At 69.2% G+C, this 56,147-nt stretch carries 56 protein-coding genes and 1 pseudogene; 20 read left to right on the top strand and 37 right to left on the bottom strand.

Features of this window, described 5'->3' with window-relative positions:
* Positions 1-82: 82 nt before the first annotated feature.
* The 4 genes from Q9G87_RS50800 to Q9G87_RS50785 all read left to right on the top strand — a co-directional run bounded on the left by Q9G87_RS50800 (position 83) and on the right by Q9G87_RS50785 (position 2,422).
* A complete protein-coding gene (locus Q9G87_RS50800; RefSeq protein ID WP_305923893.1) occupies positions 83-253 on the top strand; it encodes a hypothetical protein in 171 nt (56 codons plus the stop codon).
* A gap of 89 nt (positions 254-342) precedes the next feature.
* Positions 343-1,245, top strand: coding sequence for an IS630 family transposase (locus Q9G87_RS50795; protein ID WP_305923892.1), 903 nt, complete (start codon positions 343-345; stop codon positions 1,243-1,245).
* Positions 1,242-1,439 carry a hypothetical protein gene (locus Q9G87_RS50790; RefSeq protein WP_305923891.1) on the top strand — a complete coding sequence of 66 codons (198 nt, stop codon included), beginning with the start codon at positions 1,242-1,244 and terminating at the stop codon, positions 1,437-1,439. Before Q9G87_RS50795 ends, Q9G87_RS50790 begins: the two co-directional genes overlap by 4 nt.
* Before the next feature lie 290 nt (positions 1,440-1,729).
* Entirely contained in the window at positions 1,730-2,422 is a 693-nt protein-coding gene (locus Q9G87_RS50785) for a YncE family protein (RefSeq protein WP_305923890.1), read from the top strand.
* Between the two features lie 135 nt (positions 2,423-2,557).
* Here Q9G87_RS50785 and Q9G87_RS50780 read toward each other — a convergent pair whose 3' ends face one another.
* From Q9G87_RS50780 to Q9G87_RS50705, 16 genes are all read right to left on the bottom strand, one after another.
* Positions 2,558-2,932, bottom strand: a complete 375-nt coding sequence (locus tag Q9G87_RS50780; protein ID WP_305923889.1) for a hypothetical protein — start codon at positions 2,930-2,932, stop codon at positions 2,558-2,560.
* 139 nt (positions 2,933-3,071) lie between these two features.
* Positions 3,072-3,755 (bottom strand): hypothetical protein, encoded by a 684-nt coding sequence (locus tag Q9G87_RS50775; protein ID WP_305923888.1) that lies wholly within the window; start codon positions 3,753-3,755, stop codon positions 3,072-3,074.
* Between the two features lie 152 nt (positions 3,756-3,907).
* Entirely contained in the window at positions 3,908-4,258 is a 351-nt protein-coding gene (locus Q9G87_RS50770) for a hypothetical protein (RefSeq protein WP_305923887.1), read from the bottom strand.
* A 22-nt stretch (positions 4,259-4,280) separates the two neighbouring features.
* Positions 4,281-4,913: a hypothetical protein gene (locus Q9G87_RS50765; RefSeq protein WP_305923886.1), complete on the bottom strand. Its 633-nt coding sequence runs from the start codon at positions 4,911-4,913 to the stop codon at positions 4,281-4,283.
* 94 nt (positions 4,914-5,007) lie between these two features.
* Positions 5,008-5,739, bottom strand: a complete 732-nt coding sequence (locus Q9G87_RS50760; protein WP_305923885.1) for a protein phosphatase 2C domain-containing protein — start codon at positions 5,737-5,739, stop codon at positions 5,008-5,010.
* Positions 5,740-5,829: 90 nt separating this feature from the next.
* Entirely contained in the window at positions 5,830-6,009 is a 180-nt protein-coding gene (locus tag Q9G87_RS50755) for a hypothetical protein (RefSeq protein ID WP_305923884.1), read from the bottom strand.
* Positions 6,010-6,069: 60 nt separating this feature from the next.
* Complete coding sequence (locus Q9G87_RS50750; protein WP_305923883.1) at positions 6,070-7,047, bottom strand: recombination directionality factor; 978 nt, start codon at positions 7,045-7,047, stop codon at positions 6,070-6,072.
* On the bottom strand, positions 7,047-7,247 hold the full coding sequence (locus Q9G87_RS50745; protein ID WP_305923882.1) for a hypothetical protein: 201 nt from the start codon (positions 7,245-7,247) through the stop codon (positions 7,047-7,049). The genes Q9G87_RS50750 and Q9G87_RS50745 overlap by 1 nt, the downstream gene beginning before the upstream one ends.
* Positions 7,159-8,010, bottom strand: a complete 852-nt coding sequence (locus tag Q9G87_RS50740) for a hypothetical protein (protein WP_305923881.1) — start codon at positions 8,008-8,010, stop codon at positions 7,159-7,161. The genes Q9G87_RS50745 and Q9G87_RS50740 overlap by 89 nt, the downstream gene beginning before the upstream one ends.
* Positions 8,007-8,363, bottom strand: a complete 357-nt coding sequence (locus tag Q9G87_RS50735) for a hypothetical protein (protein ID WP_305923880.1) — start codon at positions 8,361-8,363, stop codon at positions 8,007-8,009. Before Q9G87_RS50735 ends, Q9G87_RS50740 begins: the two co-directional genes overlap by 4 nt.
* 205 nt (positions 8,364-8,568) lie before the next feature.
* Positions 8,569-9,708: a DUF932 domain-containing protein gene (locus tag Q9G87_RS50730; protein ID WP_305923879.1), complete on the bottom strand. Its 1,140-nt coding sequence runs from the start codon at positions 9,706-9,708 to the stop codon at positions 8,569-8,571.
* A 178-nt stretch (positions 9,709-9,886) separates the two neighbouring features.
* A complete protein-coding gene (locus Q9G87_RS50725) occupies positions 9,887-10,450 on the bottom strand; it encodes a hypothetical protein (protein WP_305923878.1) in 564 nt (187 codons plus the stop codon).
* Complete coding sequence (locus Q9G87_RS50720) at positions 10,447-10,641, bottom strand: BldC family transcriptional regulator (protein WP_305923877.1); 195 nt, start codon at positions 10,639-10,641, stop codon at positions 10,447-10,449. Before Q9G87_RS50720 ends, Q9G87_RS50725 begins: the two co-directional genes overlap by 4 nt.
* Before the next feature lie 90 nt (positions 10,642-10,731).
* Positions 10,732-11,073: a hypothetical protein gene (locus Q9G87_RS50715; RefSeq protein ID WP_305923876.1), complete on the bottom strand. Its 342-nt coding sequence runs from the start codon at positions 11,071-11,073 to the stop codon at positions 10,732-10,734.
* 85 nt (positions 11,074-11,158) lie between these two features.
* On the bottom strand, positions 11,159-12,988 hold the full coding sequence (locus tag Q9G87_RS50710; RefSeq protein WP_305923875.1) for a ParB/RepB/Spo0J family partition protein: 1,830 nt from the start codon (positions 12,986-12,988) through the stop codon (positions 11,159-11,161).
* A gap of 181 nt (positions 12,989-13,169) precedes the next feature.
* The gene (locus tag Q9G87_RS50705; RefSeq protein ID WP_305923874.1) at positions 13,170-13,628 is read right to left on the bottom strand and encodes a single-stranded DNA-binding protein; all 459 of its coding nucleotides are present in this window, start codon (positions 13,626-13,628) and stop codon (positions 13,170-13,172) included.
* 185 nt (positions 13,629-13,813) lie between these two features.
* Here Q9G87_RS50705 and Q9G87_RS61080 point away from each other — a divergent pair.
* Positions 13,814-14,137: pseudogene (locus Q9G87_RS61080) on the top strand (recombinase family protein); the annotation flags it as partial.
* Here Q9G87_RS61080 and Q9G87_RS50700 read toward each other — a convergent pair.
* From Q9G87_RS50700 to Q9G87_RS50670, 7 genes are all read right to left on the bottom strand, one after another.
* On the bottom strand, positions 14,103-16,025 hold the full coding sequence (locus Q9G87_RS50700) for a recombinase family protein (protein ID WP_305923873.1): 1,923 nt from the start codon (positions 16,023-16,025) through the stop codon (positions 14,103-14,105). The pseudogene Q9G87_RS61080 and the gene Q9G87_RS50700 sit on opposite strands and share 35 nt — an antisense overlap.
* 194 nt (positions 16,026-16,219) lie before the next feature.
* Positions 16,220-16,645 (bottom strand): GIY-YIG nuclease family protein, encoded by a 426-nt coding sequence (locus Q9G87_RS50695; protein ID WP_305923872.1) that lies wholly within the window; start codon positions 16,643-16,645, stop codon positions 16,220-16,222.
* Entirely contained in the window at positions 16,642-18,789 is a 2,148-nt protein-coding gene (locus Q9G87_RS50690; RefSeq protein WP_305923871.1) for a hypothetical protein, read from the bottom strand. The genes Q9G87_RS50695 and Q9G87_RS50690 overlap by 4 nt, the downstream gene beginning before the upstream one ends.
* A 403-nt stretch (positions 18,790-19,192) precedes the next feature.
* Positions 19,193-19,936, bottom strand: coding sequence for a Crp/Fnr family transcriptional regulator (locus tag Q9G87_RS50685; protein WP_305923870.1), 744 nt, complete (start codon positions 19,934-19,936; stop codon positions 19,193-19,195).
* A 4-nt stretch (positions 19,937-19,940) separates the two neighbouring features.
* Complete coding sequence (locus tag Q9G87_RS50680) at positions 19,941-20,120, bottom strand: hypothetical protein (RefSeq protein ID WP_305923869.1); 180 nt, start codon at positions 20,118-20,120, stop codon at positions 19,941-19,943.
* A gap of 457 nt (positions 20,121-20,577) precedes the next feature.
* Complete coding sequence (locus tag Q9G87_RS50675) at positions 20,578-24,501, bottom strand: tetratricopeptide repeat protein (protein ID WP_305923868.1); 3,924 nt, start codon at positions 24,499-24,501, stop codon at positions 20,578-20,580.
* Entirely contained in the window at positions 24,498-24,914 is a 417-nt protein-coding gene (locus tag Q9G87_RS50670) for a hypothetical protein (protein ID WP_305923867.1), read from the bottom strand. Before Q9G87_RS50670 ends, Q9G87_RS50675 begins: the two co-directional genes overlap by 4 nt.
* Positions 24,915-25,274: 360 nt before the next feature.
* On the opposite strand from Q9G87_RS50670, the gene Q9G87_RS50665 reads away from it, so the two are divergent.
* Positions 25,275-26,282 carry a tyrosine-type recombinase/integrase gene (locus Q9G87_RS50665; RefSeq protein ID WP_305923866.1) on the top strand — a complete coding sequence of 336 codons (1,008 nt, stop codon included), beginning with the start codon at positions 25,275-25,277 and terminating at the stop codon, positions 26,280-26,282.
* 781 nt (positions 26,283-27,063) lie between these two features.
* On the opposite strand, the gene Q9G87_RS50660 is transcribed toward Q9G87_RS50665, so the two are convergent.
* From Q9G87_RS50660 to Q9G87_RS50640, 5 genes are all read right to left on the bottom strand, one after another.
* Entirely contained in the window at positions 27,064-27,702 is a 639-nt protein-coding gene (locus Q9G87_RS50660) for an isochorismatase family protein (protein ID WP_305923865.1), read from the bottom strand.
* 664 nt (positions 27,703-28,366) lie between these two features.
* The gene (locus tag Q9G87_RS50655) at positions 28,367-28,717 is read right to left on the bottom strand and encodes a WCX domain-containing protein (RefSeq protein ID WP_305923864.1); all 351 of its coding nucleotides are present in this window, start codon (positions 28,715-28,717) and stop codon (positions 28,367-28,369) included.
* The gene (locus Q9G87_RS50650) at positions 28,714-29,076 is read right to left on the bottom strand and encodes an SDR family oxidoreductase (protein WP_305923863.1); all 363 of its coding nucleotides are present in this window, start codon (positions 29,074-29,076) and stop codon (positions 28,714-28,716) included. The genes Q9G87_RS50655 and Q9G87_RS50650 overlap by 4 nt, the downstream gene beginning before the upstream one ends.
* A 13-nt stretch (positions 29,077-29,089) precedes the next feature.
* A complete protein-coding gene (qcrB, locus tag Q9G87_RS50645; protein WP_305923862.1) occupies positions 29,090-30,427 on the bottom strand; it encodes a cytochrome bc1 complex cytochrome b subunit in 1,338 nt (445 codons plus the stop codon).
* Between the two features lie 196 nt (positions 30,428-30,623).
* The gene (locus tag Q9G87_RS50640; RefSeq protein ID WP_305923861.1) at positions 30,624-31,514 is read right to left on the bottom strand and encodes a LysR family transcriptional regulator; all 891 of its coding nucleotides are present in this window, start codon (positions 31,512-31,514) and stop codon (positions 30,624-30,626) included.
* Positions 31,515-31,631: 117 nt separating this feature from the next.
* On the opposite strand from Q9G87_RS50640, the gene Q9G87_RS50635 reads away from it, so the two are divergent.
* The 9 genes from Q9G87_RS50635 (at position 31,632) to Q9G87_RS50595 (ending at position 41,510) form a co-directional block, all read left to right on the top strand.
* A complete protein-coding gene (locus Q9G87_RS50635; RefSeq protein ID WP_305923860.1) occupies positions 31,632-33,008 on the top strand; it encodes an NAD(P)/FAD-dependent oxidoreductase in 1,377 nt (458 codons plus the stop codon).
* Positions 32,992-34,737 carry an FAD-dependent oxidoreductase gene (locus Q9G87_RS50630; RefSeq protein WP_305923859.1) on the top strand — a complete coding sequence of 582 codons (1,746 nt, stop codon included), beginning with the start codon at positions 32,992-32,994 and terminating at the stop codon, positions 34,735-34,737. The genes Q9G87_RS50635 and Q9G87_RS50630 overlap by 17 nt, the downstream gene beginning before the upstream one ends.
* 14 nt (positions 34,738-34,751) lie before the next feature.
* On the top strand, positions 34,752-35,591 hold the full coding sequence (locus tag Q9G87_RS50625; protein WP_305923858.1) for an NAD(P)H-binding protein: 840 nt from the start codon (positions 34,752-34,754) through the stop codon (positions 35,589-35,591).
* A gap of 37 nt (positions 35,592-35,628) precedes the next feature.
* Positions 35,629-36,471, top strand: a complete 843-nt coding sequence (locus Q9G87_RS50620) for an NAD(P)H-binding protein (RefSeq protein ID WP_305923857.1) — start codon at positions 35,629-35,631, stop codon at positions 36,469-36,471.
* A 130-nt stretch (positions 36,472-36,601) separates the two neighbouring features.
* On the top strand, positions 36,602-37,441 hold the full coding sequence (locus tag Q9G87_RS50615; RefSeq protein ID WP_305923856.1) for an SDR family NAD(P)-dependent oxidoreductase: 840 nt from the start codon (positions 36,602-36,604) through the stop codon (positions 37,439-37,441).
* An 88-nt stretch (positions 37,442-37,529) separates the two neighbouring features.
* Positions 37,530-37,712: a hypothetical protein gene (locus Q9G87_RS50610; protein WP_305923855.1), complete on the top strand. Its 183-nt coding sequence runs from the start codon at positions 37,530-37,532 to the stop codon at positions 37,710-37,712.
* A 234-nt stretch (positions 37,713-37,946) separates the two neighbouring features.
* On the top strand, positions 37,947-39,095 hold the full coding sequence (locus Q9G87_RS50605; protein WP_305923854.1) for an NAD(P)/FAD-dependent oxidoreductase: 1,149 nt from the start codon (positions 37,947-37,949) through the stop codon (positions 39,093-39,095).
* A gap of 281 nt (positions 39,096-39,376) precedes the next feature.
* A complete protein-coding gene (locus tag Q9G87_RS50600) occupies positions 39,377-39,829 on the top strand; it encodes a hypothetical protein (protein WP_305923853.1) in 453 nt (150 codons plus the stop codon).
* Between the two features lie 139 nt (positions 39,830-39,968).
* Entirely contained in the window at positions 39,969-41,510 is a 1,542-nt protein-coding gene (locus Q9G87_RS50595; RefSeq protein WP_305923852.1) for an ISKra4 family transposase, read from the top strand.
* A 33-nt stretch (positions 41,511-41,543) separates the two neighbouring features.
* Here the strand turns inward: Q9G87_RS50595 and Q9G87_RS50590 are convergent, their stop codons facing one another.
* Positions 41,544-41,921, bottom strand: coding sequence for a nuclear transport factor 2 family protein (locus tag Q9G87_RS50590; protein WP_305923851.1), 378 nt, complete (start codon positions 41,919-41,921; stop codon positions 41,544-41,546).
* 57 nt (positions 41,922-41,978) lie between these two features.
* Positions 41,979-42,722, bottom strand: a complete 744-nt coding sequence (locus tag Q9G87_RS50585; RefSeq protein ID WP_305923850.1) for an SDR family oxidoreductase — start codon at positions 42,720-42,722, stop codon at positions 41,979-41,981.
* A gap of 212 nt (positions 42,723-42,934) precedes the next feature.
* Between Q9G87_RS50585 and Q9G87_RS50580 the strand changes: the two genes are divergently transcribed.
* Positions 42,935-43,774 (top strand): helix-turn-helix transcriptional regulator, encoded by an 840-nt coding sequence (locus tag Q9G87_RS50580; protein ID WP_305923849.1) that lies wholly within the window; start codon positions 42,935-42,937, stop codon positions 43,772-43,774.
* Here the strand turns inward: Q9G87_RS50580 and Q9G87_RS50575 are convergent.
* From Q9G87_RS50575 to Q9G87_RS50565, 3 genes are all read right to left on the bottom strand, one after another.
* Complete coding sequence (locus Q9G87_RS50575; RefSeq protein WP_305923848.1) at positions 43,764-44,015, bottom strand: hypothetical protein; 252 nt, start codon at positions 44,013-44,015, stop codon at positions 43,764-43,766. The genes Q9G87_RS50580 and Q9G87_RS50575 overlap by 11 nt on opposite strands.
* Positions 44,016-44,980: 965 nt before the next feature.
* Positions 44,981-45,742 carry an alpha/beta fold hydrolase gene (locus tag Q9G87_RS50570; RefSeq protein WP_305923847.1) on the bottom strand — a complete coding sequence of 254 codons (762 nt, stop codon included), beginning with the start codon at positions 45,740-45,742 and terminating at the stop codon, positions 44,981-44,983.
* A complete protein-coding gene (locus Q9G87_RS50565) occupies positions 45,739-46,323 on the bottom strand; it encodes a TetR/AcrR family transcriptional regulator (protein ID WP_305923846.1) in 585 nt (194 codons plus the stop codon). Before Q9G87_RS50565 ends, Q9G87_RS50570 begins: the two co-directional genes overlap by 4 nt.
* A gap of 252 nt (positions 46,324-46,575) precedes the next feature.
* Here Q9G87_RS50565 and Q9G87_RS50560 point away from each other — a divergent pair, with 252 nt between their 5' ends.
* Positions 46,576-47,451, top strand: coding sequence for a recombinase family protein (locus Q9G87_RS50560; protein WP_305923845.1), 876 nt, complete (start codon positions 46,576-46,578; stop codon positions 47,449-47,451).
* Between the two features lie 17 nt (positions 47,452-47,468).
* On the opposite strand, the gene Q9G87_RS50555 is transcribed toward Q9G87_RS50560, so the two are convergent.
* Genes Q9G87_RS50555 through Q9G87_RS50545 form a run of 3 tightly spaced genes read right to left on the bottom strand, consistent with a single transcriptional unit; the run spans position 47,469 to position 51,069 of the window.
* Entirely contained in the window at positions 47,469-48,446 is a 978-nt protein-coding gene (locus tag Q9G87_RS50555) for a TniQ family protein (protein WP_305923844.1), read from the bottom strand.
* Complete coding sequence (locus tag Q9G87_RS50550) at positions 48,443-49,405, bottom strand: TniB family NTP-binding protein (RefSeq protein ID WP_305923843.1); 963 nt, start codon at positions 49,403-49,405, stop codon at positions 48,443-48,445. Before Q9G87_RS50550 ends, Q9G87_RS50555 begins: the two co-directional genes overlap by 4 nt.
* Positions 49,402-51,069, bottom strand: coding sequence for a Mu transposase C-terminal domain-containing protein (locus Q9G87_RS50545; RefSeq protein ID WP_305923842.1), 1,668 nt, complete (start codon positions 51,067-51,069; stop codon positions 49,402-49,404). The genes Q9G87_RS50550 and Q9G87_RS50545 overlap by 4 nt, the downstream gene beginning before the upstream one ends.
* Before the next feature lie 297 nt (positions 51,070-51,366).
* Between Q9G87_RS50545 and Q9G87_RS50540 the strand changes: the two genes are divergently transcribed.
* The 3 genes from Q9G87_RS50540 to Q9G87_RS50530 all read left to right on the top strand — a co-directional run bounded on the left by Q9G87_RS50540 (position 51,367) and on the right by Q9G87_RS50530 (position 55,433).
* Positions 51,367-51,849 (top strand): hypothetical protein, encoded by a 483-nt coding sequence (locus Q9G87_RS50540; protein ID WP_305923841.1) that lies wholly within the window; start codon positions 51,367-51,369, stop codon positions 51,847-51,849.
* Positions 51,846-54,641 carry an FxSxx-COOH system tetratricopeptide repeat protein gene (gene fxsT, locus Q9G87_RS50535; RefSeq protein ID WP_305923840.1) on the top strand — a complete coding sequence of 932 codons (2,796 nt, stop codon included), beginning with the start codon at positions 51,846-51,848 and terminating at the stop codon, positions 54,639-54,641. The genes Q9G87_RS50540 and fxsT overlap by 4 nt, the downstream gene beginning before the upstream one ends.
* Before the next feature lie 135 nt (positions 54,642-54,776).
* Positions 54,777-55,433: a recombinase family protein gene (locus tag Q9G87_RS50530; RefSeq protein ID WP_305923839.1), complete on the top strand. Its 657-nt coding sequence runs from the start codon at positions 54,777-54,779 to the stop codon at positions 55,431-55,433.
* A gap of 51 nt (positions 55,434-55,484) precedes the next feature.
* Here the strand turns inward: Q9G87_RS50530 and Q9G87_RS50525 are convergent.
* On the bottom strand, positions 55,485-56,147 hold a 663-nt coding region (locus Q9G87_RS50525), incomplete at its 5' end, for a tetratricopeptide repeat protein (RefSeq protein WP_305923838.1).

Raw genomic sequence — 56,147 nt, 5'->3', positions numbered from 1 at the left:
TCGGCGAGGCCTTCGGTATCTGTCACTTCCGTAAGAAGGGGCGGGGTCAGCCGGCGTCCGGCGCCGCGGTGCCGACCGGGTCGTGTTCGTTGTCACGCAGCAGCTGCTGCATGCGGGCCAACCGCAGGCGCATCTCGGCCAGGACGGCTTCGTGCTGGGTGATGGCTTCGTGCTGGCGGGCCAGCAAGCGATGACGGTGGATGGCGCGGCAGGCGGCGGCGCGGCGAAGCTGGTCGAGGTCGGAACGCTCTAGTGGCTCGTCTCTGAACGTTGACCCGGTAATTGATCTCGGACAGTGAAACCGTCAGGCTGACTGCCTCTGCAACTCTTGGGGAGGTGGTCGTGGCTCGCCGACCGGATGTGTTCGTCCGGCCCTTGTCGATGGAGGAGGGCCGCAAACTACAGCGCATCACCCGGACCGCCAAGGACCCGGTCAAGCTACGGCGGGCGATCGTGGTGATGATGTCCGGCCAGGGCCAAAGCGTGCCGGACACCACCTCATTGCTGCAGGTCAGCGAGGACTACGTGCGCGATGTCATCCACGCCTTCAACGAGCGGGGGTTCGACGCGCTGGACCCAAAATGGAGCGGGGGCCGTCCACCGGCGATCAATGAGCAGACGCGCGAGCACATCTGCCTCATCGCCCGCACGGTCCCCGCCGAGTGGGGCATCAGCGGCCACTCCACCTGGAGCCTGCGCACCCTAGCCGACCACCTGGCCGACCGTGGAGTCGTCACCTCGATCAGCCGCCAGCACCTGTCGCGCATCCTGCGGGCCGGGAAGGTGACCTGGCAGAGCACCACCACATGGAAGGCCTCCAACGATCCGCAGTTCATCGCGAAGATGCAGCGCGTGCTGGAGTTATACGACCAACCTCCGGCCGATGGGCGGGTGATCTGCGTCGATGAGTTCGGGCCGCTGAATCTGATGCCACGCCCGGGCAAACGCTGGCGGCCTGCCGGAAGCCCGGCCCGGCTGCGGGCTACCTACAACCGCTACTTCGGCGTCATGCACATGATTGCCGCGCTGGATCTGGCCACCGGCAAGCTCTACTACCGCATCCGCCAGCGCAAGCGGTGGCGGGAGTTCTTGTCCTTCCTCAAGACGCTGCGCGCCCGCTGGCCCGGCGAGACGCTCTACGTGATCATGGACAACTACTCGCCGCACAAGCACCCCGAGGTCCGCTCCTGGGCCGCCGACAACGACATCGAGCTGGTGTTCCTGCCCACTACGGCTCGTGGTTGAACTGGATCGAGTCCGAGTTCGCCGCACTGCGCTACTACGCCCTCAACGGCACCGACCACCGCACCCACGACGAGCAGAACGCGGCGATCGGTGCCTACGTCCGCTGGCACAACGCACGCGCGCAACCGAAGACCAGCTTCGCCGCCAGCTCACCCATCCGAAGCTGGACCAGTTACCCGTCCAAGGTTGCGTGACGGGCCACTAGGCACACGTCACCAGCGGTTGGGGTCAACGCCCATCCTTCCCCGATTGACCACTATGCCGTCAATCCGATGAAGGGGCCAATTATCGGTTACGACCACCAACACGGCGCGCCGCTGTGCCGAGCGCTCCGCCCTGCGTGCGTAGAACGGAACCCTGGTCATCGTCGCTGTGGGGGTAACCCGTGTTTACACATTTGATCGCAAACGCCAGGGCGAATCGCCATGCCGGAGTGCAGGACCGGTCTCGTTGGCGCGGGTCGTGGTCTCGTGTTCGGCCGATCGTGGCTGCGGCAGCCATCGCAGTCGGCCTGGCCACGCTGATACCGCTGACGGGGGTACCCGCCCCAGCGGTCGCTCAGGTCCGGCAGTTCGCCTACGTGGCCAACAGCGGCTCGGGTACCGTGTCGGTGATCAACACCGCGACCAACACCGTCATCGACACCATCCCCGTCGGCGCCCAGCCCGCCGCGGTGGCGATCACTCCCAACGGCACCCGCGCCTACGTAGCCAACTTCAACTCGAGTAACGTGTCGATGATCAACACTGCGACCAACACGGTCATCGACACCATCCCCGTCGGCGCGCTGCCCTTCGGGGTGGCGATCACTCCCAACGGCACCCGCGCCTACGTAGCCAACTTCGGCTCGAATAACGTGTCGATGATCGATACCGCGACCAATACCGTCATCGGCGCCCCCATCACCGTCGGCAACCGTCCCGTCGGAGTGGCCATCGCGCGCCTCTTCAACGGCGTCCTACCTGGCCCGCCTGGCCGACGACCTGGCATCAAGGTCAAGCGGCCCGTGGGCTCGCAGAGCCACAGCCACAGCCACAGCCACAGCCACGAAAGCCAGAGTCAGAGCCGGCGTCACAGTGAGCGGGGAACTCAGACTCAATACCAGGACAACAAGGTGCTCGCTGCTGTCGACCAACGTTCGCACCCCCGCTCCAAGGCAGGCAACCCGGGCCGGTGAGCGCCCATGCATGTGCGTCAACATAGGCTCTCCATCCGGTCGGCGGGATGAGCCCCAAGCTAGATGCATTGCCGCAGGCCACAGAGCAGCCAGCTTTACGGGTCCACCGGCTGAGATCAATTACCGGGTCAACGTTCAGAGACGGGCCACTAGCCAGTACAAGGCCAGCGCGGCCACGACGGTGGCCACCTGGTTGGCGATGCGGCGGGGGACCGGTGCGTGGTGGTGGCGGCTGCAGGCATCTCGCCGCCAGACGACGCCAAGCCCAAGTTCGCGCGGAGCGCGGGCGCCTTCGCGGGCCCGGGCCGCGTCGATGACGTTGGAGTCGACCAGGCGGGTGGTGCGGTGGATCACCGGCCGGTCGGGGCGTTGACGGCCAGAGCGGGCCTCGGCAGGCAGCTCGCCGCCATAGTGGATGACCAGGCGGGTGGTGCCGGGGTCGATGTCGTCAAGGTCGAAGGCGGGCTCCAGGGTGAACGTGCCGCCACCTTGGAGCTGCTGACGTGGCACGCCAGCGTGCCGGTGGCCGGGTTGGGACGGGCCCGTACGCGTAGCTTGCCGACGGGGCCGGCGTCCAGCACCACGGCGTCGACCGGGACGTGATTGATGGCGAGGTCCATGGGACGGGACTCCTTGCCAGGGTGGATGGCTAGAACAGCGGGTCCGGGAGCGGCGGCCGCTGCTTGGTCGTGCTCGGCCGCGCGGCGGCTGGTGTGGTGGGGCGAGCGGTCATGGAGCGGCGCCTGCCAGCATCGCCCGGCAGGCCGCTGAGGCCGAGGCCCGCGTATCGGCACTGCACGGGCTCGCCGTGGTGGCGGCCGGAGCATTCGATCGTCCCGAGCTTGCGGTCCTCGATCGTGAGTTTGCGCCGAAGACCTGTCGCGAGATCGTCGATGCTGCGGCCTTCCAGCTCCTCGTGGTGTTTGTGCATGTCAGCGAACATCACCTGGTCGGGGAACGCTTTCGCCCAGGTGCGCAGGTAGAGGCCGGCGGCGTAGGAGGTCAACGGCGCGATGAGGCTGGCGTGACAGCACGCGCAGCATGCTTCGGCTGCGGTGCCGGGCCGGGTGTCCTGGCCGGCGGTGACCCGGTCCAGCAGCTCGCGACAGTGCGCCCGGTAGACGAACTCCGTGCTGATGAGGACGCGGGTGGGCTTGAGCAGCGGCCAGCTGTGAAAGAGCGTGTCCGCCGCAGCGGGGTGCCGCTCTGCTGCGGCTGCTATCTCCTCTTCCGCCCAGCCCATCTGCTGAAGGGCGCTGTCGAGCTCGCTGGTGGTGACCTTGAGGATGTCGGACAAGGTCGCGATCGTGGCCGTGGCGGCCGTCGTCGTCATGCGATTCGCCTGCCTGGGATTCGAGGTCGGTTCGGGGTGGGGGTGGAAAGGACAGAGCCGGTCGCGCGAGGCGCGACCGGCTCTGGGGGACGAGGCAGGGTTGTGGGGGTGGGGTTATGGGATGGGGCCGCTATCTCGACGCCCCAGGGATCTCACTCCTCGGTCTTGCGCAGGCAGACCAGCGGAATGCCGTCTACGGTCAGGGGCTCGTCAGTAGGGTCTTGACGTCTTCTCGCCCGTACCGTGCTGCGGTCGTAGGGGTTGTCGAGAGCGACTCTTGCGCAGCGCGTCTTTCGGATCGTCTCGATGGTGACGATTCGTCCTCGCATGCCCTTCAAGTAGGCGGGCTTGATGCTGTGAATCTCCACGACATCGCCCTCCTTGAGCGCGGCCGCCGCAATGGCCTTGACGACTTCGCGGCGCTGTTGGATGGCGAGGATGAGCTGGTCGAGGGTGCCCTCGTCGGCCTGGCTGACGAAGGTCATGACGTCGGTGACGGTCACGCTCATCGTGAGGGTGCCCCTTTCAGGTCAGCGGAAGGTTCATGAGCAGAGCGCGGGTGAAGTCCAAAACCGACGGGTCACCCTTGGTGACCAGCCGGATCGACAGCGGTTCGATGCCGGACAGGGCGACGCCGAGCAGCACGTCGCGGTGCTCGCGCACATCACCCCAGCGCAGCCGGTAGTCCTCCTGCCGAAACACCGCGGCGTAGACCGGGGACGCGCTCGCGCCTGCCCGCGCCTCGTGGTCGTCGGAGTTGGCCCATAGCCGGCAGTCGCAGTCCGGCTGGCCGCAGCGTTCGGCCTCCAGGTCGCGGCGCGTGCTGCGGTAGCTGGTCATCCGGCCGTTCAACAGCGGGCACGCCTCGATCGCGTACCGGGCGCAATCGGAGGGATGGAGCGCGGGCTCGGCGGAGTAGCCGCGGGTGAAGTCCGCGGGCCGCAGCAGAAGCGTGTACTTGCCGCCGGCTCTTCTCGACAGCGGCTGACCGCAGCCGCCGCAGCCTCTGCCGGCCAGCAGGTTGTTGACGCGCCCGGGGTGGTTGATGCCGAACAGTGGCGGCCGCCGGTCGTTGGTGTGCCGGGCAGCCACCTGCGGAAGGGCTAGGCCGCCGTGGACGGGGCAACCGGCCATGCGCTTGGGAATGCGGGGGCTCATGCGTCGAGCCCGTCGAACATGATCGTCCGGTAGACGGGGCCGGCGTGGCTGCGGTCACCGCCGGTCGTGGCGGGTGTGTTCATGGCGTGCGCCCTCATCGCTGACTGCCCTCCCGGTGGTGGTCAAGCAGGTCGATGACGGCGACGGTGATGTTGTCGCGGCCGCGACAGCTTTCGGCCAGCCAGAGCAGCTGTGCCAGCGCGTATCCGCCTTCCTGGTGGATGCCGGCTAGGTCAGCCAAGCGGTCGGTCATCGCGGCCATGTGGTCGGGCCGATCGCGCGACAGATGCCCGGTCAGGCCGTCGGTGGCCACGATCAGGCGGACGAAATGCCCGATGTCGACGGTGCGGGAGTGCGGCCACAGCCCGCTGTGCCGCTGCGAGACGTTGCACGGGGTCGTCGTGGGGTGGCAGGACGGGACGGTCAGCCCCACCACCTCGCCGGTCGGGGTGATGCCCCAGACGGGCGAGTTCCCGGCCCAGGCCAGGCTGATGCCGCTGAACCGGTTGATGGCCACGACCGTGGCGGTGCTCACGCCCTCCTGGCCGGGAGGGACGGGGTGATTGCGGTCGTCGACGTACTGCTTGGCCGCGCGCAACGCCTCGACCGGGTTGCCGGTCGAGGACGCCACCGCGGCGGCGATCTGGGCGGTGATCTGTGCGCACTCGGCGGCGTCGGGATGGTCGCCTTCGCCGTCCGCAACAGCAAGGGCCATCGAGGGGCCGCCGTCGCAGATGTGGAGGTAGTCGGCGTTGCGGCTGCGGCCGCCGGCGATGCTGTCGTAGTAGAGCACGGCCAGTTCACCGGGAGGACTGTGAGCGATCATCGATTCTCCTCGAGGAACGAAAAGCCCCGGACTCCGCGTTGGCGGTCCGGGGACGGCTGGGATGGGAACGGCCCGTTGACGGGCGGTTGATCACTCTTGTGGAGTGGGGCCGGAGGGGTCCTCGTCGCCGAGGACGGCGTCCATGACGTCGGCGCCCGGGTCGGCGTGGACCTGCTGGCACAGGGCGGCGAAGTCCTTCAGCTGTGCGAGGCTGGCGCGCCGCATCGTGGTCGTGGTCTTGTCGAAGAAGGCTTCGTGCAGGTCGCTCATGCCGCCCTGCCACAGGGTGAGGATGCGCTGCCGCCACCACTCGGCGTCCTGCTCGTCGTCCTATCCCACCTCTTCGGCGTGGCTGATCGGGTCGGTCGGTGTGGAGGAGGGAGCCTTCACCGGCTGGGAGGCGGTCTGCGCGTCGTTCTGGTCGCCGGCGCCGTGCGGGACTTGCTTTTGGTCGGCGCTGAGGGCGGCGCCGAGTGCGTTGAGCACAGTGCGCAGCTGCTGGGTGAGGTGCCCGGCCTGGCTTGCCTGCCGCCAGATCGCGCGCACCTGCTCGGGTGAGGTGGCGGCCACGGCCTGGGCGATGTAGTCGGAGGTGTGGTTGTCGGTGGTGAGCTCGGGCGCGCTGCTGGTGGCCACGGCGGATCGCTCGGGGACGGTGCCGGTCATCACCTGGCGGGGGGAGATGCCCTCCACGCGTAGGCGAGGCACGGGGAAGGTCACCGGCTTGCCGTTCTCGAGGGTGCTGCCTTTGGTGACCATCAGCCAGGCGTCGACGTAGTCGCCGATCTTCTCGATCATGGCGGCCCGGTTGGGGAGGTCCTCGGCGGCGTTCAGCCCTTCGGTGACCAGCAGCCAGGTGCCCAGGCTCGGCACGTCCTGCAGCAGCACCGACAGTCGGGTCTTGACGGTGCAGCGCAGGTGGCCTTCGGCCTTGCACAGGCATGGCCGGCTGGACTTGTGCTCGATCGTGGCGCCGTCGCAGCGGCGCACACAGTACGGGCCGTCCCAGAGCTCCAGCCACTGGGTGAGCGGCGCGCGGGGCAGCAGCACGGGGATCTCTTCGGCGTCGGTGATGACCTGCCACTTGTCCATGCCGCGGGTCATCTCGACGACGGTGCCGCCGTACAGGTCGGCGGCGGCCTCGATCATCGCCTTCGAGGGTGAGCTGAAGCGGAAGGTGAACAGCTTCGTCGGGCGCACTCCGCCGTTCTTGGCCGGCACGCTGTCGCCGAGGCGGATGTGGCCGTCGGGCCAGTAGGCGCGTTGCCGGCGGCGGATGCTCGCGAAGACGGCGGGGTCGACCGGCATCAGGCGGCGTCCTTTCTGGTGGGTGGCTGGATGGGCTTGTAGCCGCGCAGGTCGCGGGTGTGCAGGTAGTGGGTGACCGGCTGCAGCCCGCGGAAGGCGGCGAACGCCTGCTCATCGGCGGGCAGCGGGATGAACCCGTAGCCGGTGGTGCGCAGGTTGAGCACCGCGGCGCCGGCGAAGTCGCGGGGTGGGGACTTCATGGCTGGCGTCGTGGTGCTCGGCTGTGCCGTATCGGCACTCGGGCGGGCAGACCAGCGCGACCGGCGCCCGCCGCAGCGCGGCCAGTTGCAGCGGGTAGTCCTCCCACACCGTGGAGGCCGGGTGTTTGAGGGACGTCTTGATGTCCACCAGCCACAGCCCGGACGGGGTAGGCAGTGGGTCGGCGGGCACCTTGTGCGGCCGGTAGCGGGGCACCAGCGGCGAGGTCGGGGCGTCGAACCGCAACCAGACCCACAGGTCGCTGGTGCCGGCGTAGCCGAACTCGCGGTGCAGCATGGTGCACTCGGCGGCGGCGACGTCGCGGTCGATGTCGATCCCGAAGTCGGCCAGCCACTGGCGGTAGGAGCCGACGAACGGCTCGGCGTCAGGATCGGGGGCGATCGGCGCGCCACCGAGGTTGATGGCGTGGGCTTGGCGGTGGATGCGGCTGCCGAGTTCGCGGCGTTTCTCCCACTCCTGTTTGTAGGTGGCCTTGGCCTGGCGGACGAACTCGGTCAGCTCGTCGGGGTCGGCGGCCGCACGGATCGCTGCTGGCAGGTTTTCGGCGAACCATTCGGCAGTGACTTTGGCGGCTGCCGGCGGGAGTGCGTCGATGGCGAGCTGGTTGAGCACGTTGGTGACCGATACGAGCAGGCGTCCGGGGTGGGCCGGGTCGTCGTAGTAGCGGCCGTGGGAGGTGGCCACGGCGTGCTGCGGCGCGTAGTCCGCCTCGTCCAATTGGGCCGGGCGGCCGTGGGCGCTCATCGCGGCTGGGGCCGGCGCGCGGCAGCCACGGGCTCGGGCAGCGGCGCGCCGTACACCGGCTGTCCGTCGACCAGGACGCGCAGCCGGTCGGCGGCGTCCTGGTCGCGGGTGTAGAGGTCGACGACGATGCCGCCGTCGACCGCCTGGTGGATGTAGCCGGTGACCTGGTCGGCGTGGACGCGGGCGATGGGCCAGCCGATGCTGCTTTCCATCATCTCCGCCTCGATCGCCTCGACATCGACGATGCTGCGGCCGGTCAGGATCATGATGTCGCTGATGGCCTGCAGGGTGTCGCCGCCCCAGTCGCCGTGGTCGCTCAGCAGCCGGTGGTAGATGGCTTCGAGCGCCTGCACGTCAGACAGGGGCCCGCCGGTTGGCGAGGCTGTTGAGGGCTGAGACGTGGTCGAGCTGGGACGTGGGGCCGGGATGGGCAGGTCGGACAGGCACACCACGAGCGCCTCCCTTTCTGGAACGGGGGGACAAGGGGGAATGCGAAAAGAGTGCGGCCTGGCGGGGCGGCCGGGCCGCGCCCCGGTGGCGAGGACGGGCGGGGCGGGGTCAGCGGCCGGTGGCGGCCAGCTGCATCGCGCGCAGCGCCTGGCTCTCCATCTCATACGCCGTGTCGGCGTTGGGCAGCGTCTGGGCGACGCTGGTGATGGCGTGCATGACGCCGCCCGCCGTCAGGTCGGCTCCCTTGATGAAGTGGGCGAGGATCTGCTCCTGGTGCTCTTCGCCGAAGGTCAACTTCTTGGCCACCAGCTCGATGGTCCGGCTGGGGTCGGCGATCTGAGTGCGGGCCAGGCCGGTCAGCTCCTGCAGCTTGGCCCGGACGTAGTCGATGTCCAGGAAGGTGGTCACCGCGTCGCGGGTCTGGGCGGTGATCAGCTCCAGGTTCTTCTTGGCGGTGTCGTCGCTCCAGCGCACGACGCCTTCCTCCATGCGTGCGCCGAGGTGCACATGCCGTGGTGCGTCGGCGGTGATGGTCATGCCGTTGCGGCAGACCTGGACGACCAGGCGGGGGATGAGCGTGAAGGCTCCGCAGCCGGTCTCGCTGTTGGACAGCAGGAACCCGGCGAACACGATCGGGTTGTCGGCACCAGCAGCGCCGGTGACCGGACTGCGGTAGTCGCGCAGCAGGTCGGGGGCCAGGGCGCGGACCTGCTCGCACACCACCCGCACGTACATGCGGCGCTCGGTCAGGTCGCAGCCGTCGATCTGGACCTCGACGCCGGCCTGGTGCACGCCTTTCAGCGCGGCCGTCAGCACATCGAGGTTGTCGATGATGCGGTAGCTGTCACTCAAGAACGCCCGGGCGATGCCTTCGCCGCCGCCGGTGTGCAGGCCACGCAGCAGGAAACGGCGGCCGGCGGTCTCCATCCAGCCGTTGACGTTGGCGTCGTACAGGGCCGGCTTCTCGGCGCGCAGGCGGCGCAGGTACTGCTGCGGGATGCCCAGCTTTCCGGCCAGGCCCTGGTCGCACACCTGCGTCGGCAGGTACAGGCCGGCGGTGCTGGTGACGCCGTTCGGTGACAGCAGCGGCTGGGTGCCGACGAGCTGCAGCCGGGTGCCGACGGCGCGGATCTGGTCGCTGTGGACCACGACGTCGACCTTGTGTGCCTGCTGGTGGCGCAGCAGGTCCACCAGGTCCTCTAGGCGAGCGTTGCGGGTGGTCAGCGCGACCGGGGATGCGGAGGACATGCCAAAGACCCCTTTTCAGGACGGCAGGGATACGACAGGGATGCGGAGGCCCCGGCCGCCTGGCAGGCGGCCGGGGCCGGAAAACAAAGACCGTGGGGCGATGCCCGAGCTCGGAGCAGGGGCTCGCTGCGGCCGGTGGCCGGTGAAACGTCAGCGAAGGGGAGGAGCGTGCTGGCCGTCACGAGGCGGCGGACAGGGCGTCCAGGAACTCCTCCTCGTTCGGCAGCTGGTCCAGCGGCCAGCCGGTGACCAGGGCCGCCGGACAGTGATCGCGCGGGCCGTTTTCCGTCACGAAGCGGCCGCGGTTGTGCGGCTGGGGCTGCTGGCCCCGGTACACCTCGAAGACCATGCTGTCGAGGTCGACCACGTACCCCCACTCGCAGTGCGAGTTGGCGGGCAAGTCGCCGGCATCCACGATGACGCCCGCCTCCAGGATCGCCTCCGGCTCACCCTGGGTCCGCCAGAGCAGCTCCCACCAGTGACGGCCTGGTGCGGTGGAGGACAACGTGTCGGTGTACGTGCCCAGCCGCTCGATGTCGTCCTGCGTGGGCGAGCTGTCCGGGCTGACCACCCGCACGGCGGCGACCCGCTGCCGGAGCACCTGCGGTGCCTGCATGGCGGTGCGCAGCCACGCCAGCACGCCCAGGCCGACACCGGCCGGGTAGGAGTCGTCGTGGGTGTAGGAGATCTTCTCGACCTTGTCGGCGACGAAGCCGACGAATCCGCGCGCCCCCATGGTCACTGGCCCGCCGAGTCGGTGCCGGCCAGCAGCGAGCGCACCTCGGTCTCGCGGTAGCGGCGGTGGCCGCCGAGGGTGCGAATCGAGGTGAGCTTGCCGGCCTGGGCCCAGCGGGTGACGGTCTTGGGGTCGACGCGGAACATCGTCGCCACCTCGGCCGGGGTCAACACCGGCTCGGTTTCTGGAGCGGTCATGTCAGATCCTTCGATGAGGTGATGGGACACAAACGGGGAATTCGAGGGCGGCTCGGCGATTCCGGCGGAATCGCCGTGGGCTGCCGGTCCTCACCCGGCGGCGCGCTGGGCCGGCGGGTACGGCGGCCGCGGATGACCGGCCAGCAAGGCCTCGGCAAAGCGGCGCAGCGCCGGGTCGCCGATCTGGCTGGGGCTGGTGTAGGTGCCCGCCCAGTCGCCGGCGCCGCTGGAGTCGTGGACGGCGCCGATGTGGTCCAGCTGGACGACGCAGCCGCAGCCGCCGGAGCAGCGGGCCAGCCGATGGATCGTCCAGGTCGGCTGGTGGCCGCTGTCGGGGTTGGGCAGGCACTTGCGGCAGTCGGTGTGGCCGTCCTCGGCATGCTGGGTGTCGAGGCGTTCCACGATCTTGAGCAGGTATTCGGACGGTGCCATGCGTGCACCTCGGTGAACGAGTCGCACCCCGGGACGAGGGCGTCCCGGGGTGCGACGGCGGACAGGCAGGACCAGGGGAAGGGCATCAGGCCGCCATCGGGTCGGTAGCCGACTCCTCGGCGGCGCCGAAGTAGGCCGGGACCTCGACGCCCGGCTCGGACGGGTCCCGCCCCAGGAAGGTGTCGTGTGCGGACTCGTCCAGCACGTCGGCGATGCTGCCCGCATCGTCGCCGCCGCCCTCTCCGGCATCCTCGGCCTCGGCGTCTTCGGCCAGAGCTTCGCGCTCGTCAGGCTCGTCGCCGGCCGGGTCAGCCGGAGGCTCCGCCTCTTCCTGCGGGTCGGGGGAGATGCTGTCCTCCTCGGGGGTGTCACCGCGGTAGGCGGTGCCCTCGATCAGCGCCCGCTCGATGGGCGCCGGGTCGTACGCCTTGTCCGCGAGCTCCGGCCCCAGCTCCTGGACCACAAAACGCAGCCACAGCGCGGCATCGCTGGTCGAGCAGGGGCTGTAGCGGCCCTCCCGCCAGGTGTTCTTGCACTCGGCTGAGGCCTCGCTCATCTGGTGCTCGAACGCGGCAGCGATCGGCAGGAGCTGGAGCATCGCCAGCCTGCCGGGTGAGGCGGACGCCAGGGCGGCGTCCAGGTCGGCGGGCCCGCCGAGCTTGGTGTACAGCGTCGTGTGCTTGACGCGGCCGAGCTCGTCGCGCAGCGCCTGCGGCATGGCATTGAGTATCCGGGTGACGAATCGCTGGACCGGCTTCGGTGCGCTCTTGCGGGCCAGAAATCCGGCCAGCCACTCCTGGCGGACCGTGGCGGCCGCCATCCATGCCCGGTTCCCCTGCACGACGATCTTGCGGGAGGGGCCGTCATCCTTCGCCTTGGTGGCGGGCAGCGTGATGGTCGGGGGCGGGGCGTAGCCGTGCCGTTCGGGAGTGCTGCAGTACAGCTCCGCCTGCTCCTGCCGCCAGGAGTAGAAGAACGCCCCGCGTCCGGGGCAGTCGGTGTGCTGCTCGGGGTCGAATCCCTCCACTCTGCTGGCCAGGCGGCTCAGCCGGACGGCGCCGGGCGGCTCATCCTCGGTCACGGGGATGCCGGCCGCCTCAAGGTCGGCCAGGGCCTGAGCGTGCGCGGCCGCCTCCTGCCGATCTCTGCGCACGCGTTCGATGGCGTGCCGGCCGGAGTGCCCCCAACGGGAGATGAGCGAATCGATCTGGGTCAGCGCCTCTGCATCGCCGTCGAACTCCTCCAGCAGAGCCAGTTCGTCGAGCGTCCAGGTGTACTCCATGGCCCGGGCGCTGCGGCGGGTGGGCTCGGAAAGCTTGCCCGCGGTGATGGCCTGGGCGACCTCCTCGCGGGTGCGGCCGGTCTTCTTGCGGATTTCGGTCCGGGTGGCGCCCAGCTGGTGGGCCAGGAACAGGGCACGGGATTGCTCGAAGGGGGTCAGACCGCGGCGGAACTCATCGTCGTTCTCCACGACCTGGTCGACGAGCAGGCTCGCCCGGTCTTCGGCCTTGGTCAGGTCGATCAGGCACAGCAGCGTCGGCAGGTTGATCATGAGGGAGCCGGCCAGCCGCCGGTTGCCCTTGACCACCCACCACAGGTGCTCTTCTTCTCCCTCGCCGCGCTGGTAGTCGGCCGGGATGGGGATCACGGTCACCGGGACCTGCTGCTCGGACTTGAGTGAGGCGCAGAAGCTCTGGGTGAGGTGGTAGTCCTCGCGCACGTTGTCGGGGAAGTGACCGAGGTGACGCACCGGGATGTTCGCCAGGCGAAAGTTCTCGGGCGGCTCGAGACCGACACCGGGTTCACGTTCGACATCAGGTTCGTGTTTGATGCTGGCGGCCGGCGCGGTGCCGACGGCTCCAGGGGCGGGCTCGGGAGTGGTAGCGGGATCGTTGACCGCCGATGTGATGGACATGCGAGTGGTGGCTCCTTCCGAAGCGGGGCGAGGCCAGAAGAGGTCCCGCCGCCCGCGTCGTACGCAGCGCGGAGGCGGTTGCGCGCGTCGGGCGTGCGACGGCGTGTGCGCGGGCGGCGGAAGACGAAGGTGAGGGCCGTCTGCAGCGGCGAGCAGACCGCCCTCAGACCGGAGCAGCGGGTCAGGCGGCCGCGGCGGCGGGCACCTCGGTGGTCGTGGGCGTACCGCCCTGCACCATCCGCGGGGAGGCGGTGCCGGCCGGTGGCCAAGCGGTCTCGGCCTCGGACACCACGTCGTAGCGCGAGCACAGCCCGATCGCGGTGGCGGTGATCTTGATCACGGCGCGCACGATCGGCTTGTTCGCACGGTCCTTGGTGTCGTAGCTACGGGCGATCAGGTCACAGCCCTGGACCACGATCACGTGTCCCTTGCGGTACGACTGGCTCGCGCGGATGGCCGCCACCCCGTAGGTCACCACCTCAACGTGCCGGGTCGGGATGTAGGCGGATCCGCCGCGGCCGGGCGTGGGCGGCCCGTTGACCTCCAGCGTCGCCGCCCACATGGCGGGTGCGTTGTTGGAGACCGGGAAGAAGCGAGGCTCGAAAGCGATCCGGCCGGTGATGCTGATCTGGATGTCCATGTGCGGCCTCCCGTGGCCTGGCGCCCCTTCTCCGGGCGCCAGCGGATGTAGCGGGGTCTGACCGGGGTCGAGAGTCCGCCTGGTGGCGGGCCCGTCCCGGCAAGGCAGAGACCGCACCGCCAGAACCGGGGCCGCAACCCGGGCGGCGCAGTGGCACCCACCCGCAAAGGCAGCAGGCCCGCGATATGAGGGCAGGGCCCGGGTTGCGGACACGGGGCGTCGGCGGTGCAGGATCGGCCTGCCGGGGAGACGGGCGCCGCCCAGGACCCACTCATCGCGGCAGAACCCAGCCGGCCGGGAACCACCCCCAGGGGGCACCGCGAGATGCGCACGGCCTGGATTCAGTCTCGATAGTTACCGGCGCTCAGGCCGCGGCCGCGCACGTACTGACCGTGGTGTCCGAGTTACGCGAGCGCGGCGTCAAGGTCGTGTCCCTGACCGAGAACTTCGACCTGGACACCGAGGAGGGCCGGTTCATGTTCGGGGTCCTCGCCGCGGCTGCAGAGTACGAACTGGGGTTGTCTGCCGAACGGCAGGCCGAGGGCATCGCCGCCGCCCAGCGTCGCCAGGCCGAGGGCCGCATGCTGCCGGGGAAAACCACATCGGCCGGCCCGGGTACCAGATCAGATCGTCCCGGCCGATGTCCGGAAACGAGCGCAGCCGCTCCATCTGATCCTCAGAGAACATCCGGGTCGACCGTACGGTTCGGGGTCTCATAGATCGTGAAGGATCGTGTCGGCGGGGTCGCCGAAGAGCGGGCCGGGGGTGGCGAGCAGCTGGTCGACGGCCTCGGTTCGGGTGTGGGCGCGGTGCACGACGGTGCGCCCGTCGGGGGCGAGGGCCTGCCAGCGGCGGCCGGAGCGGTAGACACGCCCGAGCTCGGTGTCGTCGTCGCCGTCGTGGATGTGCACGCGGTAGGAGCCATCGGGTAGGCGCGGCAGGTTGTCGGCGAGCGCGGCGGCGTCCAGCTGCGCTGGGGGGAAGGGGCTGCCGCTCGCGCGGCGGGCGAGCGCGCGGCCTGCGGGGAGTGCGGGCCTCGGGCCCGAGGTCGGGCAGGGGCGCGGGGGCGACAAGCGCGGCCAGCAGCGCGGTCACGGCCTGCACGCGGTTAGTGCTGGCCGATCCGGGCACTGGGCCGTCTGTCGTGCAGGCGACGTCACGGCCGCGATCGTCTCGCTGGAGCCAGCCGACGCAGCGGCTGCGCACGATGACGTCGGTGCGGCCGGGCACGCGGCCTTTGAGCAGGCTCCAGGACGCCAGGCCCGCCGGCGAGGTGTCGATGGTTCTGCCGCGGTCGTCGTGGAGCGGGCCGACCGTCACCACCGCGTGCTCGGCGCCGGGGATGCCCAGCGCGGCCGCCGCGTGCCGGGTGGCGAGCAGCACGTCGCGCCCGTGCGCGTCGTCGGCGGGCAGGGTGGTGACGAGCCGCCCGTCACGGTCGTGGATCTGCCAGCCGCCGGGGGCGGCGTGCACCCATCCCGCCCGTGCCCCCTCGACCAGGAGGAGAAAGTCCTCGCCGTAAAGCCGCGCCAAGTACAGGTCCGACACTGACGCACCCGCCGCAGCCGTCTGGGGTCGCTCGGAGGCTGCCGGGACGGCTGACGTGCCCTGCTCAGTGAGGACTTCGCCGGGCATCTCGGTGAGGACTTGGCGGTCGGCGGCCGCCGGTTCGCTCGGCTGTTGCCGTACCGAGCTTGGCGCCGCAGTGGTGGTCGACGTGATGGCGGCCGCGCCGGCGGGTTGACGGGCAGGGGTCTCGGCGGGCGGGGGAGCGATGTGTGTCGTGCCCTGTCCTGGTGCAGGGGCGGGTGGTTCGTCGTCTTCGAGGGCGCGATACAGGGTCGAACGGCCGACGCGGAGCTCCCGGGCGATCTGTGTGACCGACTGGCCCCGAGCTCGGCGGGCCCGGGCCATGGCGAGCACGTCCTCGGTCACCTTAACCGGGCGGCCGGCGACGCGGCCGGCGGCGCGAGCAGCGTCCAGGCCTTCCAGGGTTCGCTCCTGGATCAGGTCCCGCTCCATCTCGGCGGCCATGGCAGCGACCATGAACAGCATCTTGTCGGCGATGCTCCGCCCGTTTGGCTTGTGGATGCCGGCGCAGATGCCGGTCAGGATGTGCAGGTTGACGCCGCGCGGGGCCAGCTCGTCCTCGAGGAAGACCAGCAGCTCCTTCACGCTGCGGGCGACCCGGTCGGGCTTGGTGATGACCAGCGTGTCGCCAGGCTTCATGCTGTCCAAGGCCTTGGTGAGCTTGGGCCGGTCGGCGCGGCGGGTGGAGATGGTCTCCTCGACGATCTCGCGGCAGTCAGCCGCGTTCAGCAGCTCCAGCTGCGCCGCATGGTCCTGGGCGCGGGTGGAGATCCGGGCGTAGCCGACGCGGATCGCGTTGGGGCCCATCTGATCAATCCCTTTCGTCGCGGGCAACTTCCCCCACTGTCCCGAAACCCGTCCCGAAACTCAAAGGACTCGCACAAGATCTTTGGGACGGGTGTCAGTTCTCGTAGTCCTCTGCACTGATTGCCGAAGTCGTGTGCACACAGCCTGACGGGCTGGCCTCCCGCCGGCGGCCAGCCCGTCGATCCGGTACGCCGTTAAGCGGCGAGGGCGTGCCAGTTGTGGGCGGACGGCCACCTACGCGGCCGCATGGATTCTCGGATGCCGAGGATGTCGGCGCAGCGTCCCTCGATGACGTTGACGACGTCCTCGGGGGTGTCGTGGATGAGCTGCAGCACACGGATCTTGGTGAAGACCGCACGTCGGTCCAGATCTGCGTGGTGGCGGGCGAGTCGCCCAGTCAGGCCGTCGGCGCGGTTGGCCTGGCCGAGCCACCGCAGCCGGTGATCGGCATCGGTGATCAGGTAGATCGCGGTGACGATGTCCAATTCCTCATACCGCCACCGCTGCGCCCAGGGCACCGGCTGGAACCAGACGTGTTCCAGGTAGCGGCCACCCGCTCGGGGCAGGGCGCCCAGGCGCGGTCTGGTCAGGACCGGTCCGGCTGGCAAGAGCGCGGTCACGCCGCGTCCTCGTCGGCCGCTTCGGTAAGGAACCTCTCAGACTCCGACGCGTCGATGATCGTGGCACCGACCTGCATGTCGGCGACCGCCGACTTGAGCATGCGCAGGTCAGCCTGCGCGGCGTACAGGGCCTTGTGGAGCGCTCTGAGCTCGTCCTCCGAGACCTGGTGCAAAGGGGTGCGGCCAGCGCCGTGCGCGGCGGTGAGCAGCTCACGTGCCTCGGTCAGCACGTGGGCCATGGCCGTGGGCAGAACACTGGTGACAGCCGAGTAGAACGCGTTGCGGCTGGCTTCGTAGATCTCCGCGGCCGATGGTTCCGGCTGGTGGGGCGGCGTCGAATCGGTGTTGCTGGGCTCGCTGGTGGGCTTGGGTGTGCGTTTGGTGGTCTCGCGCGGGAACTGGTTGTCAAACCAATACTTGTCAGCGCGAGTTCCGTCGACCGGGACTCCGTCATCGTTAACCTGTCGGGGCATGTCCCCGTTCAGGGAAGCGCGCGCGAGCTCGTGCATCAGGGCGATGGTGCGGCGGGGCTGGCGCAACAGCGCCCGTCGTGCGTCGACCACGGAGCGCCGGATCCTCTTGTCGGTCAGGGTTTCCCCGTCGGTTTCCTCGGCGCCGCCGTTTTGCGCGCCGATCGACCCGCGATCCGCCTGGAGGATCTGCTGTTCGGCTAGCCAGTGAATTCCTCGGGTGGTCAGGAACTTCTCGAGCACCTGCTCGGTGATTTCGCCACCGGTACCGAGCACTTCGGTCCACGCAGGCTCGTCGGCGAGGTGTTCACCGTTCTTGATAAACGTGCTGCTGATCAGCCCGTCGAGAACGCGCGGATTCCAGCGGAACCGGTATCCCTCCCCTACTGCGGAGGAGACCATCCGCAGCCGGTGCCAGACGTGGTCCTTGGAAGTGCTGGTCCGGGCAGGTTCGCCCAGGACGCGGCGGATCGCCTTGGCCCGCTCAGGGTCGCGGGGGAAGACGACGGCGAACAGGGCGCGGTCGCGGCGGTCTCGAGCGGTGATGGCGTCCTCATCTGGGACCCGGTGAGGGTCGGGGCCCTCACTGGCCAGCCAGGCCCGTTCCTCCTCGGTGATCAGACCCTGCTTGCGAGCGTCGCGCAGCACCGCCCGCAGGTCGGAAGCGGTCTTCTCGACCAGGGTGTAGCCCAGAGGCGGCCGTCGGTGGTCGGCCCGGTTGGGTTCGAAGACGACGTTGTGGAAGTCGTCAGGGGTGCTGCTCCCGACGATGATCTGCATGCGGATGGTCGCGATCCGAGCGGCGGCGTGTGCGCGTTCGTGAAGCCGGTGCCGGGGGTCGCCGTAGGCGGCGCGCAGCGCGTCGGCGAACGCCGGCACCCACACTGCGGGGTCGGCGACCTTCGCTGGTGCCTCCCCCTCGGCCAGGACCAGGTCAAACCGGTCGACGCCGAAGACGATGTCCTTCACCGACAAGCCGTGCAGCTTCAGCCGGGCCCGGGACCGATTGGCGCCCTTGATCGCGGGGAGGTCGAGGACCCTGCGAACTCTGCTCCCGCCGAACCCGTCGGGCTCGGCGATCGTGCGCAGCAGCAGCGCGTGCAGGGTGGTCTCGTTCTGGCCGTAGATCGCCATGTCGTCCTGCAGCCGGTAGTTGCGGAAACCGTCGGCGCTGTCGAGGGCGCTGTTCATCGTGCTGATCAGCTCGCTGAGCCGAGTCCCGGGGACGGGCTGCTCGGTCGTCAGGAACGCCGCGGGCAGGCCGTCCACGCCCTTGCCGGTGACCAGCCGCGGCAGCATCTTGGTCGGGTCGACGGGATGACGAGCGGGCGAGTGGAACGCGCCGCGGATGCGTTCGTTGTGCTCGCCGGGGCTGCCGGCGAAGCCGTGCATCACGACGTCCATGATGTCCAGGCCGGTGCCCGGATCCCGCTTGATGACCTCCGGCTTCAGCCGGTACTCGAGGCCTTCCTGGCCCTTGTGGCGGGTGAGGAGGTCCTTGGGACGAACCACATAGGGCGCCAGCCCATCGGTAATCTCCCTGGGGAGCCCGGTGGCCCGGCTCAAAGCCGCCGAGAAGTTCATCGGCCAAGGGTCCTTGTCTGAACCCGGGAACGGGTTGTCCGGGACGGCCCCATCGGCGGGGTCCTGCTGAATGTCGGCCGTGTGCGTCACGGCTACCTCCGAGAAGAGGTTGAGCGCCCTCACGAGGGCGCGTAGCGGCCGCCTGGGCCTGCTGGTCCGGGCGGTGCATAGGCGCCCGGACACCCCTCGAACTTCTCGGTGTTACAGTCTCATCCGCCGCACGCGTACGCGATATGAGCGGTTGACCCGTCCGTTCATCGTCCCTCTGCCGCGACCGTGCTGGTCATTGCGGGTTCCCCCGACCGTCTAGGCCATCGGAGGTTCAAGAAGACTCCCGGCATGGAGCCGATGCTGCGTCCACGATAGATCCACCCACTGACAGATTCCCGACTCGCCGGAAACGACCCGGTAAGAGACGGCCCGCTCGGCGGTCTCCTCGGTGGTGAGCTTAGGGCGTCGTGGTTGGTCGGGACCCCCAGCGCATAAGCGACGTTTATGGCGGAGTGCCAGTGCCGGCGTCAGCAGCCGCAGCGAATCCGCGGAGCCGAGCCGGATCTGTGATCCTGATATGCCGGGGCAGCCCCGCGTTGCTGGTCAGTTCCATCTTGCGTAGGTCAGCGAGAGCGCGGACTACGGTCTTGCGTGAGTCACCGATCCAGCTTCCCAAGTCCTGCTGGGAGAGAGAAGCGCCGCTTGTCGGGACACTGATGGTGCCGTCGAGGTGGTGGATCGGGTCATTTTCTGGCCGACAGAGCTCCACGAGAAGCCCGGCCAGTCTCTGCGCAGCGGTGGGGTAATCGCGGATCGTGCGCAGCCGATCGGCCTCCTCCAACCGCCACTGCTGCATGCGATGCAGGGCACTGGAGGCGTTGGAGGCCCGACGCAAGAAGTCGACGAAGCTACGGGTGGACAGCGTCATCGCATGCAGCTCGTGGCACGTGACCGTCACCGTCTCGGCCGGCGCCGTGCCAGTCAACGCGGCCGAGAGGCCGATGAGCTCACCGGGCCCGTACAGCCGCAGCAGCACGGGACGGTCAGCCTTGATCGTGGCACCTTTGGCCCACCCGGAGCGGATGACGGTCACCTGGCTGGTGGCGGTCCCCTCCGCGACGATCACCGTGTCCTTGCCATAACGGTTCACCGAGCTACGAGCGCGTAGCGTGCTTTGCTCTTGCGGGGTGAGCATGTCCCAGAAATTCCGGAAGTTCACTGCGTGATCCGCAAGCGGGGTGGCCATCTTCTCACCACCCGTACAAGGCGAGCAGTACGGCAGGCAAGCAAGCCATCAGCGTCGCCGTCGCCGTGAGGACCCGTGCCCGGGTGCTGGCGGGGGTGGTTCGCACGATGTAGATGGCCAGCCCGATGAAGGCGAGGGTGACCAGCGCGCCGACGAGAAGGGACAGTGGACGATCAGGAGGCACGACGCTACTCCAGGGTCGATCTTCGGCTTGGGATATGGACTTTGACCAGCAGCGGCAGAACGCGGGCCCGGATGAAACGTCTGGAAGACCAAGCGCGCAGACGACTGCTAGCGCTGATCTGAACGGTATGCCTGCACCTTGACGTGCGGAAGGGAAAGCCCTGAGGGCGGGCATGCGAGAAGCCCCGGTGCTTCCAGACACCGAGGCTTTCTCACCTGGTCAGCGCCACATCCCAAGCCTTGAAATCAACGCTGTCCTGTCTCTCAGTATCTCAAAGACGGTGCGAACATCAGGGTCAGGTGACCCAATAAGTGCGTGCACTTACCTTTTCTATCCTTCGTTGTTCGGCTTGCCCGTTGGCGCGGCCGCCGCCAACCGTCCCGCACACCGCAGCATCGCCGAGCTGGGCCGCCTGTGACCCGGGCGCCGTAGGTGTGTATGCGGATGCGGGTGCATTTCACCCTGAACTGCCGGGTGTGGTGCCGTCGTCCGTGGACTGGAGATCGTCGGGTTGAGGTGAAAGCGGTGAGGTGATGGGCTCTCCACCTGCGTGATCCCCCGTTGAGGCGGTGTCGGTTGTAGTCGCGATTCGCCGGTGGATGCGGCCGAGAGCGATGAGTCTGGATGCCAGGGTGCGTTCGGCCTCGGGCAGGTGGCGAGTGTACTCGACGGCCTGGGCGTAGTTGGCCTGAGCCTGGTGCAGGCTGCCCTGTGCGGACTGCACATCGGCGATATCGGTGAGGACCGTGGCATAAGAGCGGGGGTCGCTGTCGGGAGACACGAGTCCCAGAGCGGCCTGATAGAGGCCTAGCGCGTCGGGATAAGCATCGCGGACTCCAAGCTTGCCCAGCGATTCATAGGACTGGCCCAGGCTGTGCAGCATGACGGCTTGGCTCGGTCCGGTCAGCGATGCGAGCTCGTCACGCGCCTGGTCCAGGATGGTGCGCGCCTGGGCAAGGTTTCTCCCTGCCATTAGACAGTCCCCGAACGCGATCATGGTGCTGATCAGATCGTCGCGATTGTCGCTGCGACGCTTGTACTCGACGGACTGCTCATAGTGGGTGACGGCCGCCTTGAGATCACCGGCGGCCTCGTGGGTCGAGGCGATATCGTGCAGAATCAGCCCGTAGATGCCCGGAGACTGTTCGGGATCGGTGAGATCAAGTGCCTCCTGAAAGCAAGCCAGAGCTTGCTCTAGCCAGGAAACCTTGCCCTCGTGCTGTTCCGGTTCCGGCATTGCGGCACGCCCTTCTGTCATCGGCAGGCTGGATTTCCGAGCCTGCGCTACCAGGTCTCGACCACGCTTGATGAGCTGACTTGTAAAAGTCCGCTGAGTTGCCAAGGTGTCGGGGTGGTCGGGGCCCAGCACCCGCAATTGATCCGTCAGCAACTCCTCGAACGCGGCCACGGCACCGGCCGCATCACCCATCTCACCCCGCTGGTACGCCAGGTTGCCGCGGGTGCCCAGAGCGTCGGGATGGTCGGCGCCCAGCACCCGCAACCGATCCGTCAGCAACTCCTCGAACGCGGCCACGGCACCGGCCGCATCACCAGTTGCCCCTCGCCAGTACGCCAGGTTGCTGCGGGTGCTCAGAGTGTCGGGGTGGTCGGGGCCCAGCACCCGCAATTGATCCGTCAGCAACTCCTCGTACGCGGCCACGGCACCGGCCGCATCACCGGCTGCCCCTCGCCAGTACGCCAGGTTGCTGCGGGTGCTCAGAGTGTCGGGATGGTCGGCGCCCAGCACCCGCAACCGATCCGTCAGCAACTCCTCGAACGCGGCCACGGCACCGGCCGCATCACCCATCTCACCCCGCTGGTACGCCAGGTGGCCGCGGGTGCCCAGAGCGTCGGGATGGTCGGGGCGCAGCACCCGCAATTGATCCGTCAGCAACTCCTCGTACGCGGCCACGGCACCGGCCGCATCACCGGCTTCCCCTCGCCAGTACGCCAGGTTGCCGCGGGTGCCCAGAGCGTCGGGATGGTCGGCGCCCAGCACCCGCAACCGATCCGTCAGCAACTCCTCGAACGCGGCCGCCGCACCGGCCGCATCACCCATCTCACCCCGCTGGTACGCCAGGTTGTGGCGGGCAATCAGGGTGCGAGGGTGGTCGGGGCCCAGCACCCGCAACCGATCCGTCAGCAACTCCTCGAACGCGGCCACGGCACCGGCCGCATCACCGGCTTCCCCTCGCCACCGCGCCAGGTTGCTGCGGGTGCTCAGAGTGTCGGGGTGGTCGGGGCCCAGCACCCGCAAATGATCCGTCAGCAACTCCTCGAACGCGGCCACGGCACCGGCCGCATCACCAGTTGCCCCTCGCCAGTACGCCAGGTTGCCGCGGGTGCTCAGAGTGTCGGGGTGGTCGGGGCCCAGCACCCGCAATTGATCCGTTAGTAGGTTCTCGAGCGTGGCAGCGGCACCCGCCGAATCGCCCGCGTTGCCCCGTGCGGTGGCTAGATCGCCGCGGGTGCTCAGGGTGTCGGGATGGTCGGCGCCCAGCACCTGCTCCCGATCGGCCAGCGTCGCCTCGTACAGCGGGATGGCCCGGCCCGGATCCCCCGCCTCGTCGTAGGCGAGGGCGAGGTTGTTGCGGGAGGCCAGGGTGTCGGGGTGGTCGGCGCCCAGCACCCGCTCCCGATCGGCCAGCGTGGCCTCATGCAGCGGGATCGCTCGCCTCAGATACCCTGACGCCCGGTAGGCGGCGGCGAGGTTGTTGCGGGAGGCCAGGGTGTCGGGGTGGTCGGCGCCCAGCACCCGCTCCCGATCGGCCAGCGTGGCCTCATGCAGCGGGATCGCTCGCCTCAGATTTCCCGCCAGTTGGTAGGCGTAGGCCAGGCTGGCACGCGTGTTCAGTACGGCGGGGTGGTCGGAGTCGTACACGCGTTGCGCCAAGGTCATACACCGCTTGAGGTAGATCAGCGCGCGGCCTATGGCCCCCTGATTCACCAAGAACAGGCCGGTATTGCGAAGCAGCTCGTGAGCATCGGCGATGTCAGCGTCGGGAGACGTGCAGCTGAACATGGCGTCGATGTGGGGCAGGAGCGCTCGCCACCGCGGCCATGAGGCTGGGTCTTCATACCCGCCGGGGCGAGCCTGCTCCAGCAACTGAGTGGCGCGGCCGCGGGCGGTGGCGATGTCGGCGGGCTTGCGGTGCGGGTCGCCTGGACGATGCTGATCTCCGGGGGTGCGGGCGACGGCTTGGACCAGCCGGTGCACGGTGACGGTGTCACCGTCGAGGGTGATCATGTTGTAGGCGGCCAGCTCGCCCAGGGCGTGCTGCACCTCCGGCGGCTCGTCGTGTAGGCCGTCCAGCAGGGTGCGAGGGATCGGCTCGGCGCCGTACCAGGCCAGGATGCGCAGCAGCTGCCCGGCCAGCGGGGTGTCGGCCAGCTGGTCCAGAGTGAGGCGCCAGAGGGAGGCGATGGTGCGCTCACTGTCCGTGCCGCGGGCGGTCCGGTCGTACATCACCGCCGGCTGCGCCCTCAGCAGCTCCAAGTAGCCGCGCGGGCTCAGCCGGGTCTGGTGCAGGTAGGCGCCCGCCTGCTCGATGGCCAGCGGCAGGCAGCCCAGCTCGCGCACCAGCTCCAGCACCCCGTCCATGCCCTCGGGTAATTCCTCGTTGAGGCCAGCCTGGACAACTTCCGCAGAACGGCCGGCGGCGGCAATCCGGATCAGCAGGTCGACCGCCTCCCGTTCGTCCAGCACGTCCAGGCGTAACACCTGGGCGTCCAGCCGGTGCCAGCCCTCACCCAGCCGGCTGGTCACCAGCACCTGCCCGGTCAGGGTCCGCTCCAGCAACGGCCGCACATCAGCGGGATCGACGACGTTGTCGAGCACCAGCAGCCATCCTTGATGGGCGGCCAACCACGCCGTGGCCCGCTGCGCCAGCGCCTCCAATGGCACCGCCGTGGCCAGCTCCGGCTGCAAGGCGACCGCCAGAGCGGCCAGGCCCGCGTCCACCGCCGCAGCCGAATCGGCGGTGATCCACCACACCGGATTGAGCCCCGCACCATCACCTCCGGCCGTGCGCCCAGCGGCGTGCGCCCGCGCGTAGCGGGCGGCCAGCGTGGACTTGCCGACCCCGCCCAGCCCATGCACCGCAGCCACCACCACGTCCCCGCCACTGCGCAGCGCCGCCTCCAGACCCGCGAGTTCATCATCGCGCCCGACGAACACGCCGGTGTGCCGGGGCAGGTTCACCAGCCGGGGCGGCGCGGCCACCTCGATGACCGGCCGCAGCGCCTCATCCGGCAGCACCACCTCGTTGATGGTCTGGTCACGGCCGGCCTGATACGTCCGGGCGTACCCGACGGCCGTGGCCTGCATCCGTACCTGCGGCTGCTGGTGCTCGGGATCGCTCGACGACGGTGGGACGCTCATTTCTCGTTGATGGTCTGGTCGCGCCCGGCCTGATAGGTCCGGCCGTGCCCGCTGGCTTTCGCCTTCATCACCAGCGAACCGATGCGCGCCTGGTCGGCCGGCTCCAGCGCCGGGGTGAGCACCTCGTCCAGCACCCGCTGGATCTCTGCCGCCAGGGACGGGTCGGCGCGCAGCAGCTGCTGCAGCCGCATCTGCCAGGCCCCGGCCAGGGCCTGCTCGGTGTCGGCGTCACTGTCCCTGCGAGCCTCGAGCACCTGCCCGCGCACCTCGACCAGTTCCGCCTCGACAGCTTCGGCCTGCTCGGGGCGGACCTTACGCCACAACGCGACCACGCCAGTGCGGGCCGACTGCCAGGCATCGGTGGCCATGGCCGTCACCAGCGCTGTGCCCGCAGCCAAAACGATCGGATCCACGTTGATCCCCTCACGCCTGTCAGCCCCCGCCATATTGCGGGTAAGCACTGCTACTCAGCCGCCTTCGACGGTTCGATCGCGACAACTATCGCTCAAGGCTGGGCCAGGGCTCACCGGGGCATCGCGGACGACCATGAACCCGTTACCGCAAGTTCTCAAGGGCACGTGGGGTGGTGCGCTCATGTTGAGTAGGCGTCCGACGGACCAATCCCAAGATCGGGCCTTATCGCGATCTTCTTGGCTCGCCCGCGGCCGCCCGAAGTTCCCCTGCGGAGCGGATGCCCCTAACCGCCTTTCGTGGAACCGCTACAAAACGGACACGCCTAGAGATCAACTTCGCTGGAAGCCAAGATCACTGGTGTGAGGCCTCTCGTACCCCATAATGACTCTTATGGTGTACGAGCTCGACGAGATCGATGTGCCCCGGCCGATGCTGCCGCTGCAGCCCCGGCTGAGCGCCACCCGGCTCGCCGCCGCGCCGGTCGCCGAGCGGCACGCCTCATCACCGCCGCGGTCGTCGCGCTGCCCGGCCTCGGCCCCCTCAACCTGGGCGACCGCTACGGCGTCCGCCGGCTGACCGCCGTCTGGCTGCAGACCCGGCCCTCGCCCGCCACCACCGCCGCCTACCACGGCGACCTGATGGGTTTCCTGCGCTGGTGCGAGCGCCGCGTCGACCCGCTGAGCACCTACCGCAGCGACGTCGAGGAGTACGCCGCCGCGCTCGCCGAGCGGTACACCGCCTCCACCGTGGCGCGGAAGCTGGCTGCGCTGTCCTCCTGGTTCGGCTACCTGATCGACCACGACGCCGCCGCCCGCAACCCCCTCGCCGGACTGAAACGGCCCGCCGTCGACCGCGACCACAGCGCCACCGTCAGCCTGTCCCGCACCGAGGCGGCCGCCTTCCTGGCCGCCGCCGGCGCAGATCCGCGCCCCGTGCGGCTGCGCACCGCCGCGCTGCTCGGGCTGCTGCTCACCGACGGGCTGCGGGTGGCGGAGGTGTGCGCAGCCGACATGGCCGATCTCGGCTACCGGCGCGGCTACCGCACCCTCACCGTCGTCCGCAAGGGCGGCAAGAAGCGCAGCTACCCGCTCGCCCCACCGATCGCCGCCGCCCTCGAGGACTACCTGACCGATCGCGCCGATCGCGCCGGGACCACCCGCGAGCAGCTGGCCGGGCCGTTGTTCGTCACCGAGCCCTCCGGCCCGCACCCCGGCGGCCGCCGGATGGACCGCTGGGCGATCACCAAGCTGATTCGCCGCATAGCCCGCGACGCCCGCATCCCCGCCGCCGCCCGGCTGTCCCCGCACGGCCTGCGGCACACCTTCGCCACCCTCGCCCAGTTTGGACGCCGGCGCCGCGCTGCGTGACGTCCAGGACGCCATGGGCCACGCTGACCCGCGCCTACGACCGTGCCCGGCACAATCTGGACCGCCATCCAGCCCCCCGCGTCCTGGCCTACCTGGACGGGCACTAGCGCCGGCGCCCGGATCAACGACTGGCGACCCGGGGCAGAGCCGATCAGCCGGTGGAAGAACCTGATCCCGGCCGCGAGGCAGGCCGTCCGTATGGACAGCAGTTCTCTCTTGGTAGTGCCGAACGTACGGACCTCTTGAGCGCGGCGCTTGGGGTTCTTGTCGCTGGGCACCCGTATACACGCATCCACCTGGCCCTTGGCGACGTCCAGCCCGCATACCCGGCCCAGGTACAGTGGCTCGTCCTCAACATCCTCCACGTGGCCTCACTCCTGATCGGGGGTACGGAGCACGCCGCCCGGGGTACCGGGGCGAGCGGAAAATCTGGCCCGCGTGCACGTAGCGACAAGGAACAGCCCTAGAAAGATCGGTACCCGGCGTCAGACTCAAGGACGGGCTCTACCGCGCCAAGTTCACTCGACGTCGCAGGCGGCGCGCCCGACCATCGTGACGCAGAAGTCTGGCACCACCACGACGATCGCCGAAACCGATCGAACCTCGCAGCCGGACCCTTCGGGTATGGCGGGTCAGCACCGCATTTTCACGCCGGAACCGGCGTCAGGCAGCGATACAAAGACTCAAGGGATATTGCACAGATAACGATCGGCCCGGGAGTGCATGGTGGCCGACAGTTCACCGTCGGCCACCATGTGCGGTGGTGCTCGGATCTAAGTGCCTACTCGGCCTTGTCCGCGAACTCGCGGACATTCGTGGTGAGCGCGTTCTGATGCCGCCACGAACGCAGGTGTTCGTAGATCACCTTGGCGAACCCCGGCGCGGTCTTCTCCTCGGTCCAGGAACGCTGCAGCTCGGACCCGATGGCCAGCCAGTTCGTCGGGATCACCCCGGCCTGGATCAACCGCAGGACGGCCAGGTCGTGCGTCTCCCTGGTGGTGGCGGCGGAGGCGTCCATCACCCCGTACACCTCGTAGCCGCGGTCGAGGGCGGTCAGGGCCGTCTGCGCCAGGCAGACATCGGTCTGAATGCCCGCCATGATCAGCCGCTTCCGCCCGGTCGCCTCGATCGCGGCGGAGAAACCCTTGTCGTAGAAGGCGTCGAAGCCTTCGGTGCGGTGGTGGACGGGCGTGTCGCCTAGGGCTTCGGCGACCTCCGGGTACAGCGGCCCGGCAGGCGAGTCGTCGTATCCCGCCGTGACGACCAGCGGCATGTCGAAGGCCTTCGCGATCTGCGCCAGGGCGACCGCGCCGTCGATGGTCTCCTCGAGGGTGTGCGACCGGATCAGGTTGGAGAAGCCGACCTCGTGGTCGATCAGGACGATCGCACTGTTCTCCGGAGCCAGTGGTGTGCGTGCCATTGTTTGTCTTCCCTTCGTTGACAGCGGGGGCCTGTAGGTGCGGGCGTCCTCGCCACTCGAAGGTGGGAATGTTACGGCCGTCCCGCGCAGGCACACTCAGGCTCCCCGGTCCTGCGCTGCGGCCGCATCGGCGAACCTCACCTATAAGCGTCGCCTACGTCGCCTAGCTACCATCGATTTCCCAGGTGCAGTTGGCGAGAAGGCCCTTTCTCGGCCGGCTCCGGATACAAGAGCGTGCCTCCCTATGCTTATTGATCATGAAGCCCGTCTCACGCCATCGCCCCGAAACCCGTCCAGAAACTCAAGGACTGAACCAAGATTTTCGGGATGGGTGTCAGTTTCCGAAGTCGAGTGCACAAAAGTGCGAAGTGGTCTGCACGCCCACTGGGCGCGCAGACCACTTCGGTGGTGTTGTCCCGGCTAAGCGGTGGGTGATCCACCAGAACAGCAGGCCGAGGCCGGCACCGGCGGCGTGGGTGGTACCGCCCGAGGGCGATACCGACGGTGCGGCGGAAACGGCGGATGCCGGCAGAGCCGCGTCGCGGCGAGGCCGGGGCCTGGCCCTACGGGGCACCGGGGTGTCGGTGTTCGTCATGCCCGCATCAGATCCAACCCGTGGGTCTGCAAGTTGCGCTGAAATGCTCCGCCCAGGGGAGTGGCAGTCCTACCGATCGTCGGTGTCAGCGGTGTAGCGGGCGGCGACCTCGGCCGCCTTGCGGGCCAGCGCCTGGCGGAGCTCGGCCGGGGCGAGGACTTCGGCGTCGGTGCCGAAGGCCAGCAGTGCCTCGGCGGCGGTCAGGGAGCGGAAGCGCAGTTCGACATGCACCCGCTCCGGTTGGCCGTCGGCGTCCGGCGAGAGTTCGGCGGGAGGTGGCCCAGCCAGGTCGGCTTCGTGGATGCGCAGGAACTTGGCCTGATACAGGTTGACCCGGTTGATCTGCTTGATGCGGGCGATCCTTCCAACCGTGGCCTTGGTCATGGCTGGACCGCTGGCCTCATCTGTGATCAGAGTCATCGCCGGCCTCCGAACGCCGCCGCGCGGTGGGCGGCCCACTGAGCGTAGGTGAAAGCCGGCCGCCCGGTGACGGTCGAGGACGAGAGCAGCACGACATGCTGCAGGTCCGACAGCCGGGCGGCCTCGAGGAAGGCGTCGAGCCCGGTGAAGACCGGGAACAGGAACGCCCGCTCCAAACCGTCCAGCGCCTCCGACAGGGTGTCCGGCTGGGTGAGGTCGCCGGGCACGACCTCGGCCTGCTCGGGGAAGAATCGGTTGCCGGGGGTACGGGTGACGGCGCGGACCTTGTCACCGGCGTCGAGCAGCTGGGTGACGACGTGGGATCCGACGTTTCCGGTGGCGCCGTTGACAAGAATCATGGGTTGGTTCTCCTCAGGGTTGGCTTGCAGGGATTCGTCCCTGCGCGGGGGATGCGGTAATCGTCTCGGCGTACCCGCCACTGGGCGAGCGGCGGATGATGCCGGTCTCGATGCCGTGCGCGCGTTCTTCCCGCTCGTGCGCTTGCAGGGCCAGGCACAGGCGTCGGGTGACCTCGAAGGTCACGACGGGACCGGCGAGTACCGCGATGCGGAAGAACCAGGTCACCGCGAAGAGCGACAGGTCGAACTGGTGGGCGATCTGGTCGTTGGCCGCCGCCGCCCACAGCAGGCCGAAGAAAGTCATGCCCGCCGCGCCGAGCCCGGTCCTGACAGCCGCCTCGCGGGGCCGGTCCAGGACGTGGTGGAGCGTACGGTCACCGGTGAGCCTGCGTTCGATGAGCGGATATGCCGCCAGGACGGTGAAGAAGGCGCCCGGCACGATGAGAGCGGGGATGAGGATCGACAAGGTGAGCGGGTGGCCGAAGACGACGGGTTCCCAGGCGGGCATGATGCGCAGGGCGCCGTCCAGGAAGCCCATGTACCAGTCGGGTACGGCTCCCGAGCTGGTGATGCTCGGGTTGGCCGGGCCGTACAGCCAGATGGGGTTGATCTGCCCGACGGTGCCCAGCAGTGTGAGCACGGCGCAGGTGGCGAAGAACAACGCCAGCGAGCTGAGCGGCGGCACCGCGGTGGCGGCCGGATAGTGGGTACGACCGTGCCTCTGCAGCAGCCAGCGTCTGGCCACCAGCAGCTCGTACATGAGCACCGGGACGATCAGCACGTGCAGCCAGTAGAACAGTGCGATGACCTGATCACCGGGGACGGCGCCACCGAACAGCAGACCGGTCAGGTAGGTACCGATGAGCGGGATGGACTGGGTGACGCCCTGGATCAGCACGAGGCTGCCGCCCGACAGCATGTCGTCGGGCAGGATGCCACCGGTCACGCCCGCGGCGATCGCCAGGAGGAACAGGCCGACCCAGATCAGCCAGTTCAGGCCGCGGGGGCGGCGGAAGGCGCCGGTGAAGAACAGCCGCAGCAGGTGCAGGCAGATGGCGGCGACGAGGATCAGCGTGGCCCAGTGGTGGATCTGCCGCATCAGCAGACCTCCGCGTACCTCCAGGCTGATCTCCATCGTGGAGTCGAAGGCGCGGCTGACCGGCACACCGCGCAGCGGAATGTAGGCGCCCTGGTAGATCACCTGGGTCGTATCGGGGTCATACAGGAAGGCCAGGAAGACCCCGGTGATGATCAGCACGATCAGGCTGTGGATCGCGATCTGGCCGAACAGGAACGACCAGTGGTCCGTCCGGCCGCCCGGCCGCGACAGCCGTACAAGCAGGCCCTTCATGCGTGGACCAGTGGCTGCGGTCGGGCGTACTGCTCCGCGTCCGGTTCGATGATGTCGCCGGCGAAGTCACGGCGAAGGGTTTCCATCGTCGATTTCATGCCGCCAATCGTGGGATTCCGCGGCCGTGAGGATCAACGATGGATCACGTCATGCTCCGGTAACCCTGACTTACTGCCGACAGCCGAGTTCTGCTCCATCAGCTCTTGAGACTTCCGAGGTCATGTGCGACCCGTGCGAGGGACCTGATGAGTTCGTTGTCGGTCTCGCTGCTGCGCCACACCATGCCGTACAGCAGTGCGCCCATGTCCTTGACGGGCAGATAGGCGATGTCCGGCCGTACCCAGTAGCGGGTCATGTGGGCGGGGAAGAGGGTGACGATCTCCGCCATGCTGGTCCGGGTGAGGGCATCCTCCGTGTCTCGCACGAAAGGGCCACGTTCGATCATGCGACCGCGGCGGGTCTGGCGCGGCGCGAAGGTGTCGAACCAGTAGTCAGGCCCGGTTTCGGTGTCGGGGTGCTGGAAATCGGCGACCATGTCCAGCGAGACCGACGTCCGCTGGGCGAGCTCGTGGTCTGCGGAGACGGCCAGCACCCGGGGGTCGGCGAACAGGACCGGTCCCACGGTGAGGTCGGGCTCTTCCACCGGTAGCCACGTGACAAGGACGTCGATGTCTCCGCGGCGCAGCACGGCGAAGGCGTCATTGAATCGGACGCTCTGGATGTGCAGCCGCCACTGTGGATGGCGAGCACGGAAGGAGTCCCAATAGGGGCGCAGGTCGTGGGCGTTGGCGGGAAGCATGCCGACGCGGAGCACGCCGGTGACGCCTTGGGCGGCCAGTTGGGCGCGCCGCACACTGTCATTGAGCCCGGCGTACAGGGGTAGGAGGTCATCTCTGAGCTGCTCGCCGATCCGCGTCAGCCGTACGGTCCGGCTGGTCCGGTAGAACAGGTCGGCGCCGATCTTCCGCTCCTGCTGCTTGATCACCTGACTGACCCGCGCGTGGGTGATATGTAAGCGCTCGGCGGTTCGCCCGAAGTGCAACTCTTCGGCGAGCGTCAGGAAGATCTCGATGTCACGAAGCTCCACGTTCGCCTTCCATCGGTAAGTCGCGCTTACCGGAGCATAGCGAACTGCGTCGTTGATCCGGATTGGCCGCAAATCCACCATTTGGAGAGCCGACATCAAGCGGACTGAGGAGAGACCATGACGCATCGACCGCGAGTCGTGATCATCGGCGGTGGGTTCGCCGGCTACAACGCCGCGCGGGTTCTGAACCGCAAGCACCGGCGGGAGATCGATGTCACCCTGCTGAACCCGACCGATTTCATGCTCTACCAGCCCTTGCTGCCGGACGTGGTGGCCGGGATCGTGCATCCGCGCCATGTCGCGGTGTCCCTGGCCGCCGCGCTGCCGTACACCCGGTTGCTGCCCGGCACCGTCACCGGCCTGGACACCGATCAGCGAGAGGTCCGTTACGTCGACTCCGAGGGCCGATCGCGGCAGGTCGGCTACGACCGGCTGATCGTCAGCGTGGGCGCGGTGAACAAGGTCCTGCCGATCGAGGGCAGCCAGACCTACAGCCACGGGTTGAAGGGTTTGCCCGAAGCTCTCTACCTGCGCGACCACATCATCCGGCAGGTCGAGCTGGCCGCCGTCGCCGACGACCCGGAGGAGCGGCGGGCCCGGCTGACCTTCGTCGTGGTCGGAGCGGGCTATACGGGCACCGAGACGGCCGCTGTCGGGCAGTTGTTCACCCGGTCTCTGCAGCGCAGGTACCGGAGCTTGGCCGGCGTGCCGGTGCGCTGGATCGTCGTGCAGTACGACGACCGCGTCCTGCCCGAACTGCGCCCTTCCCTGGGCAGAACCGCCGAGCGGGTCCTGCGCAAGCGCGGAGCCGAGCTGCGGCTGGGCACCACAGTGCGCAAGGCCGCGCCGGACGGAGTGCTGCTCAGCGATGGTGAGTTCGTCCCGGCCAGGACCATCGTCTGGACGACGGGCGTCCGTCCCGATCCGGTCATCGATGCGTTCGGCCTGCCCACGGTGGGCCGCAGGATCCAGACCGACGAGTTCATGGCGGTGAGCGGCCACCCGGAGATCTACGCAGCCGGCGACGCGGCCGCAGTGCCCGACCTGGCCGGTCCGGGCGAGATCACCCCGATGACGGGGCAGCACGCCGAACGGCACGGCGCGGCCGTGGCCCGCAACGTCGCTGCCTCACTCGGGCTGGGCCGGGGCGCCAAGCCGTACAAGCACCGCAATCTCGGTTTCCTGGTCGACCTCGGCGGCTGGCAGGCAGCGGCGGACCCGCTGGGCGTGTCGCTGTCCGGAGTGGCCGCGAAGCTGGTCACCCGGGGCTACCACCTGTACGTCATGCCGGGCAACCGGATCAGGGTCGCCGCCGACTGGCTGCTGGACGCCGTGCTGCCGCGCCAGGTCGTGCAACTCGGCCTGGTCAGAGGCGACGCCGTACCGCTCGACAACCCCGACCCCGAGCTTCCTCAGCGGGTGTACCCGCCCCGCTCGCCACAGGGTGAGGACGCCGAAGCTATCGCTGGAGACCTGTATGCCCATCACCACTGACATCCAGATCCACGCCGTCAACGTCCTGGTCATCGGGTCCGGCGCGGCCGGGCTACGGGCGGCGATCGCCGCCACCGATGCCGGTTGCGAGGTGCTCGTCGTGGGCAAGCGCGCCCGAACGGACGCCCACACCGTGCTCGCCGCCGGGGGCATCAACGCCGTGCTGGGCACCAGGGACCCCCAGGACAGCTGGCAGCAGCACTTCGCCGACACCTACAAGGAGGGCTACGGCCTCGGCGACCCCGCGATGATCGAGATCCTGGTCCGCGAGGCACCGGATGCGGTTCGCGAGCTCGCCGACTGGGGCGCCCGCTTCTCCCGGCTCCCTGACGGCCGCCTGGACCAGCGGTTCTTCGGCGCGCACACCTATCGGCGCACCTGCTTCGCCGGCGACTGGACCGGCCGTGCCGTCCTCGAGACCCTCGCGCGCAAGAGCGAGGGCATCCCGATGCGGGAACGCTTCTACGTCACGGAGCTGCTGCACGCCGACGGCGAATGCTTCGGCGCCTTCGGCTTCGACCTGGACACCGGGACCAGGACCGCGATCTACGCCGACGCCGTGGTGCTGGCCGCGGGCGGGCACACCCGGATGTGGCGGCGCAGTTCCTCACGCCGCGACGAGAACACCGGCGACGGCATGAGCCTGGCCCTGCGCGCCGGCTGCCGACTGGCCGACCTGGAGCTGGTGCAGTTCCACCCCTCCGGCATGACCCATCCAGAAGAGATCGCCGGCACCCTGGTCACCGAGGCGGTGCGCGGCGAGGGCGGACGGCTCTACAACGCCAACGGCGAACGCTTCATGGCCGCCTACGATCCCGAACGCCTGGAACTCTCCACTCGCGACCGGGTCGCTCTGGCCTGCTACACCGAGATCACCGAAGGCAGGGGCGGACCGCACGGCGGGATATTCCTTGACATCTCCCATCAGGACAAGGCCCTGATCCTGGAACGGCTGCCACGCATGTACCGCCAGTTCCTGGACCACCAGCTGCTCGACATCTCCACCACCCCCATGGAGGTCGCCCCCACCGCCCACTACTCCATGGGCGGCGTGGTCGTCGACGCCGAGACCACAGCCACCGACCTGACCGGCCTGTACGCCGCCGGCGAGGTCACCGCCGGCGTCCACGGCGCCAACCGCCTCGGCGGCAACTCCCTGGCCGAGACCATCGTCTTCGGCCGCCGCGCCGGCCAGGCGGCAGCCGCCTGGGCCAGGGACCGGACCACCATCAACCGTCCCGCCGCCGTCGTGGCCGCCGCCAACGAACGGCTCGCCTCGCTGATCAAGCGGGGCGCCGAGTTCGCCCGTCCGCTCCAGCGCGACCTGCGCGACCTCATGTGGGAGCGCTGTGGCGTGGTCCGCGACGAGGACGGGCTGAAGCAGGCGCTGCTCGGCATAGAGGCTCTGACCGAACAGGCACAGCAGGTGGATGTGTCCCCCACCGCCGAAGGCCACGAGGACCTCGCCCACCTGCTCGACCTGCAGGCATCGCTGCTCGTGGCCAAGGCGACCGTTCTGGGGGCGATTGCTCGCAGGGAGACGAGGGGCTGCCACAACCGCAGCGACTACCCCGAGCTGGACGAAACGCTGACCAAGACCCTCGAAGTCTCGATGGACGAGCGCGAACTCCTGGTCGGCAGCCGCGCCCTGCTCGAACCCGCCCCCGAGCTCGCCCGCCTGGCCGCGCTCACCCCCGACCTCGACCCGACGGGTCGACTCACCGAATAAAGGAGATCTCCACCATGATCCTGGTAACCGGCGCCACCGGAAACGTCGGATCCCACGTCGTCACCCAGCTGCTCGACGCCGGCGAGAAGATCCGCGTCATCACCCGCAACCCCGGCGGCCATTCCTTCCCCGAGCAAGTCGAGGTCGTGCCCGGCGACCTCACCCAGCCGGACACCCTGTCGGAGGCGCTGGACAGCGTGGAGCGGGCATTCCTGTTCCCCGTCTTCACCGGGCTCGACGCCTTCCTCGACGCGGCCCGGCTGTCCGACCTGCAGCACGTCGTCCTGCTGTCCTCCGCGGCGGTCACGTACCCGACACCTTCGTGGATCGGCGAACAGCACCTGAGCCTGGAGCAGGCCGTCGCCGCCTCCGGGCTGGCGTGGACATTCGTCCGCCCCGGCTACTTCGCGACCAATGACCTGGCCTGGGCGCCGCAGATCAAGGCCGGCGACGTCGTCCGCGGCGTGTACGGCAACGCCGCCGTGGCCCCGGTCGACCCGCGCGACATCGCCGCCGTGTCCGTCCGGGCACTCCTCGATGAGCGCGTGGGCGAGTCCTTCCTGCTCAGCGGGCCGCAGTCGCTGACGGGGATCGACCGGGTGCGGATCATCGCCGAGACGATCGGGCGGCCGCTGCGCTTCGAGGAACTGCCTCACGAGCTGTTCCGGGAGCAGATGCTCCACCACGGTATGCCTGCCCCCGCGATCGACGACATGATCGCCGGGCTCGCCGAATGGGACGGCAAGACCGCACCGGTCCTGCCGACGATCGAGGAGGTCACCGGGCGGGCGGCCTTCACCTACGACCAGTGGGTCACCTCCCGCGCGCAGGACTTCGGCCCGACGCCGGCCTGACGCTGTGTCCACATATCGACCGAAAGAGACAACCGCCATGATCCTGATCACCGGAGCCAACGGCGTCGTGGGACGCCAGGTGATGAACCAGCTGCTCCAGGACGTCACCGCCGTCACCGCGGTCACCCGTAGCCCCGCCGAGGCCAAGCTCCCTGATCGCGTGAGAGCCGTCAACGGAGACCTGTTCCATCCCCAGTGGATCGAGCAGGCGCTGGAAGGAGCGGAAGCCATCCAGATCAGCCCGCGCGCCGCCGGTCCCGGCCTCGGCGACCTGCTGAAGCTGGCCGCCAAGCAAGGCGTACGGCGTGCGGTGCTGCTATCGGCCACCACCGTGGAGTATCCAGCCGGGGAAGCCCGCTTCGCCGCCCAGTTCAAGCTCGCCGAGGAGCTCGTCATGAGTTCCGGCCTGGACTGGACGGTGCTGCGCCTGGCCGACTTCGCCGCCAACGCCCTGGCCTGGGCGCCCCAGCTGAAGGCCGGCGACGTGGTGCGCGGCGCGTACGGCCAGGCCGCCACCTCCCCGATCCACGAAACCGACATCGCGGCCGTCGCCGTACAAGCCCTCCGCACCAGCGCCCACGCGGGAAAGGTCTACACGCTGACCGGGCCGCAGTCACTGGATCAGTTCGAGAAGGTGCGCCTCATCGGCGCAGCCATCGGCCGGGAGCTGTCGTTCCAGGAGCTCCCGCCCGAGCAGGTACGGCAGGGCCTGCTCGCGCAAGGGCTGCCCGAGGAGGTCCCGGCCCGCCTGCTCGGCTCCCTGGCCGACTACGCCAGCCGTCCGGGCCCCACCACCGCCACCGTGGAAGAGCTGCTGGGCCGGCCCGCACTCACCTTCGCCGACTGGGCACACGACAACGCACGCGCGTTCGGCGGCTGATCACCACCCGGTAATGCGGCCACCCCGTACTGGGGGAAGCTCACGTGGCGCAGGTCACGAGCCACACCAGAAGCGGGTTGTCGACCACGAGATGCTGGCAACCCAGCAAAACGAAGAATGGAATGAGATCATGAGCAAGGTTTGGTTCGTCACCGGTTCGTCGCGCGGTCTGGGCCGCAACTTCGTCGAGGCCGCCCTGGCTCGCGGCGACAAGGTGGCCGCGACCGCGCGGAACACCGGCAGCCTTGATGAGCTGGTCGCAGCCTACGGTGACGCGGTGCTCCCGCTGGAGCTGGAGGTGACCGACAAGGTCGCCGTCTTCGAGAGCGTGAAGCGGGCAAAGGAGCACTTCGGCCGGCTCGACGTCATCGTGAACAACGCCGGCTACGCCCAGTTCGGTGCGATCGAGGAGCTGACGGAGGAGCAACTGCGCGATCAGCTGGAGACCAACGTGTTCGGCGCGATGCGGGTCATCCAGGCCGCGCTGCCGTACTTGCGCGAGCAAGGGTCGGGGCACATCATCCAGATGTCCTCGGCGGCCGGGCTCATCGCCATGCCGCTCGGTGGCGCGTACCACGCCTCGAAGTGGGCTCTGGAGGCGCTGAACGAATCTCTTGCGGGCGAGGTTGCCGGCTTCGGCATCAAGGTGACCATGGTCGAGCCCGGCGGCTTCGCCACCAGGTCCGGCAAGAACCCGAATCCGCTCAACAACGGCTACAAGGTCGAGCCCAACCCGATCTACGACGGTCTCCGCCGGGCACTCGCTGGGGTGGCGGGCAAGCTGCCCGCCGGCGACCCGGCCGCCGCGGCTCAAGCACTCCTCAAGATTGTCGACGCCGGTAACCCGCCTCTGCGGGTGCTCTTCGGTCAGGGTTTCTACCCGATGATCCAGCAGGCCTATGCCGACCGGCTCAAGACCTGGGACGACTGGCAGGACCTTTCGGTGGAGGCGCACGGCCGGGCCGGCTGAGAATCCCGGCCCGGCTAACGACCTCGCGCACGATTAGATCGTGATCTTGGTCGGCGACCCGACGTTGGTCTCAAGCGGATGAACGAGAATGCCGTACGGGATCATGCCAGGGTGTCTAAGCCTGGCTGGGCTGTACCGCCTTTCGCATTCCGCCTTCACCGGGATCTCCCGTAAACACCTGGGTCACCTGATCGAGGAAATCGCCCCGCGCTGGACCTCGCGCCGGCAGGACGTGCTGACCGGGCGGCGCGGGCACGAGCGGCTGCGCTGAGGGCGCAGGCCCCGAGCACACTGTGGTCTTCGTCGACCGGGTGCTGGTCACGCCAACACCGTCGGCGGGCCACGACATCCCAGAAGCGATCAACTCTCCCGGCCAACCAGCAGAGGCACTGTCTTTCATCAGGACTCGACGTCCAGGACACACGAGTGCTCACCCGCCGGACGGCTACCAACCAGCGGGTCCGCCGCACCGGCGGACCCGCTACGACTGATTAGGACATCAGCCATGAACATCCTGATTCTCGGAGCGGGATACGCCGGAATGACCGCCGTGGCCGCCGTCGCGCGCCGCACCCGCGGCGAGGACGTCCGCGTGACCCTGGTGAACCCGAGCACCCGCTTCACCGAGCGGCTGCGGCTGCACCAAGTCGCCACCGGGCAGAAACTGGCCGATCTGCGGATCCCGGAGATGCTCGAAGGCACGGGCGTCGAGTTCGTCCAAGGCTGGGTGACCGCGATCGACGCCGGCGCCCGCCGGGTGGCGCTCGCCGACGGCCGCTCGCTGGAGTACGACAAGCTCGTCTGCGCGCTCGGCAGCGTCGCCGACATCGGCATGGTGCCGGGCGTGGCCGAGCACGCGGTCACGCTGAACAGCGCGGACGAGGCCGCCCGTCTCACCTCTCGCCTGGTGGCGGGCGCGACCGTCGTCGTCGGCGGGGGCGGTCTGACCGGGATCGAGGCCGCGGCCGAGATCGCCGAGCAGCACCCGTCCGTGCGGGTCGTCCTGCTCAGCCGGGGCGAGCTCGGAGCGATGATGGGCGCGAAGGCGCGTACCTACCTGCTGGCCGGGCTCGACCGGCTCGGCGTCGAGGTGCGGACCGGCGTGTCCGTGACCAAGGTGATGCCGGAAGCGGTGGAGCTGGACGGCGGCGAGCTCCTCGCCGCTGACGCGGTCCTGTGGACGACCGGTGTCAAGGTGTCGCCGCTGGCCGCCGAAGCCGGGGTCGAGGTCGACGGGCGGGGCCGGATCGTGGTCGACGCCGCCTTGCGTTCGGTCTCCCACCCCGAGGTCTACGCGATCGGCGACGCCGCGGCGATCCGTCAGAAGTACGGCGTGATCCATGGGACGTGCCAGAGCGGCATCCCGACCGGCGCCCACGCCGCCGCCTCGCTCGCGCGTGAGGTGCGGGGCAAGGAGCCCAGGCCGTTCCGCTTCCGCTACGTGCACCAGCCGGTGTCCCTGGGCCGCCGCGACGCCGTCATCCAGTTCACCCACGCCGACGACACGCCCGCCCGGTTCTACCTCAAGGGCAAGTGGGCGGTCATCTATAAGGAGACGGTCAGCAGCAGCCCCTGGAAGGAGTTCGCGATCCTCAAGCGCTGGGCCCGGCTGCCGCTGTCCCTTAAGGGCGGCCGTGCGACCCGTATGGCATGATCGTCTCCGAAGAGGGTTTGATGGACATCCTCGACCAACCTCGGGGCCACCACCATCATCCGCCCCCGCACCACGCAATCATCCTTGGGTGTAGCTCGTCCTCAGTGAGTGTCTGAGCTGGGCATTTATGGTCGTGACTGTTTGATCGGGGAACCGCCCTCTACCGTGGGTGCAGGCGTATGAGGCGGTGGTAACGGTGGGTTCGTTGCTGGAGGAACTGGCGCGGCGGGAGGCGGTGGTCCGGCAGCGGATCGAGGAGATCCCGGGAGCAGATCGCCGGGTTGGAGTCGCGGCTGGAGGCCGAGCAGGACCGGTTGTCACGGCTGGTAATCACGCGGGAGACCGTTGAGGAGATCTTGGGTGAGGCAGTCGAACTGGTCCAGGAGCCCGCGGGTGAGGCCGAGGTTGTCGACGTCGCTGATGTGGCCGACTCGATGCAGGTGCGGCCGTCGGCGCTTGGTGTGGTGACGGTGCCGCCGTGGCAGCCGGGCATGACAGTGGCGGTGTTGCCGCGCGCGTACCGGGACGCGGTGGAGATCATGGTCGATGCCGGTAGGGGGTTGCGGGCCGGGCAGATCGCGGTGGCGATGGGGTTGCCGGACGAGGCCGCCAAGCGTGAAGGACTGCGGTCCAAGCTCAAGCGGCTGGTGGAACGCGGGTGGGCGCGTGAAGAGGGACCAGGGCTGTTCACGGTGACCGAACCGGTGGCTCGCGAGGTGGCCGGGCAGATCTGACGGGCAGGTCTGACGGGGGTTATGGGACGGCATCGCGCCGTTACGTGCCTCGTCACCGGGCAGGTGATTGTGGCGGGGCTCTTCCGCCGTCAGGTTCGAAGGTGCCAACCCAATCGCCCCTGGACGAAGGAAGAGCCCTATGCAGGCACCGTATGACACAGACGTCACCGCTGACGTCTTTGCGAAGGCGAGGAACACCTTCAACTGTCTGATCGGACAGCTCACCGCTGCGGCAGCCGCGTCGCTGACGCATGATCAGCTGGAGGACACGATCGTCGAGCAGGGGCGTGAGCTGCAACGCCGGCTGCTGCAGGCGCACCTTGATCTTCGGGCGCTGCGTGAGCGGCAGCAGGTGCAGCGCGCCTGCCATGACGGGGTGACCTTGGCAGTGACCGGGGCCGACGGCGTGCTACGACGGCGCGTGGAGAAGGGGCATCACCGCCTGCTGGCCACCGTCGTCGGGACGGTGAGGGTCACTCGGTGTGCCTGGCGCGCCCCGAACGTCCGCAACGCCTATCCGGCCGACGCGGTGCTGTCGCTGCCGGCGGTGCGGCACTCGGCCGGGCTGGCCAAGCTGGCGGTCATCGAGACGGTGCGCGGCTCGTTCGATGCCGCCCACGCGGCGATCACCGCGCGCTGCGGCAACGTGATCGGCAAACGGCAGATCGAGCAGCTCGTGGCCCAGGACGCGGCCGATGTCGATGCTTTCTACGCCGCGCAGATCCCCGTGCCGTGCACCGCCTCCACGGTGCTGGCACTCAGCGTGGACGCCAAGGGCATCGCCATGCGCCCCGAAGCGCTGCGGCCCGCAACCGCCAAGGCCGCCGCCCGAGCCAGGGCGACCTTCCGCACTCGGCTGGCGTCGGGGGAGAAGGCTGCCCGCAAAAGAATGGCCACCCTTGGCGTGGTCTACGACACCGAACCCGCACCCCGACGGCCCCACGATGTGATCGCCGTCCCGGGCGGGCGAGGTGGGCAGCGCCGGCCGCGGGCCGGACCACGTGCGATGCGCAAGTGGCTGTGCGGCTCGATCATCACCGACCCCGGCATCGTGATCGCCAAGGTCTTCGACCACGCCGAAGCCCGCGACCCTGCCCATGCCCGTCCCTGGGTCGTGCTCGTCGACGGAGCCCGGCACCAGCTCGATCTGATCGCCGCCGAGGCCGCCCGCCGTGACATAGCCGTCCACATCGTCATCGACTTCATCCATGTGCTGGAGAAATTGTGGGCTGCGGCCTGGAGCCTGCACCCGCCCGCCGCTCCGGCCGCCGAGGACTGGGTCGCCGCCCACGCCCTGGCGCTGCTGGCCGGGCACGCCGACCAGGTCGTCACCGCGCTGGCCGCCCAAGCCACCGCGTTACCCGCCCGGCGCCGCGACGGCATCGACGCCTGCATCCGCTACCTGACCAACAACGCCGAACACCTGCGCTACGACCAAGCGCTTCAGGAGGGATGGCCGATCGCGACCGGCGTGATCGAAGGCGCCTGCCGCCATCTGATCGCCGACAGATTCGACCTCGCCGGAGCACGCTGGGGCCTGGCCGGAGCCGAAGCGGTGTTGAAACTCCGCGCGCTGGCCGCCAACGGTCATCTCGACGATTACTGGCGCTACCACCTCGCCCGACAACACGAGCGTGTCCACCAGACCCGCTACCAGGACGGATATGCCCTCACCGCTTGATCGCTCCGGTCACCAGAGCGAGCTACACCCAGGTCAATTGACGTGCATGACCCGCCTGGAAATGCGCCAGCCGTCAGCGGTGCGCCGCAGTTCGTCCGCGTAGACGGCGCTCATGACGGTACCGCCGTCCATGACGCCCAGACCCTTGGATCGGACCCGCACCTCATCGCCCGGATCCTCCGACACGACGATATTCGTCGTGTGATGAGCTCGCGCGTGCCCGTCGGCACTCAGGACGGACGCAATCGCATCCAGTCCGACGACCGGATCGAAGCCGAAGACGCTTCCGTCCCGTATTGCATCTTCGGTAAGGCATTCGCCGAGACGGGCCGACTCGTGATCGTCCATGATGTGGCCCAGCAGCGCCAGGACTCTTGCTATTTCGACTGTGTCTTCGTTCGTGGGTTTCACGGCAACTCTTCCAATCTGTTTTGTGTATCGCGGGGAGGAACAAGTGGCTACGGGCGCTCAGAGACCGCTGAGCAGGGCCAGGACGTCGTCGTAGGTGCCGTTGGCTTCCGCCTCGCGCACGAACCTGGCGCGCTCCACGACGATTTCCTTGGCGTCGGCTCGGGTGCGCAGCAGGGTCAGGGTCTCGGTGAGGAAGTCCTCCAGCGGCATGGCGTTCTCGTCGTCCTGCTGGCCCAGCAGGGTCGTCCGCACGCCCGGCGGGGCCACTTCGATCACCTGGACACCAGTGTCGGCGAGCTGGACGCGCAGGCTCTCGGTGAAGGAGTGCAGCGCGGCCTTGGTCGCGTTGTAGGTCGGGGTGATCGGCAGCGGTACGAACGCCAGCGCGGAGGTGACGTTCATGACGACAGCGTCGTTCTTGCCCACGAGTAGGGGCAGGAAGGCGTACGTCATCCGGAGCGTGCCGAGCAGGTTGATCGTGACGTGATCCTCGGCGACCTGGAGGCAGGCCGGGTTGAGGAGGTTCTCCCGCAGCATGATGCCCGCGTTGTTGATCAGGACGTTCAGCTCCGGGTGGCCGGCCGTCACCGTTTCGGCGGCGCGGCCGATCGACGCGGGGTCGGCGATGTCCAGGACGATCGATTCGATGCCCGGGTGCTCGGTCGTGATCTGGTCGAGCAGTTCCTTGCGCCGACCGGCGACGATCACCTTGTTGCCGGCCTCGTGCAGGCGCAGGGCCAGACCGAGCCCGATGCCCGAAGTGCCGCCGGTGATCAGAATCGTGTTGCCGGTCATTTTCATGGGTGTTCTCTCTTTCGCTGCTGCAGGCCGGTGAGCGCCCGCAGCCCTGACCGTATGAGCGCCTGTGCGAGGGGCGGGAGAGGACGGCTTGTCCGTGGATCGGCAGTCCCTGCCTGTAACCTCAGGTTGCCGCTGGTCACACGCGTGGAGGAGCTCAGCCGGGGATCGGCGGTCTCTGGATAGGAGTGAAGAAGGCGGGCAAAATGGACGGCATGGACAAGAAAGAGCTGGCGGAATTCCTACGCCGGCGGCGTGAGACGCTGCGCCCCCGCGACGTCGGGCTGGTCGAGGGTCCGCGCAGGCGGACCCAGGGGCTGCGCCGCGAGGAGGTCGCCGCTCTCACCGGCATGTCCACCGACTACTACACCCGCCTGGAGCAGCAGCGCGGCCCGCAGCCCTCGGTGCAGATCGCCACCGCCCTCGCCCGGGCACTGCGTCTGACCCTGGACGAACGCGACCACCTCTTCGGCCTCATCGGCCACAACGCCCCGGCCCGCATCCACCGTCTGGAGCACGTCAGCCCGACCCTGATGCGGGTTCTGGACCGGCTGGACGACGCCCCGGCCCTGGTCCTGTCCGATCTGGCCGACACCCTTGCGATGAACCCGCTCGCCACCGCGCTGATGGGCGACCAGACCCGCCACACCGGCCTGGCCCGCAGCGCCTACTACCGCTGGTTCACCGACCCGGCCGAGCGCCTGTACTACCCCGAAGAAGACCACCCGCGCCACAGTCGCACCCAGGCAGCCCGCCTGCGCACCGCGCTGACCGCCGGCAGCGACACCCCCAGAGCCGCCCGGATCGTCGCCGAACTCCAGGAACGCAGCCCCGAGTTCGTCCGCGCGTGGGAACGGCAGGAGGTCGCCCAACGCTACGACGAAAGCAAGACCATCCTCCACCCCGAACTCGGCCGCATCGACGTCGACTGCCAGGTCCTGTTCACCGACAACCGCGCACAAACCCTGGTAGTGCTGACCACGCGCCCCGGCACGGAAAGCCACAGCAAGCTCGAACTGCTCTCCGTCATAGGACACCAGCAGCTCACCCCCTGACCCGCCGCAACCTTGGGGGACGACTGCGCAGAACCGGCGGGCAGTGCGCGACGACCGGCCGTCGCACCCGCACCAGGACGGGTGATCTCCTCACTGTCTCCCGGGCGATCACCAGCCGAGACAGCCCCTCCTCCTCAGCCGCCAACCGCTCATGCAACCGCTCGATCTGCTCCCCGATCGCCTCGCCCCACTCGCGGGCCGCTGCCTCCCGCCGAGCCGGCTCCTCCAGCAACGAGCCCATAGCGATCGCCTCCTTACCGCATAGTAGAAGACGACCACGCCCACCGACCAAACCATCAACATCCCAGGTCAGCAAATCACTGAAGACGAGCTGCACCCATCATCCTTCGCGATCCAAGCACGGACCCTGCCACAGATCCTCACCGACACCGAACTCACTCAGGCCCGCACGAGCAAGATCGATGTGGAGGGAGCCGAAGGCGCGGCCGTACGCGGACTGACCCCACTACTCGACCGGCTCCGGTCCGACGCCGAACTCATCGTTGGGGTCACCCCCGACGGCTGGCCAAGCTCGGACACAGCATCGACGACATCCTTCAGCCCCTGCTCGCACACGGCTTCCACCCATATCGCCTGGCCAACGACTACACCGCCTCCAGCTACCTTCCCGCCCTACGCCGGCCGGCCCGTGTCCGTACGATGGCACGGCCGATCACCGAGATGAGCGACCTGTGCCAGGACGGTGGTGACGGCTCCAGCAGTGATATTGGTGTTGATGGCTGGCTGCGGGATGTCGCGGCGCCACAGCAGCCGGTGGATCGTGGTCTTGGCGACCGCGCTGTCTCGGCGGCAGTTTCCTCACGGCGTTCTGCGTCGGCCGGACCCGACGGCGCGGCTCAATGCCTCTTGACGCGGCACCAGATCAGCCAGGAGGCGACGGCAGTGCGACTGCGGTTCTACGTCGCCGGCGCGCTTGCCCCCACAGCTCGGCGAGCAATTGGCCGATCTTGACATCGGCGATCTCGACAGCCGCCGATCGCGGCCAAGGCGGGTGCAGGCGCGGTGGGTGTCGGGGTCGGCCGCGTGTGGGGTGGTCAGGAAGGCGCCGGCTGCCTCAGCGAGGGTGGCGTGCCCGTCGCGCAGGTGGCGACTTTTCGGCGCAGGCGCTCATGCCGGTCGCCAGGCGACTTGGTTGCGCCGGTGTGGACGATGGATCCGGCGCACCCAGGCGGCCGCTGAGTTTGATCACGCGTCTGTCAGGAAGGCCAGTGCGTCGGAGGTGAAGCGCTTATCGGTGAATGTGCCGCTGTGGCTGCGGCCTGGGTAGACGACGAGTTGGGCGTCGGGGATGCCCTCGACCGTGTACCGGGCCAGTTCCAGCGGGTAGACGAGGTCCTTGCCACCCTGGATCAGCAGCGTGGCCGCCGTGATGTTGTGCAGCCGGCCGCGCAGGTCGAAGCCGTCTTCGGCGTTGAGCACGGTGACGGCGTCGCTGTGGTCCTTGTGGCCGCTGTCCGACAGCCACAGCAGGCATCGGAGCAGTCTCTGGCCGATCGCTGATGCGGTAACGATCTCGGCCAGGGCGGGGCTGGGCCGCCTTCGTTGGCGTGCGCGTTCGATGTAGTGACGTTGGGCTCGCTTGCCGACAGGGCCGAGAGTGCAGGCCGTGCCTGCCAGGACCAGGCGGTTGACCAGGCCGGGATGGTCGGCGGCAAGTTGCAGGGCGATGGAGCCGCCGGTGGAGATGGCCAGGATGTTCACCGGGCCCTCGAAGGTGGTTTTGATCGCTTGCGCGTAGACGGCGGCGAGGTCGGCCATCGTCGTGGCCGACGGCAGCCCGGGTGGCCGGTTGACGACATAGACGGTGAAGTGTTTGGTGAACGGTCGCACCATCCGCATCGTGGACCAGCGTGCCAGGCCCGTCGGGTTGGCCGCTTGCGGGGTGTAGAGCAGGACGACCAAGGGTGCTCCCGCGCCGGCCGACAGGTACGGCAGGCCGTTCATCATGGGGTGATCCCTTCTGTGACCGCGTCGATCAGACGGTTCATCACGGCCGGATAGATGTCGGTGCCCAGGTGTTCGGCGTGCAGCGGGGTCAGCAGGACCGCGCGCAGCACGCCGAGCAGGACCTGCGGATCGTCTTTCAGACGGGTGCTGAGGAACTGGAGCACATCGGCCATCGGGCCGTCCGTCGCTGCGGCCATGCGCTCGGGGGTGAGCTTGGCGGCGACCGCGGCCATCTCCTGGGGGTGGGACATCAGCCGCCGGTAGAGCGGATTGCTGTCGAGTTCGGCGATCGTGGCGCGCAGGAAGCGGCGCAGCGCGTCGCGGGTGTCGGCGCCGCGGTTGAGGCCCTCGTCGATCACCCGGCGCCGGACCTGCTCGCTCTGGCGCAGCATCGCCTCGAAGTACAGGTCCTCCTTGGAGTCGAAGAAGGCATACAGCGAGGACTTGGCGATGCCCGCGGGAGCGGTCAACTCTTCCAGGGACGTCTTGCGCAGCCCCTGGGTCGAGAAGAGGCGGGTGGCGGTGTCGAGCAACTGCTCGATGATCCGCAACCGCTCTTCCTCGGAGAACGCCGACGGCATGTTGTCTCCATTTGAACAGATTGGTTTATCGTTCACAGCGTAGCTCTCGATAGGCAGGCGATGTCGTCCGCCCCCGGTCCGGATGGATGGAGTCCAAGAGAGGGGCCATGCCGAGATGGGTGCGGCGTCCTGTTTCGCAAGCGACCACCTATGAAACACCGCCCTCTGCAGAACGCGTCCAGGGGGAACGCTGTTTCATAGATCGGTGCAATAAGGTAGCCGGGTGAAACACTCCCATGAAACGCTTCCGGGGTGCGCGACGACGACCACCTCCGTGTGGAGGCCCACGCCTGCCCGATGACCTCCTGCGCCGCCCCCGCCGGCTCGCCCTGCCGGACCGGCCGGGGCAAGGTGGCCGTTCAGTACCACACCGCCCGCTTCCGGCTCGTGCCCGCGCTCGCCAAGGCGCTCACCGTGGCCACCCCACCGGTCCGCAAGCCGGGCACGGCCTGGATCGAACTGCCCCGCCCCATCGCGGCCGGCACCGAACCGGCCGGGCACGTCCGCATCGGCTACGCCCGCGCCTCCACCGTCCGCCAGTCCCTGGACACTCAGCTCGACGCGCTCAAGGCCGCCGGCGTCACCCGCGTCTTCGCCGAGAAGATCTCCACCCGCGCCGCCAGCCGCCCCGAGCTCGACAAGGCCGTCACCCTGGCCCGGGAACTGCGCGCGGCGGGCGTGGCGGTCACCCTCGTGGTGCACGAGCACAAACGGCTCGGCCGCGGCCTCGACCTGGCCGCCCTGGCCGAGCAGCTGCGCGCCGCCGACATCGGCCTGGAGTTCCTCACCGGCGACCTGCAGGGCTCCCACGACTCCTCCGGCGTCGTGTTCACCGTGCTCGCGGCCCTGTCGGGGATGGAACGCGAGTACATCCGCGACCGCACCCTGGAAGGCCACGAATCGGCCCGCAGCCGCGGCAAGACCATCGGTGGCGCCGCCGTCACCGACGACACCATGCTCACCATGGCCCTGCACTTGCGCCAGCAGAACCTCAGCCTCCGCGACATCGCCGCCCGCCTTGTCATCACCAAGGGCAAGAAGAAGGGCCGGCACCCATCCCCGGCCACCGTGCTGCGGATGTTGCGCGACCACGACACCAACGCGGCAGCGGCGCCCGCCACGGGCTGACCGCCTCACCCGTTGCCTTACCGCCGATGTGGAGCGGGCTGCAGCGCCGAGCCGAGCGTGCCGCAGGGCACGATCCTCCCGTTCGCGGCCAGCTGCACCGCGGTGGCCGCCGCGTGCAGCATCGCTTCCTGACGTGGCGGGCTCAGCCGCTCGTACGGCCGCCAGAAGGACAGGCCCGCCCGGAACGGCAGGCCAGCGGTGTCCCAGATCTGGTGCAGGACGGCGGCCGAGCCGGGGCCGGCCCGGGAGTCGACCATGCTGACCTCGTCCAGCAGCGTCCGCAGCAGCCGCAGCCACTCCCCGACGTGCACGGTCTGCGCGGGCAGGGTGACGGTCGTGGTGGCGATGCCTTCGAAGGTGAGCCGGTCCAACGCGGCGACGGCGTCCGGGACCGGGCGCGGGGGCATCGGCTCGCCGTAGCGGTGGGCCCGGCGAACGTCGTGAAGGTTCTCCAGGCAGCAGCCGTGCTCCGCGCAGCTGGCCATGAGGGGGAGCGCGGCGAGCAAGACGACGCCGCGCCCCGGGTCGGCTGCGCACGTGGGGCAGATGCGCCGGGCCGTCCGCCATGGGCGGCCGCTCAGCGGCAGCCAGGGCCGCCAGCGATTGATCACGTGGTATCCGGCCTGGCCCGGTGGCAGCAGCACCGACTCCTTTCGAACGTAGTCGGCGAAGGCCTGCGGGCCCTCGGCGGGGTTCAGGGTGTCGGCCAGCCACGGCACGCACCCGGCGATCGTCATCCGGCGCAACCGGTCCACCTCGACGCCGGTCCGTGCGGCGAGCGCGTGCACGATGATCGTGGGCGCCTGGTAGTCCAGGTCCGCGCCGCGGTCGAACTCGGCCGACGCCGCGCCGAGGTTGTGCGCCAGCAGCTGCTCGACCGACAGCCGGTACAACCCGGCGAGACGGCCGAGCCAGGAGGTGAGCGCCTCGCCGGGGCCGGGCTCGGGGTGGACGGGCCAGCGGCGCAGAGCGTCCGGCAGGTCCCCGTGAGTCATGCCAGCTCGCGTTCGAACTTGCGGCGCCGCTCGGTCGGGCCCGTGTAGGAGGCCAGCAGCAGGGTGCGCTGGGTGATGGCCTCCTCGCCGGACTCGATCGCCGCGACGGCGGCCTCGGTGAGCAGCGCAGCCAGCTCCCCGATGGTGCCCTCGCTGCGGGTCAGCAGGTACTCGGTCATCTCCGGGGTGGCCAGGTAGGAGGGGCGGCGAAGCGGGAAGGCGGCGGCGAAGCTGGCCAGCAGCGTGCTCGCCTCCCGGCCGGGCTCCCAGCGCGGCAGCACAAACGGGGCGAAGCGGTTCTCCAGTTGGTCATCAGAGCGGATCGCTAGGTAGGCGTCCCGGGTACCGACGCCGACCAGCGGGATCTTCAGCTCGTTGCCCAGGAAGCGCAGCAGGTTGAGGAACTCGCGGCGCGCCCCGTCGCGCCCGGCCAGCACGTTGTGCAGTTCGTCGATCACCAGCATCCGCACGGCGGCCTGCCGCAGCAGCCGCACCGCGAGCTGCTCCAGCTCGGCCAGCCGCTGCCGGGGGCGCAGCGGCGCGCCGAGCGCGCTCAGCAGCCCGGTGTAGAAGCGGGCCACGTGCGGATCGGAGGGCATCTGCACGACCAGCACCGGGATCTCCTCGGCGTCCGGGTGCGAGATCGGCGGGTGCGAGCGCCGGAACTTCTCCACGATCATCGACTTGCCGTTGTTGGTCGGCCCGATCACCAGCAGGTTCGGCATCCGCTGCTTGGCCGGCCAGTCCAGCAAGGTGTGCAGCTGGTCCAGCGCCTGGGTGGCGCGGGTGTAGCCGATCCACCGATCCGCCCGGACCCGGGCCAGCCGCTCGGCGGCAGGCAACCGGGCCACCGGCCGGGCGCTTTCATGCAGGTGCGACAGATCCTCCACCCGCCCTGGCTCCAGCTCGATCTCGAACTCCGGCGCAATGTCCGGCTCGACGTCCGGCTCGTGGCTCACCACTGCTCGATCACCTCGAACGGCCGCACCGGCTCCCCGTCCGCGCACCCCTCGACCGGCGGTGGAGGCGGCGGCCCTGCTGTCTGCGGCGCGGGAGTCGCCGAGCGGCGCTCCACCTCCCGGCGGGCCCGACGGGTCTTGGCCGCCGCATCCTCGGTGATCTGCCGCATCTGCTCCACCATGGCGAACAGGGCGCTCTCATCGACCTGGGCGCGGCCCTCCTTGCGCAGCCGGGCGATCGCGGCACGCTGCTCCCACACGCTGATCGGCGGGCGCGACAGCGTCCGGTACGGCACCGGCAGGTAGGCGTGCCCGTCGGGGTCCAGCACCCAGATCCGGGAGAGGTCGCGCGGGTCGCGGCGTAGCACGAGCTTCTCCAGCCGGTCCCGGCGGGCGATCCAGGGCTTGAGCGCGTCGCTGTAGTACTGCACGTGGTCGATGGTGAAGCCGGTCCGCGTCAGCGTCCGCCGGATCACCGGCAGGAAGTCGACCAGGAACGCCGTCGCGCTGGTCACCGTCGCGGGGCGGCCGCCGGCCGCGACGCCCTCGGCCCACCGCCCGGCCGGGGTCTGGCCCAGCGTGGCGTGCACCTGGCCGTGGTAGGCGGCCACCGCCAGGGCCAGCCACCGGTTCAGCTCGGCGACGGTCAGCACCGCCTTGGCCTGGCTGTCGTAGCTGCCGCGCTCGGCCGGGTTGGAGAAGGTGGTCCCGGGCAGTTCGTGCACCATCTGCATCATCGTGCCGATCAGCCGCTCGATGACGCCGCCGAAGTGCGGCATGCCCTTGGGCCGGTACGCCAGCGTGATCCCGTGCTGAGCGCAGCCCCGGCGCAGCGCCTCGCTGCGGAACTCGGCGGCGTTGTCCACGTAAATCTCCTGCGGCTTGCCGCTCATCGGCCAGGCCACCGCCTCCATCCCGAGCCGCTCCAGCCACAGCCGCTTGTCACACACCGTGTGCGCCAGGCACAGCCCGGCCGACAGCGCCGAGGGCGCCTCCAGCGTGACCACCAGGCCAACCACGCAGCGGCTAGCCACATCGATAGCCGCAGTGACGTACGGGCGGCCGATCGGCAGCCGATGCCGCTCATCGACCACCTCCAGATCGACCGGCGTGTGGTCGATCTGGACCTGCTGCAGCAGATCCTCAATCTTCGGCGGATCGCCGCCCGCCGGCCGCAGACGGCGCGCCCCGTCTGCGCCCTCCCGCGCCGCGGCGGCCGCCGCCGGATCCAGCGCCTCGATCCTCCGTGCCAGCGTGTTGCGCGCCGGGACCGGCAGCCCGCCGGCCCGGCACCGGCGTACGACCTCCCGGTAGACCGCCGCCACCGAGCGCCGCTGCCGGTTCAGATACCGCGAACGGATCACCTCGGTCATCACCGTCTCGACCGCCGCCGGCAACCGGCCGAGTCGTCGGCCGCCGCTGGAGCGCCGGGGCAGCAGGTCTGAGACGACGCCTTCACCCGCACGCCACCGGCCCAGCAGCACGTACACCTGCCGCCGTGAGATCCCCAGCTCGTCTGCCGCCACGTCCGCGGCCGCCAATCCCACCCGTGGCCCGGCGGCCAGCTGGCCGATCACCTCCGCCTGGCGTACCGCCACGTCCCATGCCTCATCCGGGGCGGTCAGCACGCCCTGTTCGATGATCTGCGCCTGGCCGCCGTCCATGCCGGACCTCACCGTCGCGCACGCGAGTACGGAACAAACGCACCGTAGCGCAGAGGACTGCTGACAATCCGGTGCTTCACAGTCCTCTGCACAGAGCCGCGAATGCCCAGGACGTCCGTGCACGCGACTTCAGAAAGTGACAATGGGTTTCGGGACGCTCGTTCCTGCGGAAACGCGATCACCACACGGCCCATCGACACTTGTCCCGCAAACGACCGTTTCACGGAGGTGTGATCGCAAGTAACGCGTTCGCTACTTGGGGCCCCGATCGCGCCGGTTCGGGAGCATTCTGAAGGCATGTCCAAGACGATGCCCGAGGCGGGGCGAGCGGCGGGCTCGCGGCTGTGGCGCGGCATGGCGATCATCGCGCTCGTGTTGCTGGCGGCCTCTCTGGTAGCGGGGCTGCTGTGGTTCTTCGCCGATCCGCTGGACCTGCCCCCGGAACTGCTGGCCACCCTGGATCAACGGGGCAGCGTGATCGGCATGTTCGCCGGCATGCTGCTGGGTGCGGCCGGGTTCGTGGTCGCGGTGGTGGCGTTGCGCGCGCAGACGCGCGCCGACCGCACCCCGGCCGGCATCACCCAGCCCGAGACGGCGGCCGCTGAGCAGCAAGCCCTTCAGGTGTCGGCCGAAGGCGAGCGGTCGGTCGCCATTGGCGGCGACAACACCGGCATCATCTCCACCGGTGACGGCGCGCGGAACGTGCAGATGCGGGCGCAGGCCTCAGACCAGGGCCGGGTGTATCAGGCCGGCGGCGACCAGACCATCAACGAGCCATGACCACCCCCTCGGCCGACCTGCCGGATCTGCCAGATGTCCGGATGGACGGCGCCGCTCGTGACCAAGGTCGGTTGTACCAGGCGGCTCGCGACCAGACCGTCAACCAGATCACCCAGCAGGTTCCGCGGCGGCCGCTGCCCGAGGCCGGCACCGTGCAGGTCCCCGTCGGGCTGGCCGGGTTGCCGCGCCGTCCGGCCGCGGCCTTCGTCGGCCGCGATACGGCCCTGACCGCACTACGTCAGGCGCTGCAGGAGGAGACCGGGCCCGGGGTGATCAGTCAGGCCGTGCTCGGGCTGGGCGGCGTCGGCAAGAGCGAACTGGCGCTGCAGTACGCCCACCGCCACCGGCAGGAGTACCGGCTGGTGTGGTGGATCGACGCCGACGGCCCGGAGCAGATCCGTGCCGGGCTGGCCGCCCTGGCCCGGGCACTGGCCTGCGGCATTGACTCGGTGGCCGCCGAGCAGGCCACCATAGAAGAGGCGGCCGCCTGGGCGCTGAGCTGGCTGGCAGCCCATCCCGGCTGGCTGGTCATCTTCGACAACGTCGACGAGGTCGCCCATGTCGAGCCGTACCTGGGCCAGCTGGCCCACGGCCACATCCTGATCACCACCCGGCGCGACATCGGCTGGCGCCACCTGCGCATCACCCCCCTCCGCCTGGAGTTGCTGTCGCGCCCGGCCGCCATCGCCCTGCTGGCCGACCTGATCGGCCCGCCCGACGCCGCCAACGCCGACGCGTTGGAGGAGCTGGCCGAACATTTGGGGGATCTGCCACTGGCGCTGACCCAGGCCGGCGCCTACATCGCCCGCACCCCCCGCATGACGCTGTCCAGGTATCTGGAGCTGCTGAAGGACATCCCGGCCCGCATGTACGCCACCGCCACATCGGCCGGAGGCGATGCCGAGCGGGTGGTGGCCAAGGTGCTGACCCTCAGCCATGCCCGCATCCAGGCCATCAACCCGCTGGCCATTCGCGTGCTGAACCTGCTGGCCTGCTACGCCCCCGACAACCTGCCCTGCTCGGTCCCGGACGGCCTGCCAGAGACCGACCCCCTCCAGGTCGGCGAGGCGCTGGCCCTGCTGGCCTCCTACAGCCTGATCACCCTCACGCCCAGCCCCGTCGACCTCCAGCCCGGCGAGCCTGAGGACTTGGTCAGCGTGCACCGGCTCATCCAGGCTGTCACCTTGCACCATCTCAGCCCCGACCAGCGCGAGAGCGTCCGCCGCAAGGCCGCCGATCTGCTGCTGACCGCCCTGCCCGGCAACCCGGAAAAACCGAGCAACTGGCCCGCCTACCGCGCTCTCCTGCCGCATGCTCGCGTTGTTCTGCCGCTTGACTCATGGGGCCTACGGCAGGTGGTGGCCTACCTTGGCGCCAGCAGCGACTACACCACCGCCATCAACCTTCAGCAACAGATTCACGCGCATGCCGTCAACGCTCGGGGTTCCGAGCACCCCGACGCTCTGAACGCACAGCACCACCTCGCCCACTGGACGGGGGAGGCAGGAGACGCGGCCGCCGCCCGCGACCAAATTGCTGCATTGCTGTCCGTTGAGGAACGTGTGCTCGGCAGCGAATACCCCGACACCTTGACCACTCGACAAAGCCTCGCCCACTGGATAGGCCGGGCGGGGGACGCGGCCGCCGCCCGTGACCAACTCGCCGCCCTGCTCCCCATCTGCGAACATGTGCACGGTGCCAACCACCCCGCCACCCTGACCACGCGAAATCATCTCATCCGCTGGACAGGACAGGTGGGGGATGCGGCCACCGCCCGCGACCAGTGCACTGTCCTGCTCCCCATTCAGGAGCGCGTCCTTGGCGCCGAGCACCTCGATACCCTTAATACTCGGCACCACCTCGCCCACTGGATTGGGGAGGCAGGAGACGCGGCCACCGCCCGGGACCAGCTTGCCGCCTTGTTGTCCGTTGAGGAGCGTGTGCTCGGTGCCGAGCACTTTGAAACTTTGCTCACCCGTCACCACTTCGCCTCTTGGACGGGACAGGCGGGGGATGCGGCGGCCGCCCGCGATCTGTACGCCGCCCTGGTTCCCATCTGCGAACGTATGGACGGCGTCGAGCACCCCGACACCTTGACCACTCGGCATAACCTCGCTTCCTGGACGGGACAGGCGGGGGATGCGGCGGCCGCCCGCGATCTGTACGCCGCCCTGCTCCCCATCCGCGAACACGTGCACGGCGCCGAGCACCCCTCCACCTTGGCCACCCGACATCAGCTCGCGTCGTGGACGGGAGAAGCGGGAGACGCGGCCGCCGCCCGCGACCAACTCGCCGCCCTGCTCCCCATCCGCGAACACGTGCACGGCGCCGAGCACCCCTCCACTCTGGGCACTCGACATAACTTGGCCGGCTGGACGGGAGAAGCGGGAGACGCGGCCGCCGCCCGCGACCAACTCGCCGCCCTGCTCCCCATCCGCGAGCGCGTCCTCGGCACCGACCACCCCTCCACCTTGACCACCCGGCATAACCTCGCTTCCTGGACGGGAGAAGCGGGAGACGCGGCGGCCGCCCGCGACCAATACGCCGCCTTATTGCCCATCGAGGAGCGCGTCCTTGGCTCCGAACACCCCGACGCCCTGACCACCCGACATAACCTCGCCTGCTGGACGGGGCGAGCGGGGGATGCGGCCGCCGCCCGCGACCAACTCGCCGCCCTGCTCCCCATCCGCGAGCGCGTCCTCGGCACCGACCACCCCTCCACCTTGACCACCCGGCGCAGCCTCGCACGCTGGACTGGCAAGGTGAGCGACGCCGAGTCGAGGGGGAGTTGATCCCTTCATTTAACGATCGTTTTCTGAAGATCTTGAAACCGGCTCTCCAGAGCCTCGAAAAGCCTTCAAAAACTCGTTCAACAACCCCGGCGGTTCAACAACCCCGAAACACCGTTTATTGAGAGAATGACAGGCGTGACCGACGCCCTGCAGCCGCCCACTGACCCGCTGGCCGCCTTCCCCGCCTACCGCAGCGAGATCCGCATTGGCTACGCCCGCGTCTCCACCGCCGGCCAGAACCTCGAACGCCAACTGGACGCGCTCAAGGCCGCCGGATGCCGGCGCATCTTCGCCGACAAGAAGTCCGGCAAGAACGCCGAGCGGCCCGAGCTCACCGCCTGCCACGCCTTCCTGAACGAAGGCGACACCCTCGTCGTGCCCTCCCTCGACCGCTACGGCCGGTCCCTGGCCGACCTCATCACCATGGTTGGCGAGCTTCGCCGCCGCGAGATCGGCTTCACCTCGCTGCACGAAAGCCTCGACACCACCACTCCCGGCGGCCGGCTCATCTTCCACGTCTTCGCCGCCCTCGCGGAGTTCATCCGCGAACTCATCGTCGCCGGCACCCGCGACGGCCTGGCCGCCGCCAGGGCGCGAGGCCGTACCGGCGGCCGCCCTACCGTCATCACCCCCGAGCTGCTGCGCGCCGCCCGGGACATGCTGCCCAACCCGGAGAACTCCATCACCTCGATCGCCAAGCTGCTCGGCGTCTCGCCGGGGACGCTGTACAACCACATCCCCGACCTGGGACAGCTCCGCCAAAGCGGCACCGCCCAGGAGCTTCACCAGTAGCAAGGAATCACCGGGATTGACGGATGGGTCCCCTTTCTCCGGCGGTGTGCGCTATCCAAGCGCTGCCAGGTTGTCTCGCACAATCTTCGTCAGAGGATGATCCGCGCCCAGCACCCGCTCGCAATCAGCGAGAGTGGTCTCATATAGCGGGATGGCCCGGCCCAGATCCCCCGCCTCCCGGTAGGCGCCGGCCAGATTGTTGCGGGAGATCAGGGTGTCGGGGTGGTCGCCGCCCAGCACCCGCTCCCGCTCGGCCAGCGTGGCCTCGTACAGCGGGATGGCCCGGCCCAGATCCCCCGCCTCCCGGTAGGCGCCGGCCAGATTGTTGCGCGAGGTCAGGGTGTCGGGGTGGTCGCCGCCCAGCACCCGCTCCCGCTCGGCCAGCGTGGCCTCGTACAGCGGGATGGCCCGGCCCAGATCCCCCGCCTCCCGGTAGGCGCCGGCCAGATTGTTGCGCGAGGTCAGGGTGTCGGGGTGGTCGCCGCCCAGCACCCGCTCCCGCTCGGCCAGCGTGGCCTCGTACAGCGGGATGGCCCGGCCCAGATCCCCCGCCTCCCGGTAGGCGCCGGCCAGATTGTTGCGCGAGGTCAGGGTGTCGGGGTGGTCGCCGCCCAGCACCCGCTCCCGCTCGGCCAGCGTGGCCTCGTACAGCGGGATGGCCCGGCCCAGATCCCCCGCCTCCCGGTAGGCGCCGGCCAGATTGTTGCGCGAGGT

The organism is Nonomuraea turcica, assembly GCF_030718205.1.
GTDB lineage: Bacteria > Actinomycetota > Actinomycetes > Streptosporangiales > Streptosporangiaceae > Nonomuraea.
This window is presented reverse-complemented; position numbering and strand designations above follow the sequence as displayed.

What these genes read in the sequence shown, in the direction of transcription:
- Q9G87_RS50715 (WP_305923876.1), bottom strand. Translation starts at nt 11,073, where the DNA reads ATGGCACCGTCCGAATACCTGCTCAAGATCGTGGAACGCCTCGACACC.
- Q9G87_RS50720 (WP_305923877.1), bottom strand. Translation starts at nt 10,641, where the DNA reads ATGACCGCTCCAGAAACCGAGCCGGTGTTGACCCCGGCCGAGGTGGCG.
- Q9G87_RS50540 (WP_305923841.1), top strand. Translation starts at nt 51,367, where the DNA reads ATGTCCAAGACGATGCCCGAGGCGGGGCGAGCGGCGGGCTCGCGGCTG.
- Q9G87_RS50775 (WP_305923888.1), bottom strand. Translation starts at nt 3,755, where the DNA reads ATGACGACGACGGCCGCCACGGCCACGATCGCGACCTTGTCCGACATC.
- Q9G87_RS50595 (WP_305923852.1), top strand. Translation starts at nt 39,969, where the DNA reads ATGCAGGCACCGTATGACACAGACGTCACCGCTGACGTCTTTGCGAAG.
- Q9G87_RS50625 (WP_305923858.1), top strand. Translation starts at nt 34,752, where the DNA reads ATGATCCTGGTAACCGGCGCCACCGGAAACGTCGGATCCCACGTCGTC.
- Q9G87_RS50765 (WP_305923886.1), bottom strand. Translation starts at nt 4,913, where the DNA reads ATGAGCCCCCGCATTCCCAAGCGCATGGCCGGTTGCCCCGTCCACGGC.
- Q9G87_RS50605 (WP_305923854.1), top strand. Translation starts at nt 37,947, where the DNA reads ATGAACATCCTGATTCTCGGAGCGGGATACGCCGGAATGACCGCCGTG.
- qcrB (WP_305923862.1), bottom strand. Translation starts at nt 30,427, where the DNA reads ATGAAGGGCCTGCTTGTACGGCTGTCGCGGCCGGGCGGCCGGACGGAC.
- fxsT (WP_305923840.1), top strand. Translation starts at nt 51,846, where the DNA reads ATGACCACCCCCTCGGCCGACCTGCCGGATCTGCCAGATGTCCGGATG.
- Q9G87_RS50630 (WP_305923859.1), top strand. Translation starts at nt 32,992, where the DNA reads ATGCCCATCACCACTGACATCCAGATCCACGCCGTCAACGTCCTGGTC.
- Q9G87_RS50565 (WP_305923846.1), bottom strand. Translation starts at nt 46,323, where the DNA reads ATGCCGTCGGCGTTCTCCGAGGAAGAGCGGTTGCGGATCATCGAGCAG.
- Q9G87_RS50635 (WP_305923860.1), top strand. Translation starts at nt 31,632, where the DNA reads ATGACGCATCGACCGCGAGTCGTGATCATCGGCGGTGGGTTCGCCGGC.
- Q9G87_RS50755 (WP_305923884.1), bottom strand. Translation starts at nt 6,009, where the DNA reads ATGAGCGACCTGCACGAAGCCTTCTTCGACAAGACCACGACCACGATG.
- Q9G87_RS50555 (WP_305923844.1), bottom strand. Translation starts at nt 48,446, where the DNA reads ATGACTCACGGGGACCTGCCGGACGCTCTGCGCCGCTGGCCCGTCCAC.
- Q9G87_RS50760 (WP_305923885.1), bottom strand. Translation starts at nt 5,739, where the DNA reads ATGATCGCTCACAGTCCTCCCGGTGAACTGGCCGTGCTCTACTACGAC.
- Q9G87_RS50675 (WP_305923868.1), bottom strand. Translation starts at nt 24,501, where the DNA reads ATGAGCGTCCCACCGTCGTCGAGCGATCCCGAGCACCAGCAGCCGCAG.
- Q9G87_RS50745 (WP_305923882.1), bottom strand. Translation starts at nt 7,247, where the DNA reads ATGAAGTCCCCACCCCGCGACTTCGCCGGCGCCGCGGTGCTCAACCTG.
- Q9G87_RS50740 (WP_305923881.1), bottom strand. Translation starts at nt 8,010, where the DNA reads ATGAGCGCCCACGGCCGCCCGGCCCAATTGGACGAGGCGGACTACGCG.
- Q9G87_RS50730 (WP_305923879.1), bottom strand. Translation starts at nt 9,708, where the DNA reads ATGTCCTCCGCATCCCCGGTCGCGCTGACCACCCGCAACGCTCGCCTA.
- Q9G87_RS50620 (WP_305923857.1), top strand. Translation starts at nt 35,629, where the DNA reads ATGATCCTGATCACCGGAGCCAACGGCGTCGTGGGACGCCAGGTGATG.
- Q9G87_RS50705 (WP_305923874.1), bottom strand. Translation starts at nt 13,628, where the DNA reads ATGGACATCCAGATCAGCATCACCGGCCGGATCGCTTTCGAGCCTCGC.
- Q9G87_RS50585 (WP_305923850.1), bottom strand. Translation starts at nt 42,722, where the DNA reads ATGAAAATGACCGGCAACACGATTCTGATCACCGGCGGCACTTCGGGC.
- Q9G87_RS50750 (WP_305923883.1), bottom strand. Translation starts at nt 7,047, where the DNA reads ATGCCGGTCGACCCCGCCGTCTTCGCGAGCATCCGCCGCCGGCAACGC.
- Q9G87_RS50580 (WP_305923849.1), top strand. Translation starts at nt 42,935, where the DNA reads ATGGACAAGAAAGAGCTGGCGGAATTCCTACGCCGGCGGCGTGAGACG.
- Q9G87_RS50660 (WP_305923865.1), bottom strand. Translation starts at nt 27,702, where the DNA reads ATGGCACGCACACCACTGGCTCCGGAGAACAGTGCGATCGTCCTGATC.
- Q9G87_RS50575 (WP_305923848.1), bottom strand. Translation starts at nt 44,015, where the DNA reads ATGGGCTCGTTGCTGGAGGAGCCGGCTCGGCGGGAGGCAGCGGCCCGC.
- Q9G87_RS50615 (WP_305923856.1), top strand. Translation starts at nt 36,602, where the DNA reads ATGAGCAAGGTTTGGTTCGTCACCGGTTCGTCGCGCGGTCTGGGCCGC.
- Q9G87_RS50545 (WP_305923842.1), bottom strand. Translation starts at nt 51,069, where the DNA reads ATGGACGGCGGCCAGGCGCAGATCATCGAACAGGGCGTGCTGACCGCC.
- Q9G87_RS50570 (WP_305923847.1), bottom strand. Translation starts at nt 45,742, where the DNA reads ATGATGAACGGCCTGCCGTACCTGTCGGCCGGCGCGGGAGCACCCTTG.
- Q9G87_RS50610 (WP_305923855.1), top strand. Translation starts at nt 37,530, where the DNA reads ATGCCGTACGGGATCATGCCAGGGTGTCTAAGCCTGGCTGGGCTGTAC.
- Q9G87_RS50650 (WP_305923863.1), bottom strand. Translation starts at nt 29,076, where the DNA reads ATGATTCTTGTCAACGGCGCCACCGGAAACGTCGGATCCCACGTCGTC.
- Q9G87_RS50685 (WP_305923870.1), bottom strand. Translation starts at nt 19,936, where the DNA reads ATGGCCACCCCGCTTGCGGATCACGCAGTGAACTTCCGGAATTTCTGG.
- Q9G87_RS50655 (WP_305923864.1), bottom strand. Translation starts at nt 28,717, where the DNA reads ATGACTCTGATCACAGATGAGGCCAGCGGTCCAGCCATGACCAAGGCC.
- Q9G87_RS50710 (WP_305923875.1), bottom strand. Translation starts at nt 12,988, where the DNA reads ATGTCCATCACATCGGCGGTCAACGATCCCGCTACCACTCCCGAGCCC.
- Q9G87_RS50700 (WP_305923873.1), bottom strand. Translation starts at nt 16,025, where the DNA reads ATGGGCCCCAACGCGATCCGCGTCGGCTACGCCCGGATCTCCACCCGC.